Source organism: Streptomyces griseorubiginosus (genome assembly GCF_001514195.1).
Classification (GTDB): Bacteria; Actinomycetota; Actinomycetes; order Streptomycetales; family Streptomycetaceae; genus Streptomyces; species Streptomyces griseorubiginosus.
This window is the reverse complement of record NZ_KQ948742.1, coordinates 114052-170481: the sequence shown is the minus strand read 5'-3', so window position 1 is coordinate 170481 and position 56430 is coordinate 114052. Positions and strand designations below refer to the sequence as shown.

The following is a 56430-nucleotide window of genomic DNA, read 5'->3' as shown; positions in this document are numbered from 1 at the left end:
TGCGCCATGCCGAGGAAGAAGCCGACCGCGGCGGCGCCCAGACCCAGGATCAGTCCGAAGCGCTCCCTGGTCGTCTCCGAGATCCACTGGCCGTACGCGCCGGTGAGGATGCCCACCAGGCCGGTCCAGGAGCTGAGCAGGTGCAGGTTGTGGAACATCGCCGTCACGAACGCCGTGATGCCCAGCACCAGGGTCACCGCGAGCAGGGTGTCCTGGAGGGGATGGGGCTTTCCGTCCGTGGCGAAGAGGCCTCCGGCGGTGTTGGGTCGCATTGCCTGTGCCATAGGGCACCTCCTGCGGAAGGCGGCGCATCGTAGCGCCATACACACCCGATGTGTACAGAGTGACGGTCCCCGAGGCCGGATTTCAACCGGAAGCCGGTGTGCGGGTAGTCTGTACCGTCTGCAATGTGTCTGCCCATGTCACGACCGGGTCTACCGCGAGGGAGCCCCGATTGTCAGTGGCGGCCGATACCGTTGCGTACGCATCACAACCCTCCTGCCACGGAACGACCGTGGCCGCTGAGTCCAAAGGAGGTGGGTTCCACATGCGTCACTACGAGGTGATGGTCATCCTCGACCCCGATCTGGAGGAGCGCGCCGTCGCCCCCCTGATCGAGAACTTCCTCTCCGTCGTCCGTGAGGGCAACGGCAAGGTCGAGAAGGTCGACACCTGGGGCCGTCGTCGTCTCTCGTACGAGATCAAGAAGAAGCCCGAGGGCATCTACTCGGTCATCGATCTGCAGGCTGAGCCCGCGATCGTCAAGGAGCTCGACCGACAGCTGAACCTGAACGAGTCGGTCCTCCGGACCAAGGTCCTCCGCCCCGAGACCCACTGAGCTCTCCCGCTCAGCTGATCCCGGGATTCGAGTAGCAGCAACCAAGCAGCCAGAGCAGCAAACCCGCCGAGAGGTTCCCCATGGCAGGCGAGACCGTCATCACGGTCGTCGGCAATCTTGTCGACGACCCCGAGCTGCGCTTCACCCCTTCCGGTGCGGCGGTCGCGAAGTTCCGTGTCGCGTCCACCCCCCGCACCTTCGACCGTCAGACGAACGAGTGGAAGGACGGCGAGAGCCTGTTCCTGACCTGCTCCGTCTGGCGTCAGGCGGCGGAGAACGTCGCCGAGTCGCTCCAGCGAGGCATGCGCGTCATCGTGCAGGGCCGGCTGAAGCAGCGGTCCTACGAGGACCGTGAGGGCGTCAAGCGCACGGTCTACGAGCTGGACGTCGAGGAAGTCGGCGCCAGCCTGCGCAGTGCCACGGCCAAGGTCACCAAGACGGCCGGCGGCGCCGGTCGGGGTGGCCAGGGCGGTTACGGCGGCGGTGGCGGTGGCGGCCAGGGTGGCGGCGGCTGGGGTGGAAACTCCGGCGGCGGTCAGCAGGGCGGCGGCGCTCCCGCTGACGACCCGTGGGCCACCAGCGCTCCCGCCGGTGGCAACCAGGGCGGCGGCGGTGGCGGCTGGGGTGGAAACTCCGGCGGCAGTGGCGGCGGCTACTCGGACGAGCCCCCCTTCTAGGCCTCGGGCCGAGGGGTGGGTCGTACCCACACTTCTTGATCACACAGGAGAAACACCATGGCGAAGCCGCCTGTGCGCAAGCCTAAGAAGAAGGTCTGCGCTTTCTGCAAGGACAAGGTCACGTACGTGGACTACAAGGACACGAACATGCTGCGGAAGTTCATTTCCGACCGCGGCAAGATCCGTGCCCGCCGCGTGACCGGCAACTGCACGCAGCACCAGCGTGACGTCGCCACGGCCGTCAAGAACAGCCGTGAGATGGCGCTGCTGCCCTACACCTCCACCGCGCGATAAGGGAAGGGTGACCGACTAATGAAGATCATCCTCACCCACGAGGTCTCCGGCCTCGGTGCCGCGGGCGACGTCGTCGACGTCAAGGACGGTTACGCTCGCAACTACCTGATCCCGCGGAACTTCGCGATCCGCTGGACCAAGGGCGGCGAGAAGGACGTCGAGCAGATCCGTCGTGCTCGCAAGATCCACGAGATCCAGACCATCGAGCAGGCCAACCAGGTGAAGGCGCAGCTCGAGGGCGTCAAGGTCCGCCTGGCCGTCCGCTCCGGCGACGCCGGTCGTCTCTTCGGTTCCGTCACCCCGGCCGACATCGCTTCCGCGATCAAGGCTTCCGGTGGCCCCGAGGTCGACAAGCGCCGCATCGAGCTGGGCTCGCCCATCAAGACCCTGGGCGCCCACGAGACGTCCGTGCGTCTGCACCCCGAGGTTGCCGCCAAGGTCAACATCGAGGTCGTCGCAGCCTGATCGCTGCGATTGGCTTGAGCAGTTGCGTCTCGCTTGAGCAGTTGGAGAGGGGCCGTACCTTCACTGGTGCGGCCCCTTTCTCATGCTCGAACCGGCGGGAAGCGCATCGTGTTTCACGTGAAACGTGACGGCCCACGATGTTTCACGTGAAACGGTCAGCGGGTCGCGCCCGTGACGATCCAGCGGCCGGAGCGGGTTCGCAGCCACAGCGTCAGCATGCGGACCGCCATCATCAGCGTCATTGCTGCCCACACGGCCGTGAGACCGCCGCCCAGGACCGGGACGAGCAGAGCAGCCGGAGTGAAGACGGCGAGGGTGACCACCATGGCCCAGGCCAGGTAGGGCCCGTCGCCCGCACCCATCAGGACGCCGTCCAGAACGAAGACCACACCACAGATCGGCTGGGACAGAGCCACGATCACCAGCGCGGGCAGTGCAGCGTCTTTGACCGTTGAGTCACCGGTGAACAGGGGCAGGAACAGGGGCCGCGCGAGCACGACCAGCACGCCCAGGACGACGCCCACCGCGATGCCCCACTCCACCATCCGACGGCACGCTTGACGGGCACCGTCTCTGTCACCGGCGCCCAGATAGCGGCCGATGATGGCCTGCCCGGCGATGGCGATCGCGTCCAAGGCGAAGGCGAGCAGGCTCCACAGAGACAGGATGATCTGGTGGGCGGCGATGTTGGCGTCGCCGAGGCGAGCCGCCACGGCTGTGGCGATCATCAGGATCGCCCTCAGGGAAAGCGTGCGGACCAGAAGAGGAGCGCCCGCCTGAGCGGAGGCCCTGATCCCTGCGGCGTCGGGACGCAGGGAAGCTCCATGCCGGCGGGCTCCGCGGACGACGACCACGAGATAGGCGGCCGCCATACCGAACTGGGCGATGACCGTGCCCCAGGCGGAACCCGCGATGCCCAGGTCGGCGCCGTAGACCAGGGCCGCGTTGAGGATGCCATTGGCGACGAAGCCGGCGACGGCCACGTACAGGGGAGTTCTGGTGTCCTGGAGTCCGCGCAGTACTCCGGTCGCGGCGAGCACCACGAGCATGGCGGGGATGCCGAGTGCTGAGATCTGCAAGTAGGTGATGGCGTAGGGGGCCGCGGTGTGAGAGGCGCCGAAGAGCTCCACGATCGAGGGCGCGGTGGGGACGAACACGGCGATGACGGCGGCCCCGAGCAGCAGGGCGAGCCAAATGCCGTCCATGCCCTGGCGGATGGCGGCCTGGAGGTCGCCTGCTCCCACGCGTCGGGCGACGGCGGCCGTGGTGGCGTAGGCGAGGAAGACAAAGACGCTGACGGCCGTCGTGAGGAGGGCCGAGGCGATGCCGAGGCCGGCGAGTTGTGCGGTCCCCAGATGGCCGACGATCGCGCTGTCGGCCATCACGAAGAGGGGTTCGGCGACGAGTGCGCCGAAGGCCGGAACGGCGAGTGCGACGATCTCGCGGTCGTGCTGTCGCCGGGTCGCCTTGGGGGCTGCGGACGCCTGTGTCATGTGCACCAATCTAATCGTCCACAGGTAAGAGATGCAATGCAAGTTGAACCCTTACCTGCGTGCGCATGGTGTGCGCCGTGACGAACAGCTCGACCTGATCTTGAGCCGACCGGGAAAGTTTTTCTTCTGCACAGCCGGTGGACGGCGAACGTGCAGGTCAGAGCCGTTCCTCGGGAAGAAGGCGGGGCTTGTTCACAGGACTGTCCACCGGGTCGTGCACAGGTTTTGCGGAGTTCTCCACAGCATCCGGGCCGTCGTCCACATGGCCTGTGGATAACCAGATTGGCTGACGGTGCCCGCGGGCCTACGGTGGTCCGGCGCCCGCTCCGTCCGTCGGCCTGGAAATCATCACAAACCCGACGCGCCAGAACCGGAGTTGGGCGTCTCATTTGTCAGTGCCGTGCCGTAGAAATGAGAAGCACGGCGAAGGTCCGCTCGGCGGACGGGAGGAGGTGGCTCGGTGAGTATTTCCGAGCCCTTGGACGACCCGTGGGCCGACAGCGGGCCCAGTGATCGTCTGCCGTCCTCGCGCCGCCGCGGCGACGGAGGCCGTGGCCGGGACGAGCAGCACGACCGGGGAAGGGACAGCGGGTGGGACGGCGGAGGCACGGCCTTCGAGCGGGTCCCGCCCCAGGACCTGGACGCCGAGCAGTCCGTCCTCGGCGGCATGCTGCTCTCCAAGGACGCCATCGCCGACGTCGTCGAGGTCATCAAGGGCCACGACTTCTACAAGCCCGCCCACGAGACAATCTTCCAGTCGATCCTGGACGTCTACGCCAAGGGCGAGCCGGCCGACCCGATCACCATCGCCGCCGAGCTCACCAAGCGCGGTGAGATCAACAAGGTGGGCGGCGCATCGTATCTGCACACCCTCGTCCAGACCGTGCCGACGGCGGCCAACGCCGAGTACTACGCGGAGATCGTCCATGAGCGCGCGGTCCTGCGCCGCCTGGTCGAGGCCGGTACCCGTATCACCCAGATGGGATACGCGGCGGACGACGACGTCGACGAGATCGTCAACCGGGCTCAGGCCGAGATCTACGCGGTCACCGAACAGCGCACCAGCGAGGACTACCTGCCGCTCGGCGACATCATGGAAGGCGCGCTCGACGAGATCGAGGCGATCGGCTCGCGCAGCGGAGAGATGACCGGTGTGCCGACCGGGTTCACCGACCTCGACTCGCTCACCAACGGTCTGCACCCGGGCCAGATGATCGTCATCGCGGCCCGCCCCGCCATGGGAAAATCCACTCTCGCCCTGGACTTCGCGCGCGCGGCGTCCATCAAGAACAACCTCGCCAGCGTCATCTTCTCCCTCGAAATGGGGCGCAACGAGATCGCGATGCGTCTGCTGTCGGCCGAGGCGAGAGTGGCTCTGCACCACATGCGTTCGGGCACCATGACCGACGAGGACTGGACCCGGCTGGCCCGCCGGATGCCCGAGGTGTCCTCCGCGCCCCTCTACATCGACGACTCCCCGAACCTGTCGATGATGGAGATCCGGGCCAAGTGCCGGCGGCTGAAGCAGCGCAACGACATCAAGCTCGTGATCATCGACTATCTCCAGCTCATGCAGGCCGGTGGCTCCAAGCGCCAGGAGAGCCGTCAGCAGGAGGTCTCGGACATGTCCCGTAACCTCAAGCTCCTGGCCAAGGAGCTGGAGGTCCCGGTGATCGCGCTCTCGCAGCTCAACCGTGGTCCCGAGCAGCGCACGGACAAGAAACCGATGGTGTCCGACTTGCGTGAGTCCGGTTCCATCGAGCAGGACGCCGACATGGTGATCCTGCTGCACCGCGAGGACGCCTACGAGAAGGAGTCACCGCGCGCGGGCGAGGCGGACATCATCGTCGGCAAGCACCGTAACGGCCCGACGGCCACGATCACCGTCGCCTTCCAGGGCCACTACTCCCGCTTCGTGGACATGGCTCAGACCTGACGGGCGCGCGGGAGTCGCCTCTCAGCGGCGCGTCTCGTACCTGCTCAGGACCACGCCACCCGGGAACGTCCGGGTCTCCAGCAGGTTCAGGTTCACCCAGCTGTCCAGCGCGGCGAAGAACGGCGTGCCGCTGCCCACCAGGACCGGATGGGCGACGACCGCGTACTCGTCGATCAGCCCGGCGCGCATGGCCGCCCCGGCCAGCGTCGCGCCGCCGATGGTCATGGGGCCGCCGTCCTCGGACCTGAGCCGGGTGATCTCGGCGATCGCGTCGCCGGTGACCAGGCGGGCGTTCCAGTCGACCTTGTCGAGCGTCGAGGAGAACACCACCTTCGGCGTGTCCCGCCAGTTCCGCGCGAACTCGATCTCCGCGGCACTGGCGCCCGGCTGCTGGTCGCCGGTCGGCCAGTGGGAGCTCATCGCCTCCCACAGCTTGCGCCCGTACAGCGTCACGCCACTCGCCCGCTCGTGGTCGAGCCACCACTGGAACAGCTCCTCGTTGCGTGGGCCGCCCCAGCTGATGTCGTCGCCAGGCGCGGCGATGAAGCCGTCCAGGGTCAGGTTCATGCCGTAGATCAGTTTTCGCATCGCCCAGCCTTCCGTCCCGAGTGTCCGGTGTGGGGACCAGAGTGGCGCGGGAAACTCATCGGTGCGCGATCTGGGCTCGCCGGGGGTCGTGGTCCTGGTCCTCTTCCTCGTGGCTCAGCGCGTGCAGCTACCCGATCCCGACGCCGGGCTTAAGAAGTCGACGTCCGGGGCCCTCGCGGGATGGACTGGGGGCATGACGACATCTCAGGAAGAGCTGCTTCCCGGCACGCGCAGGGCGCTGCTGCACCGGATCGCCGTGGCCCAGGCCGAGGGGAGGGCGCCCTCGCTGGTGGCGGCGGTCGTACGGGGCGGACGGGCCGTGTGGCACGGGTCCCGTACGTCGGTGGACGGGCACGGGCCGGACGAGACCGTGCAGTACCGCATCGGGTCGATCACCAAGACCTTCACCGCCGTTCTCGTCCTGAGACTGCGGGACGAGGGGCTGCTCGACCTCGGCGACCCGCTCGAGAAGCATGTGCCCGGCACGGGGGCGGGGGAGGCCACCGTCGCCGAACTGCTCGCCCACACCGGTGGATTGGCGGCCGAGTCGCCCGCCCCCTGGTGGGAACGCACGTCCGGCTCACTGCGCCCCGAACTGGCCGACGTGCTGGGTGAGCAGCCCTTGCTGCATCCCGTGGGGCGCCGCTTCCACTACTCGAACCCCGGATACACCCTGCTGGGCGCGCTGGTCGAGAAGCTGCGCGGGGCTCCGTGGGAGGAGGTCCTGCGGCGTGAGGTGCTCGTACCGCTGGGACTCGACCGCACGGGCGTTCGTCCCGAGGCGCCGCACGCCGGCGGTTGGGCCGTGCATCCGTGGGCCGACGTGATGCTGCCGGAACCCGCCGAGGACCTCGGACGGATGGCTCCCGCGGGGCAGCTGTGGTCCACCACGGCCGACCTGGCGCGGTTCGCGGTCTTCCTGACGAACGGCGACGACCGGGTGCTGAGCGCGGAGACCGTGCGGGAGATGCGGACGCCCGCGGCTCCGCCGGGGATCGGGGACCTCGCCGACGGCGCCTCCTATGGGCTCGGGTTGCAGGTGCAGCACCGTGCGGGGCGGTTGCTGGTGGGGCATTCGGGCTCGCTGCCCGGCTTCCTGGCGAACCTGACGATCGGGGTGGAGGACGATGTCGCCGCGGTCGTGCTCGCCAACTGCACCTCCGGCCCCCTGCTGTCCACGGTCGGTGCCGACCTCGTGCGGATCGTCGCCGAGGCCGAGCCCAGGATCCCCGAGCCCTGGCGTCCGCTGCGCGAAGCCGACGCGCCGGCGCTGGAGTTGGCGGGGCAGTGGTACTGGGGGACGCACGGATTCGCCCTGCGCCTGACGGCGGACGGACTCGCGTCGCTGGAGCCTCTGTCCGGTGCCGGCCGTCGCTCGCGGTTCCGGGCCAACGGGGACGGCAGCTGGACGGGCCTGGAGGGCTACTTCGAGGGGGAGCTCCTGACAGCCGTACGACGACCCGACGGGTCCGTGGACCACCTCGACCTCGGGTCGTTCGTGTTCACCCGGCAGCCCTACGACCAGGAGGCCGACGTGCCGGGGGGAGTGGACCCGCAGGGGTGGCGCGGCATCGGATAGTCGCCCGGAGCGCTCCGGCAGCTCAGAGGGCCAGCTTGAAGCCCACGTGCGAGGCTGTGAAACCTAGCCGTTCGTAGAAGCGGTGGGCGTCTGTACGGGTGTTGTCGGACGTCAACTGCACCAGCCTGCAGTCGTGGCGCCGCGATTCCTCGATCGCCCATTCGATGAGCAGGGTCCCGAGCCCGCTGCCGCGCTCGTCGGCGTGGACGCGTACCCCCTCGATGATCGACCTGGTGGCACCGCGCCGGGACAGTCCTGGAACGACGGTGAGCTGAAGCGTGCCCACGACGCGGTCCTCGCGGGTGGCGACGACCAGATGCTGGTTCGGGTCGGAGGTGAGGCGCTCCAGGGCGGCCAGGTAGGGGGTCAGGTCGCCCGGTGACTCCCGCTCGGCGCCCAGGGGGTCGTCGGCGAGCATCGCCACGATGGCGGGGACGTCGTCCGCGGTGGCGGGCCGGATGTCGAGATCTCCCATGGGCGGCACCCTACGCGGGGGGCTTCGGGCGGAAGCGGAGCGGGCCAGTAACCGGCGTTTGCATATATAGCGCGTCTGCAATTATTGTTAGAGAGCGAAACATGCTCCTGCAATCGTCTGGGAAGGTGTCACCCCCCATGCCGCTCGCGCTTCTGGCTCTCGCGATCGGGGCCTTCGGAATCGGTACGACTGAGTTCGTGATCATGGGCCTGCTGCCCGAGGTCGCGGACGACTTCGGGGTCTCCATCCCCACCGCCGGGTTCCTGGTCACCGGCTACGCGCTGGGCGTCATGCTCGGTGCCCCGCTCATGACCGCACTGGGCACCAGGATCTCCCGCAAGCGGATGCTGATGCTGCTGATGGGGCTGTTCATCGTCGGCAACCTGCTCTCCGCCCTCGCCCCCGTGTTCAGTGTCATGCTGATCGGCCGCGTCATCGCCTCCCTCGCCCATGGAGCCTTCTTCGGCATCGGGTCGGTCGTCGCCGCCGACCTCGTCGCCCCGGACAAGAAGGCCGGAGCCATCTCGATGATGTTCACCGGTCTGACCGTCGCCAATGTCGTCGGTGTCCCGCTGGGAACGCTGATCGGGCAGACCGCGGGCTGGCGGCTCACCTTCACGATCGTCGCCGCGCTCGGCGTCGCCGGCCTCGCGGGCATCGCCCGGCTCGTCCCCGAGATGCCCCGGCCCGAAGGGGTACGCCTGCGCCACGAACTGGCCGCCTTCAAGAACGCCCAGGTCCTGCTTGCCATGGCGATGACCGTCCTCGGCTTCGGTGGAGTCTTCGCCGCCATCACCTACATCGCGCCGATGATGACCCACGTGGCCGGTTTCGCCGACGGCTCGGTCACCTGGCTGCTGGTCCTCTTCGGACTCGGCATGGTCGGCGGCAACCTCGTCGGCGGCAGGTACGCCGACCGCGCCCTGATGCCGTTGCTCTACGTCTCGCTGGGCGCCCTGGCCGTCGTGCTCGCGCTCTTCACGCTGACCGCGCACCACAAGGTCCTGGCCGGCGTCACGATCGCCCTCATCGGTGCGCTGGGCTTCGCCGCCGTGCCTCCGTTGCAGAAGAGGGTGCTCGACCAGGCGCACGACGCTCCCACGCTCGCCTCGGCCGTCAACATCGGCGCCTTCAACCTCGGCAACGCCCTCTCCGCCTGGCTCGGCGGACTGGTCATCGCGGCCGGCTTCGGCTACACCGCCCCCAACTGGGTGGGCGCCGCCCTGGCCGCGGCAGCCCTGCTGCTCGCGTTCCTCTCGGCCGCGCTGGAGCGCAAGGGCAGTGCTCCCAGCACCGTGGTGGCTGTGGCGACACCTGCCGGACAACGCCCTGCCGTGCATCACTGAGAGGCGACAGGACAACGACGACGGCGCCGGATCCCCTGACCCGGGGGACCGGCGCCGTCGTCCACCTGTGGCTCAGACCGCCGCCACCGTCAGCGGAGCGAACCGCCGCTTCCAGTCCCCCGGCAGCTCGGAGATCCCGTACGTCATGACCGCGTTGTAGGCGACCGGAGCAAGGCCGCGCTCCTTGGCCCACGCCCGCAGCTCTTCGTGCCGTACGTCGATGTCGGTGCGCAGCGGACGATCGGTGCCGGTGGCCAGGGACACGAGAAGTGCCTGGGCCGTCTCGGTGTCACGGGCGACCAGCGGCCCGACGACGTGGGTGTCCATGTTGGGCCAGGCGGCCGCGTATCCGGTGATCCGGCCGTTCTCCTCGACGACGCGCAACTGGTCGGCGAAGGCGGGCAGCCGGGTGACGAGGTGCGTGCGATCGGTGCCGAGCACTTCCTCGTCGAGCTGGAGGATGGCGGCGAGATCCTCGGCGGTGGCCGTACGGGTACGCACCGTCGGTGCGGAGCCGCCCGGCGTGAAGTGCCCCTTGAGCATCTCCGCCCGGCCGGTGACCTTGAAGCCCAACTCCTCGTAGAGCGGACGCCCATAGGGCGTGGCGTGCAGGGTCAGCGGGGTGGCCCCCATCAAGGAGAGGACGTGGTGCATGAGCCGACGTCCTACGCCCTGTCGGGCGTGCCGCTCGGCGACCAGCACCATCCCGATCGCCCCCAGGTCGGGTTGGTCGTACGGGCCGTACTCCGTGACCACGCACGCGGTGACGAGGCCTCCCTCGGGGTCGTCGATGCCATAGCCCTTTCCGGCCGCGAGGAGGAAGCCCCATTTGTGTTCCTCACGCGGCCACCCCCGGTCCTCGGACAAGTCGGCGCAGGCGGTGAGATCGCGGAGCGTCAGGCGGCGGATGGGGAGAGCGGCGAGAGAAGGAGTCGGCACGCACGTCAGGCTGTCCGACGGGCGCACTCGGCGTCCACCTGTTTCCGAGGGCAGGTACGAGCTTTTGGCCATGTCGTAGCCAAGCGCACATCGTGCGAACAGATGCCGGGTGTTTCACGTGAAACATCGAAGAACGGCGACCATTCGGTGATCAACCGCGAGTGGCTCTGACGTCTCACCGTACTCATGTGCCACTACTTCGAGGTCGGTGTGGTGGTGCCATTAGCCTCAAGGCTGTGGCGAGACTTCATCTTTTCGACCTCGACGGCACATTGCTCCACGGGACCACTGCACCCGTGGAGATCTCACGGCAGCTAGGACTCGAAGCCGAGGCGGTGGCGCTCGACCAGGCCATCGGTGCCGGGCTGATCGGTCCGCCCGAGTACGCGCAGCAGGTCTACGCGCTGTGGGCAGGGCTGAGCGAAGCGCATGTTGCCGCGGCCTTCGACAGTGCTCCGTGGCTGGCGCGGATCCGTGAGGTCTGGGCCGAAATCAGGGCGCAGGGCGACTACTGCGCGGTGATCTCGCTTTCGCCGTCCTTCTTCGTGGAGCGACTCACCGGCTGGGGCGCCCATGCCGCCTACGGCTCCCGCTTTCCGGCCGTTCCCTTCGTCGAACCCGTCGATCCGACCGGAGTCCTCAGTGCCGCAGCCAAAGTCCTCATCGCGGATCGGTTGTGTGCGGAGTTCGGCGTGACGCGGGCGGACTGCATTGCCTATGGCGACTCGTCCTCGGACACGGACCTGTTCGGTGTGGTGCCGGTCTCCGTGGCGGTCAATGCCGACCATCATCTGTCCGAGATCTCAACGCATTCCTACACGGGTACGGATCTGTGGGACGCCTATGAACTGGTGCGCGCTGCCCGGTAGTTGTGGCGATGAACGGTTCTTCCGTGCGGGACTCGTGGGGACCGGTAGGGTCGGCTCCGGTTCCTGTTCGTACAGAGGTGCGACCTCTTTGTGCGGACTGGAGCGGGGCAATGCAGCCTAACGGGACGGAGAGATCGAAGACCCGCGTTTGTGGTTATGAGGCCAGGCGTCCGCACCCGGTGGGACGCTGCGGTGAGAGCACTGCGGCCGATGTCTCGCTCTCGCCTCCTTGTCCGTGAGGGCCGCGAATGCGGGTGTCATGTGGCTGCGTTGGCCGTGATGCCGAGCGGACAGCCGTCTGCGGGGGAAAGCAGGCATCTTCCGACCGAGGAAGAGCGCAGACCGACCGAACGATGTTCGAGGCGAGGCACACCATGGACGCTCCGACCGCCATGTCGGGCGACGGCACTTCCGAGGGCGGCAACGGCACTTCCGAGATCGGGAGTGGCTGGTTCGCTCCACGCAGAGAACCGGAGGCAGCGCCCGGCACGGACGCCGAAGCAGACCCGGCGAACCGGCAGGCCGCGCCTGTTCCGGCGCCCCGGCCCACCGCCTTACCCCGCAAGGCGGAGCAGGCTCTCGAGGCCCCGACGTACCAGCCCTCCCTCTCGCACTACGCACACCTGCCCCAGAGCGACCAGCCGCCGTCCCCGGACGCCGTTCTCGTCCGCCGCACCATGGCCGGGATCGCCGACGTGGCCGACCAGGTCACCTCGTACTTCTACGCATTGCTGTTCGTGCGCCATCCCCACCTGCGCCCGCTGTTCCCGGCAGCCATGGACGCCCAGCGGGACCGCCTGCTCAAGGCGCTGCTCACCGCCGCCGAGCACATCGACAACACCCCGGTGCTGGTCGACTACCTCCAGAACCTGGGCCGGGGCCACCGCAAGTACGGCACACGCCCGGAGCACTACCCGGCCGTCGGCGAATGCCTCATCGGCGCGCTGAGCAAGTACACCCCCGGAGCCTGGGACGCGGAGACGGAAGCGGCCTGGGTGCGGACGTACACGAAGATCTCGCAGGTGATGATCGACGCGGCCGCCGCGGACGAACTGCGCGCCCCGGCCTGGTGGTTCGCGGAGATCGTCTCGCACGACCTGAGGACCCGGGACGTAGCCGTCGTCACCGTCAGACCCGACCAGCCCTATCCCTTCGTCGCCGGCCAGTACACGAGCGTGGAGACGCCATGGTGGCCGCGCATCTGGCGACACTACTCCTTCGCCTCGGCCCCCCGCTCCGACGGCCTGCTGTCGTTCCATGTGAAGGCGCTTCCCGCGGGCTGGGTCTCAGGCGCCCTGGTGCACCGCGCCCGGCCAGGCGACATCATCCGGCTCGGTCCGCCGACCGGATCGATGACCGTGGACCACACCACCGACCGCGGCCTGCTGTGCCTGGGCGGCGGCACCGGCATCGCCCCCATCAAGGCGCTGGTCGAGGACGTCGCCGAACACGGCGCACAGCGTTCGGTCGACGTCTTCTACGGCGCCCGCACCGACCACGACCTGTACGACCTCGACACGATGCTCAGGCTCCAGCAATCGCACCCCTGGCTGTCGGTCCGCGCGATCGTCGACCGGCAGCCCCGTCGGCTCCCGGACGCCATCCGCGAGTACGGCCCCTGGCACGAGTACGACGCCTACCTCTCGGGGCCGCCCGGGATGATCCGCAGCGGGGTCGACACGCTCAGGTCCATCGGGATCCCCTCGGAACGCATACGCCATGACTCCGTGGAGGAGCTCGTCCTGGCGCAGTGATCCGCAGCCGATGCGGGGCCTCGTGGTGCCTGTCGGCGCTTCAGCCCAGGTCGGGCGCGTGCATGGCCCGTACGCCCTCGATATTGCCGTCCAGATAGTGCCGCAGGGAGAGCGGGACGAGGTGCACGGAGGCGATCCCGACCCGGGTGAACGGCACGCGCACGATCTCGTACTCCCCGATCGGCTCGTCCACTTCGGGCCCGTGCCGCAGCGACGGGTCCATCGACTCCAGGTGGCACACGAAGAAGTGCTGCACCTTCACGCCGGTCGCGCTGCCGCTGTCGCCGATGTGCTCGACGGTGTCCACGAAGCAGGGGACCACGTCGGTGATCTTGGCACCGAGTTCCTCGTAGACCTCGCGGTGCAGGGCGTCGATGACGGTCGAGTCTGTCGGCTCGACTCCACCGCCAGGAGTCAGCCAGTAGGGATCCATGCCGGGCTTGGTGCGCTTGATCAGGATCAGGTCGTCACCATCGAGCAGGACGGCGCGTGCGGTGCGCTTGACCACGGGTCGGACGGTCATGGGTGGAATGTGGCCCGGATGGTTCCACGTGAAACATCGCGTGGCGTCACCGGCCGGACTCGCTCGGTGAAGGGCGCAAAATGCCTGGTCAGTCCCAGTCGGCAGCTGCCCGGAGCAGCCATTCGTGTGCCCGTGCGATGTGCGGCATGGCCAGGGTCCCGGTACGGACCACCAGGAAGTACGTCCGCAGCGGTGGAACGGGGGGCTCGTGCAGCGCGACGACGTCTCCGCGCGCCAGGGCGCTCGCGCACAGGTAACGGGGCAGTACCGCGAGTCCGGCGCCCGCGACGGCGCAGGCGAGCGCCGCACGAAGGTCAGGGACGATCACGGTGCCCGGGGCGGCCGGGCGGGAGTCGAAGACGGCGGCCCAGTAGCGCGAGACGAACGGGAGCGACTCATGCACCTCGATCACGGGGACGCCCTCGAAGGCGGGCGCCCGCCTCGCGGCCGACACGCCCTCCGTCTCCTCCCCCGATCCGGTCTGGTCGGCCCAGGCCGGCGCGGCGACCAGGACGTGCTCCTCGTCGCAGAGCGTGCTGGCGGTGAGCAGCGGGCCGCGCGGACGGGCCGTGCAGATGGCCAGATCATGATGCCCGGCGGCGAGTCCTTCCAGGGTCTCCTCGGCGTTTCCGAAGGAGGCTCGCAGGGCGAAGGCCTGGCCGTCCTCGCCGGTCAGCTCGGTGAGCGCGGGGAGAGCGCGCTCGGCGGTGAACTCGGGAGGGCCCGCGAGATGCAGGGTGCGCAGGGAGGACTCGTCGTCGAGCCCGGTCTCGGTGATCTCCACCAGGGCGTCGAGATGCGGGGCGGCCTTGTGGGCGAGTTCGTCGCCGATGCTCGTCGGAGTCACACCGCGGGCCTGCCGTAAGAACAGAGGGCGGCCCAACTGCCGCTCCAGAGTGCGGATCTGCGAGGTGACGGCCGGCTGCGACAGGCCGAGCAGGGCGGCGGCGCGGGTGAAGGAACCGGCCCGGTGCACCGTCACAAAGGTGCGCAGCAGGGCCAGATCCATGGTGACGCCTCCCTTTCCCTGCCCTTCTCCCGGCATCGAGGCAGGGCCCAACTATAAATATGTCGATAGGTCTCTGTCGCTACTGTGATTGGACACTGACAGAGAGTCAATTAGCCTTGTTCGCGAGGTTCTTCGCGCGCGGAACCGGGACGGTCCGAGCCACGAGGGGGGAGGCTCGGACCGTCCGTCGTACGTAGCCGGACATGGACGTACGTCCGTAGAGCCGTCACCGGAACTCAGTCGGCCGACTCGTCCAGTGCCCGCAGCACATCCGCCACCAGGTCCTCGGGATCCTCGGCTCCGACCGAGAAGCGGATGAAGCCCTCCGGCACGTCGTCCCCGCCCCAGCGTCGGCGCCGCTCGGCGGTGGAGCGCACCCCGCCGAAGCTCGTCGCGTCGTCGACGAGCCGCAGCGCGTCGAGGAAACGCTCGGCACGCGCGCGCGTGGGGAGCGTGAAGGACACCACGCACCCGTAGCGCCGCATCTGCTGCGAGGCGATCTTGTGCGAGGGATCGTCGGGCAGTCCCGGGTAGCGCAGTCCCGTCACCTCGGGGCGCTCCCGCAGCGCCTGGGCGAGCACGAGCGCGCTCGCGTTCTGGCGGTCGACCCGCATCTGGAGCGTGGCGATCGAACGGTGCGCGAGCCAGGCCTCCATCGGCCCGGCGATCGCCCCGACGATCTTCCGCCAGCGGCGCACCGCGTCCATGGCCTCGCCCTCGCGGCCGCTGACGTACCCCAGGAGGACGTCTCCGTGCCCCGTGAGCTGCTTGGTGCCGCTGGCGACGGAGAAGTCCGCGCCGAGCTCCAGCGGGCGCTGTCCGAGCGGTGTGGCGAGCGTGTTGTCCACGGCGACGAGGGCTCCACGCGCGTGTGCCGCCCCGACGAGCCGCCGGATGTCGCACACGTCGAGCCCGGGGTTGGAGGGGCTCTCGATCCACAGCAGCCGCGCCCCGTTGAGGACATCGAGCTGGGCGTCGTCGCCGGTCGGCGCGGTGCGCACCTCGATGCCGTAGGCCTCCAGCTGGGCCCGGACCATCGGCAGCACCTGGTAGCCGTCGCCGGGCAGGACGACCGTGTCCCCGGCGCGCAGCTGCGAGAAGAGCACGGCGGAGATGGCGGCCATGCCCGAGGCGAAGACCAGCGTCTCCACGTCGGACCGTCCGGGCGCCTCCAGTTCGCCGATGGCGCGCTCCAGCAGGCTCCAGCTCGGGTTGGTGTCACGGCCGTAGGTGTAGGGGCCGTCGACCTCCCCCGGCAGGTGGAAGTGGGCGGCGAAGGCCGGTCCGGGCAGGGTCGGTTCGTTCTTGGCCGCGTCGGGCAGTCCGGCCCGCACCGCGCGTGTGCCCTCGCCGTCGTCGGTCGCCCTGTCGCTCATGCCACCTGTCCTTCCGCTTGCTCGCGTACCTCGGCGAGCAGGCCCTCACTCGCCGCCTCCACCATCTCAAGGCACTCCTCGAAGCCGTCCAGGCCCCCGTAGTACGGGTCCGGGACGTCGAGGTCGTCGCCCGCGGCGGGGTCGTACGAGCGCAGCAGCCGCACCTTCGAGGCGTCCTCAGGGGTCGGGGCGAGAAGCCGCAGGGCCTTCAGGTGACCGGCGTCGAGGGCGATCACGAGGTCGAGCCGGGAGAACCAGGACGACTGGAACTGGCGGGCCGTGTGGGTCCCGTCGTACCCGTGCTCCTCCAGGACGGACACCGTGCGCGGGTCGGCGCCGTCGCCCTCGTGCCAGCCGCCGGTCCCGGCGCTGTCCACCTCGATCAGGTCGTCGAGGCCGGCCTCGGATATCCGGGCGCGCAAGACCGACTCCGCCATGGGGGAACGGCAGATGTTGCCCGTGCAGACGAAACAGATCCGGTAGGTCATGCCTCCTCAGTCCTCGTCGGGCAGGACGATGTGCAGGGCCCAGGAGACGATCGAGATGATCAGGCCGCCCAGGACGGCGGTCCAGAACCCCTCGACGTGGAAGCTCAGGTCGAGCTTGTCCGCGAGCCATGAGGTCAGCAGCAGCATCAACGCGTTGACGATCAGCGTGAACAGGCCGAGCGTGAGCAGGAACAGCGGGAAGGTGAGCACCTTCACGATCGGCTTGACCAGGAAGTTCACCAGGCCGAAGACCAGGGCGACGAGGATCAGCGTCCAGACCTTCTTGGCCGTGCTGTCACCGGTCAGGGTGATCTTGTCCAGCAACCAGACGGCGACCGCCAGGGCACCCGCGTTGGCGATCGTCTTGACTAGGAAATTCTTCATGTGTCTGATCGTGGCAGAAGAGATCGAGTACGGCACTGACGAGGGTGGACTGAGTCGATGAAGGCATTCCGGTTGGACGAGCTGGAGGCGGAGCGCGCCGCCAACGACGGTGCCTATCTCCAGTTTCTGCGCGAACGGAACATGTCGGTCGGCCTGTACGCGCTCGACGCCGGTGCGCAGGACCCGCAGCAGCCGCACCGCCAGGACGAGGTCTACTTCGTGGTCAGCGGCCGGGCCGCGATCACCGTGGGCATGGAGACCACCCAGGTCGCCCGGGGCAGCGTGGTCTACGTGCCGGCCGGAGTCGCCCACAAGTTCCACCACATCAGCGAGGACCTCAGGGTGATGGTGGTGTTCTCTCCCCCGGAGAGCTGACCCGCGACCTCGGGGTTCCCTAGGGGATCAGTCAGGGGACGACAAGGGATGCGAGGCCCCCGCCGGGACCCCTGCCGGCCCTAGCATCGAGGGCAGGACATTGGGATCCGGTACCAGAGGGGCCGGACGGTGCCGGAATGCAGAGAGGTTGCGTGCGATGGGAGAGATCTTCGCGGGGATGCCGTGGTGGGTGAAGTGGATCGCGGTGCCGGTCATCGCCCTGGTCGTCTTCGGCGGGCTGATAGCCACGGTCGTCGGCTTCGTCATCGGCCTGCTCTTCAAGCTGCTGGTCTTCGTGGCCCTGGTCGGCGGACTGGTCTACGTCGTACGGAAGTTCACGTCGAGTTCCTCGTCACGCAGCGACTGGTGAGGGGTCGCTGCGGGCGGGTCGAGCGGTAACAGGAATCGCCTGTTCCCTCGGGCGAGGGAAGTTTCCCGGACGGGCCGTATACGTGCGGTGGCGGACCGTTAAAGTCCGGAACTCGACGCGGGGACGTCCCCGCGAGCGGCGTACACCCCCTCCCGTGTTCCCCCGCACGGGCCGCCCTCCACGCGCTCCGGGAGTGCCCCTTGGCCACGGTTGACACCGCACCCGCACAGGTCGCGAGCCCACCCGCACGGTTCACCGGCGGGACGACGACTCCCGCACAGCCGAACGCACCGGCCACGCTGCCGACGGCTGCCGCAGCTCAGGCGTCGGCTGTTGCAGTTCAGCCGACGGCTCCCGCACAGTCGACGGTTTCCGCGCGACAGACGGCCGCGCCTCGGTCGGCAGCTCCTTTCAGGCCGTCGGGGCACGAGTCCACTCCCGTGCAGCGACGCGCCGCGCCCCCCGTCGAGCACGTCGAGCAACCTCACACCGCGACCCTCATCGGCTCGGTCCAGCGAGCGATGCGTCTGCTCGAATCCGTCGCGGAGCACGAACACGGAGCCCCCGCCAAACAACTCGCCCGCGAGACCGGGCTGGCGCTCCCCACGGCCTACCACCTGCTGCGCACCCTGGTGCACGAGGGCTATCTGCGCCGCGACAAGGGCCTGTTCTTCCTCGGTGAGGCGGCCGAGCGGCTCAGCAGCAGCGGGGCCCAGCAGAAACGTCGCAGCACCGTGGTCGAGGCGCTCGCGCACTGGCGAGATCTGATCGGAGTTCCGGTCTACTACGCCCAGTACCGGGACGGCGAGATCGAGGTTCTCTGTGTCTCCGACACCCCGGGCAATCCGGCTGTGGAGGAGTGGGCCGACTTCCGTGAGACAGGGCACGCGCACGCCATCGGCCAGTGCCTGCTGGCCCAGCTCAATGAGGCGGCCCGGCGCGACCACCTGGACCGCTATCCGGTGCGTTCCATCACCCCGTACACGGTGCGCGACCACCACAGCCTGCTTCGCCGCCTGGAACGGACCGGCCGGATGCAGCCGGTGATCGAGCGTCAGGAGTACGCGCTGGGGACCGTGTGCGCGGCGATTCCGATCACGTTGGGTAATGCCGCGGCAACGATGGCCGTCTCCCTGCCCGTTCATCAGGCCGACCGGCTGTGGGCCGTCACCCAGCAATTGCAAGAGGAAGTCGGGCGCCGGATGGGTTCGCTCGCGATCTCTATCAGTATCTGAAAACTCACTCCTTGTGATCTGTTGTGTACGTTCAGCAAGATGCCACCAGTGTCAGAGGGATCATTCCCGGCCATACGAAGGCAGATGACGGGGTAGGCGATGCGCGAGTCCGTACAGGCAGAGGTCATGATGAGCTTTCTGGTGTCGGAGGAACTCTCCTTCCGCATCCCGGTGGAGCTGCGTTACGAGACCGAGGATCCCTACGCTGTCCGGCTGACCTTCCATCTGCCGGGTGATGCCCCGGTCACCTGGGCTTTCGGGCGCGAGCTGCTGATCGACGGCGTGGGGCGGCCCTGCGGGGAGGGCGACGTACGTGTCTCGCCCGCCGGTCCCGACACGCTGGGAGATCTGCTGATCAGGCTTCAGGTCGGCGGCGACCAGGCGCTGTTCCGTTCGTCGACGGCGCCGGTCATCGCCTTCCTCGACCGCACCGACAAGCTGGTGCCGTTGGGGCAGGAGGCGGCGATGGCCGACTTCGACGCGCATCTCGACGAGGCGCTGGACCGGATCCTGGCGGAGGAGCAGAGCGCGGGCTGACGCCGGGCGGTCGGGAGCTGGGCGGAACGCTTCACCTTTTCACTTGGGAGGGCGAAGGAACGCTTCTGCCGACGAGGGCGGGGCGGGCGGCTGAGGACTCCTTGAACGGCGACCCGCTGTGGGGGGCCGCCGTGAGCCTTTCGGTACGGCGGGAAGCCCCAGCCTGCCTGTGTACGGGCCGGCCGGGCTGTCGTGGCCGCTCAGTGCCTGCGGCGGCGACCCTTCCCGCCGCGGGCCGGAGTCGGGCGGCCGTCGGCCGTCCCGGCGCTCACACTGGTCGCCGGCGCGGGTGCCGGTGCCGTAGGTGCGGCCGCGGACCCTCCTGCCCCTGCCCCCGCTGTTTCCGCCCCCGGCCGGTCGGCCGAGACCACCAGGGCCGCGAGAGCCGTGGTGACCGGAACCGAGGCGACCAGGCCGATCGAGCCGACCAGGGTGCGCACGATCTCCTCCGCCACCAGCTCGCTGTTGGCGACCGTGCCCACACTGGACTGGGCGATCGAGAAGAGCAGCAGCAGCGGCAGTGCGGCACCCGCGTAGGCGAGCACGAGGGTGTTGACGACGGAGGCGATGTGATCGCGGCCGATACGGATACCGGCGCGGTACAGGCCTCGCCAGCCCATCGTCGGGTTGGCCTCGTGCAGTTCCCACACCGCCGACGTCTGGGTGACCGTCACGTCGTCGAGGACACCGAGCGAGCCGATGATGACGCCGGCGAGCAGCAGACCGCTCATGTCGATCGACGGATACAGCCCGTGGATCAGGCCGGTGTTGTCGTCCGTGTTGCCCGTCAGCGCGGCCCAGCCGATGAACTGCGAACCGAGGACGCCGATCAGCAGCAGGGAGATCAGCGTGCCCAGTACCGCCACGGACGTCCGGGCCGACAGGCCGTGGCACATGTAGAGGGCGATCAGCATGATGGCGCTGGACCCGACCACCGCCACGACCAGCGGGTTCGAGCCCTGGAGGATCGCGGGCAGCACGAAGAAGTTCAGCAGCAGGAAGCTCACGGCCAGGGCGACCAGCGCCATGACACCGCGCAACCGCCCCACGATCACGACGACCAGCGCGAAGATGCCGGCGAGCAGCCCCATCGGGAACCTGCGGTTGACGTCGGCGACCGAGTACTGGAGGTCCCTGGGCGCCGAGGGTTCGTACGCGACCACGACCTTCTCGCCCTCGTGCAGCTGCCGCGACTGGTCCGGCTGGACGATCTCCGTGAAGGTGCGGCCCTTGTCGTCGCCGGTGTCGACCCGGATCGTCGCCTTCTTGCAGGTGCCCTTCGCCTGCTGCTCGGCGGAGGAGCCCTCGGCGGTCGAGGTGTCCCCGGTCGGGGTCTCCCCTCCGGCGTTCACCGACTTGCAGCTGACACTCACGACTGTCGTGACCGTGGCCTGCTGGGTCTGCCGGTCGAAACCGACTCCAGTGCGTTCGTGCGCCGGGGCGCCACCGGGCCACAGCACCGCGAGTCCGACGACGACCGCCCCGGCGAAGGGGATCAGGATCGCCGCGATGACCTTGCGCAGATGCTTGGAGACGGGGGTCGCCGGGCCGTGGCTGTGACTGTGGCCGTGCGAGTGACCGCCTCCGCCTCCGCCACCGCCGTTGCCTCCGCCGCCGTTGCCTCCATCGCCACCACCGCCGTCTCCGTGACCGGGGTTGCCGCCGGTTTCGTGTCCGTGGTCGTGTCCGGGGGCGCCGGAATGGTGCCCGTGACCGTCATGGGGGGCGTGGGTGCCGCCCTGGCCGTACCCACCGAAGCTCTCACCGTGACCGCGGTCGCCACCGAAGCCCTCGCCGTGACCGCGCCCGTCCTGGAAGCCCTCGCCCCGGTCGTGGCCTCCACCGAAGCCTTCGCCGCGGCCGTTGGAGCCATACCCGGGGCCAGGCCCCTGCTCCCCGCCGGCCCCCGACCCGTATCCCTGCGGATAGCCCGGAGCACGCCCAGCACCGGGCTGCCCGGGAGCCTGCGCTTGGTCAGGCCGCTGGTCAAGCCCCTGACTAGGCCCCGGACCAGGCCGCTGACCAGGCCCCTGACCAAGCCCTTGGCCGGATCCCTGCCCACGCCCCTGCGTCTGCCCCAGCGCCTGCCCGTGCCCGAAAGCGTCCCAGCCGCCGGAATCGGGCGCGCCCGTACGACCGTTGCCGTCCGCGGTGCCGCCTCCCGGACGGCCTCCCGGACCGTCCCCGGGGCCGTTTCCGGAGCCCGGTCGGCGCTGCGGCTCGGGAGGCGGGTACGGGGGCTGATGTGTCGTGGTCACCGCCCGATCATCGCAAGAACGAATGGGGCCCCCTGTTCACCGCGCCCGAATTGACGCTAGCGTGGTGGCACCTTTGTACACGCGGGAGCTCGGAGCACCGGGCTGAGAGGGCGCTGACCTCCGTCCCAGCGATGTTTCACGTGGAACGTCCTCACGCGAGAGTGACGTTCCCCACGAAACGTCGGCAGACGGAAGCCGCTGCGTCGACCGCCGAACCTGTTACCGGGTAATGCCGGCGTAGGGAGTAGGTCTCATGACCATCAAGGACGCACGCACGCCTGCCTCCAACCAGGACGAACAGTCCATTCAGGGTGAAAGCTCAACACAACACCCCATGCAACCCCCCACGGAGGCCGGGAAGTCCATCGGCTGGCACAAGGCGTACGTCGAGGGCTCGCGCCCCGACCTGCGTGTGCCAGTCCGCCAGGTGCACCTCACCAACGGGCAGTCGGTCACGCTGTACGACACCTCGGGCCCGTACACCGATCCGCTCACCGAGACCGATGTCCGTCGGGGGCTCAGCCCGCTCAGGGAGAACTGGATCGTCGCCCGCGGAGACACCGAGGAGTACGCGGGCCGTCCCGTGCGCCCCGAGGACGACGGGATCAAGCACACCTCTCCCCGCGGCGGCAATCTGCGCAACCTCGACGCGGTGTTCCCGGGCCGGCCCCGTCTTCCGCGGCGCAGCCGTGACGGCAGCGCGGTCACCCAACTCGCGTACGCCCGCCGGGGAGAGATCACGCCGGAGATGGAGTACGTGGCCATCCGGGAGAACGTCGATCCGGAGGTGGTGCGTGAGGAGATCGCGGCGGGGCGTGCGGTGCTGCCCGCGAACGTCAACCACCCGGAGATCGAGCCGATGATCATCGGCAAGCGGTTCCTGGTGAAGGTCAACGCCAACATCGGCAACTCCGCGGTGACGTCCTCCATCGAGGAGGAGGTCGAGAAGATGACCTGGGCGACCCGTTGGGGCGCCGACACGGTCATGGACCTCTCCACCGGCCGCAACATCCACACCACCCGTGAGTGGGTGCTGCGCAACTCCCCCGTCCCGATCGGCACGGTGCCGCTCTACCAGGCGTTGGAGAAGGTCGACGGCCGGGCCGAGGAGCTGACCTGGGAGATCTACAAGGACACGGTCATCGAGCAGGCCGAGCAGGGCGTGGACTACATGACGGTCCACGCGGGCGTGCGGCTGCCGTACGTACCGCTGACGGCGAACCGCAAGACCGGGATCGTCTCGCGCGGCGGTTCGATCATGGCCGCCTGGTGCCTCGCGCACCACAAGGAGTCGTTCCTCTACGAGAACTTCGAGGAACTGTGCGAGATCCTCGCCGCCTATGACGTCACCTACTCGCTGGGCGACGGTCTGAGGCCGGGCTCGATCGCGGACGCCAACGACGAGGCGCAGTTCGCGGAGTTGAGGACGCTCGGGGAACTCAACACGATCGCCAAGCGTTTCAACGTACAGACCATGATCGAGGGCCCGGGACATGTCCCGATGCACAAGATCAAGGAGAACATCGACCTTCAGCAGGAGATCTGCGATGAAGCTCCGTTCTATACGCTCGGCCCGCTGACCACTGACGTCGCGCCGGCGTACGACCACATCACCTCCGGCATCGGCGCCGCGATGATCGCCTGGTGGGGCACGGCGATGCTCTGCTACGTCACGCCCAAGGAGCACCTGGGTCTGCCCAACCGGGACGACGTCAAGACGGGCGTCATCACCTACAAGATCGCCGCCCATGCGGCGGACCTCGCCAAGGGGCACCCCGGGGCACAGGACTGGGACGACGCCCTGTCCGACGCCCGCTTCGAGTTCCGGTGGGAGGACCAGTTCAACCTCGCCCTGGACCCGGACACGGCTCGTGAGTTCCACGACGAGACGCTCCCGGCGGAACCGGCCAAGACGGCCCACTTCTGCTCCATGTGCGGACCGAAGTTCTGCTCGATGAAGATCAGCCAGAGCATCAACGAGCGGTTCGGCGGGACGGCGGCCGAGGGGGCCTCACCTGAGGAGGTCGCCGAGGGAATGCTTCAGAAATCGAAGGAGTTCGCGGCGAGCGGGAACCGGGTGTACTTGCCGCTGGCGGAGTAGTCCCGGTCCGCCACCAGGACGGCCCGCACCCGCGACTGCACGGCGTCGCGGGCCGCCCTGTTCGCCGAGTCAGTCGCGCCCCGCGAGGAAGAGTCGTGCCAGCCGGGGGAGACGGCGATGCATCTCCTCCGGGTCGTCGAAGTCGAAGTCCTCCCCCATGTCGGTGGGTTCGTCGCCCTGCCCGTCGGCCGGCCGGTACTTCGCCCAGGCCTCGTTGAAGGCGTCCGCGCTTCCTGCAAGGCGTTCGAAGACCTTGCAGGCCGCGTAGTTCACGTCCTCGTAGAACAGGGCTGCGTCACCCCGGGCGTTCGCTGCTTCGACGACATCGGGGTGCTCAGCGAGGCTGTCGGGGTCCTGGGCAGTGCGCTCGTACCAGTCGCGTCCGGACGCGATCACTCCCGCGCGGAAGTCCATGAAGCTGTCGTCGGAGCAGCCGCCGCCGATGAGATAGGCCGCCGCCCAGACATCCCAGCGGTACAGAGCGTCGTGCACGTCGTCGAAGCGTTCGGCGTACTCCAGGATCTCCTGTGAGGGGCAGCCGCTGAGGTGGTCCACCAGCGACTCGTCGAAGGGCGAGCCCGAGGCGGCCGCGGACGTACGCGCGGATTCGACGAGGGCCCAGAACCGGTCTCTGTTCATGGGGCCGCACTGTGCCATCCCGGTCTGACAATCAGCGGAGTCCAGTCTCCACCTGCCGAGTGACGAGCAGCCGTGCGCGCAACGGCCTGTCGGGCCACGGCGGTGGCAGGGGTCGCCCGTGCTTCACCGCGTGCGCCGCCCCACCCCGCATCCGGCTTGCGCTCCCCTTGTGGGCACGTCGTGGGCACGTCGTGGGAACGCAAGCCGAGGGGCTCTGCCGGGCGGTGTCAGTCCGGCTGGTGTTCCGGCCCCCCGAAGTCCGGGCTCGTGTAGTCCGGGCTGCTGAAGCTCGGGCGGGAACTGGAGGCTCCGTCGTCCGGACTGCTGAACCCGGGGCGGTCGTAGCCCAGGCTGGGCATGCGGCTGGTCGGGGCCGGCGGTGCCGTGTGGTGCAGTGCAGCGGTGCCGGGGTCGGCCAGGGCATCTCTGAGGAAGGGCAGCAGGCCGCGTTCCAGCAGGGCCTCCTTCCAGGCGTCCCTGGCCCGGGCCACCTCCCCGGTGAGTTCGCCGTACGCCGTGTCGGGCGTGGGGCGGTTGCGCAGGGCGGTGATCAGCAGGCCGCCCGCGGCGACCAGGATCGCGGCCGCGGTCAGGGCGCCGAACACCCATCCGATGGTGATCATGGCGTGGGCGAACGCCGGCGGCGGACTGAGCATCTGGAGGATGTAGCCCACGAGCAGGAAGATCGCGGCGGCTATCCCGGCGAGGACGGGCGTCAGAACGGCGGCGACGGCGACGGCGCCCGCACCGGCGGTCTCGGCGACCTCTCCCATGGTGGTGGCGAGCCCCATCGCACCGCTGCCCGACTCGGCGGGGCCGGGTTCGTGCACGGACGACAGGGTGGACGGCGCCGGGCGGCGCTGTTCCTCGCGGACCTTCACGTAGTGCTGGTACTCGGTCGCCGCGGCCGCCGTGATGATCGCGGTGGCGTTCAGCGCCATGGTGCGCAGCTGTTCGGGATTCAGCCGCTGTCCGACAGCGGCCAGTTCGGGACGGTGTGGTGCGGAGCGCAGCGCCTCATCGAGGATCCGCTCGTACTCCTGGCGGTCCTCGCTGTGCAGGTGCTGCGGAACGCTGTTCATGTGCATCCCCCGATGCTCCGTAGGGCTTGGGGCTCGCATGCCAACGAGCCGTCGGGCAGAAACGGAGGGGAGCCTGCTACGGATAACCAGATGGTAGAGCGGCTACGGCACAGGGTGACAGGGGGTTTCCAGAAATTGGCCTCTGGCCTGCGCGGTCTCCGGTCACTCCACGAGGGGGCAACGTCTGCCCTGTGAACCGTCAGATGTCCAGGGGAAGTTGCTGGACCAGCAGCTTTCCGGCCATGGTCACTCCGCCGTCCATCGCGATGGCGAGTCCGTCCGCGTAGACGTGCGGTCCCTCGACCACCGGGCCGGAATCGTCCTCGCCCTCTTCGGAGCCCACTTCGCCGAGCAGATAGGGGATCGGGCTGTGGCCGTGCACGATGCGGACCCCGCCGTAGGTGTCGAGCAGCGAGCGCACATGGTCGGCGCCGCCCTCGTCGCGGAAGGAGAAGCGCTTGGTGAACTTGCGGAACAGGTCCCACACCTCGTCCGCGTCGTTGCGCGTGATCGTCTCGCGGACGGTGTCGTTGACCGCCTCGATCGAGTCGCCGTAGTCGAGGTACGCGGTGGTGTCGGAGTGGACGAGGAGGTGGCCGTCGACCTCCTCGACCGCGTCGAGGCGGGACATCCACTGGAGGTGGTGGTCCTGGAGGCGGTCCATGTCGGTCTTCTGGCCGCCGTTGAGCAGCCAGGCCGCCTGGAAGGTGGCGGTGCCCGCGCCGGAGTTGACGGGGGTGTCGCCGAACCGCTTGGCGCCGAGGAGCAGCAGCTCGTGGTTGCCCATCAGGGCCTTGCAGTAACCGCCGGCCGCGGCGGCCTCCGCGGACAGCCGCATCACGAGGTCGATGACGCCGATGCCGTCCGGACCTCGGTCGGTGAAGTCGCCGAGGAACCACAGCCGGGCGGTGCCCGCGCACCAGTTGCCGGCCGCGTCGACGAGGCCCTTCTCGTGGAGTGCGGCCATCAGTTCGTCGAGGTAGCCGTGGACGTCACCGACGACGAACAGCGGGCCGGGGCCGTCCGCCGCGAGCCCCTCGTGGTCGGGCGTGGCCTGGAGTCCCTCGGCGGGATGGATGACGGGAAGGTCCTGCTCGGTGGGGGTGTACCCGTCCGGGTAGGCCTCGTCGGGGGCCGGAACGACGTCGCTGCTGTGGCCGTACGGACCGGTCTCGTTGACGTACGCGGGCACCCGAAAGTCGCGCAGCACCGCAGTGCGCTCCACCTCGGGTCCCTGACCGGCCCCCTGAGTCATCAGACCCCTCCACCATCGCGCCGCATCTGCACCGCTTCGGACTGCCTGGTCGCAGCGGCCCCGCGGTGTCGTGGGCCCATCATAGGAATGCGGATCGCGCCGTGTGATGACCCAGGGGTGGTGAATCGGAGCAAGACTCCAGTTCACCGCGGCATTCGCCCCGATTGGGCCGGGCTTCGTCCCTCGTCCACCGGCCCGCACCGGAGATGTCCGGTGGAACAGGTCACCGGCGCGGGTCACCGCATGGCGTTGACGCAGAGTGCCGGACGCCACACAAACGCACAGCACAGGCACAGGCGTCTGCACCAGCGCCGGATTCTCGCCCTACCCCTTCTCCGGCGACCGCGGCGGACTCACCGTCGTGCGCGGCGCGCGCCGCTGGGACGAGGTGCGCACGATCAGTTCCGTCGGTATCACCTGCTCGACCGGCTGGTCCGACTCGACCCCCTCGATGGCGTCGATGAGGAGCTGGACCACGGCCGTGCCGATGCGGCGCGGCTTGAGGGAGAGCGTGGTGACGGGCGGCTCGGTGCTGGCGTACACCGTGGACTCGGAGCAGCAGACGATCAGCAGGTCGTCCGGCACGCGCAGCCCGTAGCGGCGGGCGGCGGCCAGCAGGTCCGTGCCGTTCGGGTCGAAGAGGCCGTAGACGGCGTCGGGGCGGTCGGGCCGGGCGAGCAGCCGGTCGGCGGCGACCGCGCCCGCGCACGGATCGTGCGCCGGGTAGGCCTCGTAGACCGGATCCTGGCCCACCCGCTCGCACCAGCGCAGGTATGCGGTGGTCGACAGGTGCGTGTAGGTGTCGGTCGTCGTGCCGGTCAGCAGGCCGATGCGGCGGGCGCCGGCGTCGGCCAGGTGGTCGAGGATGCCGAGGACGGCGGCCTCGTGGTCGTTGTCGACCCAGGCGGTGACCGGCAGGGCGCCCGCCGGGCGGCCGTCGGAGACCACCGGCAGTCCCTGCCGGACCAGCTCGCTGACGACCGGGTCCTGGTCGGACGGGTCGATGACCACGGTGCCGTCCAGGGCGACGTTCGACCACACGTCGTGACGCGAGGTCGCGGGCAGGATGACGAGGGCGTAGCCGCGGGCGAGCGCGGCGGAGGTGGCGGCCCGCGCCATCTCGGCGAAGTAGGCGAACTCCGTGAAGGTGAAAGGTTCATCCCCGTACGTCGTCACGGTCAGGCCGATGAGCCCCGACTTGCCGGTACGGAGGGTTCTGGCCGCGGCGGAGGGCCGGTAGCCCAGCCGGTCGGCGACCTCCCTGACGTGGCGCCGGGTGGCGTCCGGGAGCCTGCCCTTGCCGTTCAGGGCGTCGGACACGGTCGTGATGGAGACTCCGGCGGCGGCGGCCACGTCTCTGATGCCCGCCCGACCCGGCCGGCTGCCTCGACGTGAGGTTTCCGCGCGGCTCACCTGGTGCTTCCCTGCTGCTGTCATGGCGAGCCGATAGTAGGGCTCATGCGGTGGGGTAGGGCGGACGCATATGCACGCGTTGACAGGCACGTTTCTGCAAGGTCATTAACCATCAACTACCTGTGAAACAAAGTCAGTTAAACGATCCAATGGCACTACGTGACTTGTCGGCACGCATGAGCCTGCCAAGCCCCCGATGTTTCGAAGAGGTCTCAACTCACCTTCACGGGTGACGCGCGCCAGGGCGTGAGCCACCGGCGCATAGATATATGTGGCCGCGCCCCTCGTTTCGTCTGCCTTCGTACAGCGATGCCCCTGATGCCTGTGGGGCGTATGAGGTCGGAGCCGAACCGCACTCGGCGGCTCGCACCTGTACGCAGCAGCGCTCAATCCTCATAAGGTGAGCAGTATTGGAGGCCGCCGACAGAGCCGGCCGCCATCGAGCCGGTGGTCACGAGGAGGACTGTGGTGAGCGAGACGAGCCCCAAGCTGCGCGCCGAGCTGGAGGGTATCCCCACCTACAAGCCGGGCAAGCCCGCCGCGGCCGACGGTCCGGTGGCCTACAAACTGTCCTCCAACGAGAACCCGTACCCGCCGCTGCCGGGCGTCCTGGAGCGGGTGGCGGCCGCGGTGTCCTCGTTCAACCGCTACCCGGACATGGCCTGCACGGCCCTGATGAACGAGCTGTCCGAGCGCTTCGGCGTCCCGGTCTCCCACCTCGCCACCGGCACCGGCTCGGTCGGGGTCGCCCAGCAGCTCATCCAGGCCACCTCGGGACCGGGCGACGAGGTGATCTACGCCTGGCGGTCCTTCGAGGCGTACCCGATCATCACGCAGGTCAGCGGTGCCACCTCGGTGAAGGTGCCGCTGACCGAGGGCGATGTGCACGACCTGGACGCGATGGCCGACGCGATCACCGACCGCACCCGGCTGATCTTCGTCTGCAACCCCAACAACCCGACGGGCACGGTCGTGAAGCGGGCCGAGCTGGAACGGTTCCTCGACCGGGTGCCGAGCGATGTGCTGGTGGTCCTCGACGAGGCCTACCGGGAGTTCATCCGTGACCCCGAGGTCCCGGACGGCGTGGAGCTGTACCGCACCCGCCCGAACGTCTGTGTGCTGCGCACCTTCTCCAAGGCGTACGGCCTCGCCGGCCTGCGCGTCGGTTTCGCGATCGCCCACGAGCCCGTGGCGGCGGCGCTGCGCAAGACGGCGGTGCCCTTCGGGGTCAGCCAGGTCGCGCAGGAGGCGGCGATCGCCTCGCTGCGGGCCGAGGACGAACTGCTGGGCCGGGTCGGCTCACTGGTCTGTGAGCGCAACCGGGTCGTGGAGGGGCTGCGCGCCCAGGGCTGGACGGTGCCCGAGACCCAGGCCAACTTCGTGTGGCTGAGGCTGGGGGAGCGCACGGTCGACTTCGCGGCCGCCTGCGAGCAGCACGGTGTGGTCGTACGGCCGTTCCCCGGCGAGGGTGTGCGGGTGACGGTCGGGGAGAACGAGGCGAACGACATCTTCCTGAAGGTGGCGGAGGGTTTCCGCAAGGAGATGTGACGACGGTCGAGCGCCGCGGGGCGCCCTGGTTCCACGTGAAACCAGGGCGCCCTTTGTCATGGGGCCGACCGGTCCCCACCAGGTGTGACCTATCGGACCCTTCGAGGGACCCCCCGCCCATCCCACCTCGAACTGTCATGCGTCATAATTGCTTGTGAATGTGAACGCTTTCACAAGCGTCCTAGTTAGGAGCGGCACCGTGGACCTGGCTTTGGCGCCGGAGACCCTGGCGCGATGGCAGTTCGGCATCACCACCGTCTACCACTTCCTCTTCGTCCCGATCACGATCTCGCTGGCCGCCCTGACGGCCGGCCTGCAGACCGCCTGGGTGCGCACGGAGAAGGAGAAGTACCTCAAGGCGACCAAGTTCTGGGGCAAGCTGTTCCTGATCAACATCGCGATGGGCGTGGTCACCGGCATCGTGCAGGAGTTCCAGTTCGGCATGAACTGGTCCGACTACTCGCGCTTCGTCGGTGACGTCTTCGGCGCCCCGCTGGCCTTCGAGGCCCTCATCGCCTTCTTCTTCGAGTCCACCTTCATCGGCCTGTGGATCTTCGGCTGGGACAAGCTGCCCAAGAAGATCCACCTGGCCTGCATCTGGATGGTCTCGATCGGCACGATCCTGTCGGCCTACTTCATCCTCGCGGCCAACTCGTGGATGCAGCACCCGGTCGGCTACCGGATCAACGGGGCGAAGGGCCGGGCCGAGCTCACCGACTTCTGGCTGGTGCTGACCCAGAACACCGCGCTGGCCCAGGCCTTCCACACGCTCAGCGCGTCCTTCCTCACCGGTGGCGCGTTCATGGTCGGCATCGCGGCCTTCCACCTGTTCCGCAAGAGGCACATCACCGTGATGAAGACCTCGCTGCGGCTGGGTCTTGTGACCGTGGTCATCGCGGGCATGTTGACCGCGATCAGCGGTGACACCCTCGGCAAGGTCATGTTCAAGCAGCAGCCGATGAAGATGGCCGCGGCCGAGGCCCTGTGGGACGGCCAGAACTCGGCGCCCTTCTCGATCTTCGCCTACGGCGATGTCAGCAAGGGTCACAACACCGTCGAGCTGTCTGTCCCCGGCCTGCTGTCGTTCCTCGCCGACGACACCTTCGACTCCTACGTCCCCGGCATCAACGACACCAACAAGGCCGAGCAGCAGAAGTACGGCCCCGGAGACTACCGGCCCATCATCCCCGTCACCTTCTGGGCGTTCCGCTGGATGATCGGCTTCGGGATGGCGTCCTTCGCGATCGGCCTGGCCGGACTCTGGCTGACCCGCAAGAAGTTCATGCTCCCGCAGCACCTGCGGGTCGGCGAGGACGAGGTGCCGCACCTGGTCCTGTTCCGGAACAAGGCCCTCAGCCCCAAGCTGGGCCGGCTCTACTGGCTGGTGGCGATCTGGACCCTGGGCTTCCCGCTGATCGCCAACTCCTGGGGCTGGATCTTCACCGAGATGGGCCGCCAGCCCTGGGTCGTCTACGGCGTCCTCCAGACCCGGCACGCGGTCTCCCCCGGTGTCTCGCAGACCGAGGTCCTCATCTCGATGATCACGTTCACGACGCTGTACGCGATCCTCGCCGTCGTCGAGGTCAAGCTGCTCGCGAAGTACATCAAGGCGGGCCCGCCCGAACTCACCGAGGCCGACCTGAACCCGCCCACGAAGATCGGCGGCGAAGCGCGTGACGCCGACAAGCCGATGGCCTTCTCGTACTAGGCCGAGGGAGAGCGAGTCATGGAACTTCACGACGTCTGGTTCGTGCTCATCGCCGTCCTGTGGACCGGCTACTTCTTCCTGGAGGGCTTCGACTTCGGGGTCGGCGTCCTCACCAAGCTCCTCGCCCGCAACCGGCTCGAGAAGCGCGTCCTGATCAACACCATCGGCCCGGTCTGGGACGGCAACGAGGTGTGGCTGCTCACCGCGGGCGGCGCGACCTTCGCCGCCTTCCCCGACTGGTACGCCACCCTCTTCTCCGGCTTCTACCTGCCGCTGCTGGTCATCCTGGTCTGCCTGATCGTCCGCGGAGTCGCCTTCGAGTACCGCGTCAAGCGGCCCGAGGAGAACTGGCAGCGCAACTGGGAGACCGCGATCTTCTGGACCTCCCTCGTCCCCGCGTTCCTGTGGGGCGTCGCCTTCGGCAACATCGCGCACGGGGTGAAGATCGACCGGAACTTCGAGTACGTCGGCAGTATCTGGGACCTGCTCAACCCGTACGCCCTCCTCGGCGGACTGGTGACGCTCACCCTGTTCACCTTCCACGGCACGGTGTTCACGGCCCTCAAGACGGTCGGCGAGATCCGTGAGCGGGCGCGGAAGCTGGCCCTCAAGGTCGGTCTCGTCACCGCCGCACTGGCGGTGCTCTTCCTGCTGTGGACCCAGATCGACAGCGGCGACGGCAAGAGCCTGGTCGCCATGGTGGTCGCCGTGGCTGCCCTGGTCGCCGCCCTCATGGCCAACCAGGCCGGGCGTGAGGGCTGGTCGTTCGCGCTGTCCGGCGTCACCATCGTGGCCGCCGTGGCGATGCTCTTCCTGACGCTCTTCCCCAACGTCATGCCGTCCTCGCTCAACCCGGACTGGAGCCTGACGGTCACCAACGCCTCGTCGAGCGCGTACACCCTGAAGATCATGACCTGGCTGGCCGTGATCGCCACACCTGTGGTCATGCTCTACCAGGGCTGGACCTACTGGGTCTTCCGCAAGCGCATCGGTACACAGCACATCGCCGCCGACATCGCGCACTGAGGTGTGTTTCACGTGAAACCAATCGATCCGCGTCTGCTGCACTACGCCCGGGCCACCCGCCTCTTCCTGGTGGCCGTGGTCGGCCTGGGCGGCCTCGGAGCCCTCCTGGTCATCGCCCAGGCGATGCTCATCGCCGAGATCGTGGTGGGTGCGTTCCAGCACGGGCTGTCGGTCCCCGGACTGCGCACTACCCTGCTGCTGTTGGCGGCCGTGGCCGCCGGCCGTGGACTCGTCTCCTGGCTCACCGAACTCGCCGCCCACCGGGCGAGCGCGGCGGTGAAGTCGGAGCTGCGAGGGCGGCTGCTGGAGCGGGCCACGGCGCTCGGCCCCGAATGGCTGAGCGGACAGCGGACCGGATCGCTGGTCGCCCTCGCCACCCGGGGAGTCGACGCCCTCGACGACTACTTCTCGCGCTATCTCCCGCAGCTGGGCCTCGCGGTGGTCGTTCCGGTGGCGGTGCTCGCGCGGATCGTGACCGAGGACTGGGTCTCGGCGGCCATCATCGTCGGGACCCTGCCCCTGATCCCCGTCTTCATGATGCTGATCGGCTGGGCCACCCAGTCCCGGATGGACCGTCAATGGCGACTGCTGTCCCGGCTGTCGGGGCACTTCCTCGACGTGGTCGCGGGTCTGCCCACGTTGAAGGTGTTCGGCCGGGCCAAGGCACAGGCCGAGTCGATCCGCCGCATCACCGGCGAGTACCGCCAGGCGACCATGCGGACTCTGCGGATCGCCTTCATCTCCTCCTTCGCCCTGGAGCTGCTGTCGACCCTCTCGGTGGCCCTGGTCGCCGTGACGATCGGCATGCGGCTCGTCCACGGCGAGATGCATCTGTACGACGGCCTCGTCATCCTCATCCTGGCCCCCGAGGCGTATCTGCCCCTGCGCCAGGTCGGTACGCAGTACCACGCGGCCGCCGAGGGACTGGCCGCGGCCGAGGAGATCTTCGAGGTCCTGGAGACACCGGCGCCGGCGACCGGGACCGCTACCGTGCCTGCGGGCGCGCTCGCCTTCGAGCGGGTCACGGTCCGCTACCCGGGGCGGTCCGGTGACGCCGTCACGGACGTGTCCTTCGAAGTCGCGCCAGGGGAGACGGTGGCCCTGGTCGGGCCGAGCGGCGCGGGCAAGTCGACGCTGCTGAACGTCCTGCTGGGGTTCGTCCGGCCCGCCGAGGGGCGGGTGCGGATCGGGGAAGCCGATCTCGTCGAGGTCGACCTGGCGGAGTGGCGGTCGCGCATCGCGTGGGTGCCGCAGCGGCCCCAGCTGTTCGCGGGGACGATCGCCGAGAACGTACGGCTGGCCCGTCCCGACGCGGACGACACGGCCGTACGACAGGCCTTGGCGGACGCGGGGGCCCGGGAGTTCGTCGACGCGCTGCCCCTGGGGGCCGACACCGTGCTCGGCGAGGACGGGGCCGGGCTCTCCGCCGGTCAGCGGCAACGACTGGCGCTGGCGCGCGCGTTCCTCGCGGACCGGCCGGTCCTGCTCCTCGACGAGCCGACGGCGGCGCTGGACGGGGCCACCGAGGCGGAGGTCGTGGCGGCGGTACGGCGGCTCGCGGCCGGACGAACGGTCCTGCTGGTGGTGCACCGGCCCGCTTTGCTGGGGGTGGCCGACCGGGTGGTGCGGCTGGCGGAGCCGACGGCCCACGACCCGGCGGAGCCGACTGGCCACGTGCCGACGGCCCCCGTGCCGACGGAGGCGACTGCCAGGACGCCCGGGGCCCGGCTGGTGGAGACCGGTGGCGTCGGCGCGGTCGCCGTCGGAGCGACGGACGTGCCCTCCGTGGCACGCAGCCCACTGGCCCGGATCCGCGCCCTGTCCGGCCCCCGGCGCGGCCGGCTCGCCCTCGCGCTGCTCCTCGGCAGCCTCGCCCTCGGCAGTGCCGTGGGGCTGATGGCCACCTCGGGGTGGCTGATCTCGCGGGCCTCGCAGCAGCCGCCCGTGCTGTACCTGATGGTGGCCGTGACGGCGACCCGGGCCTTCGGGATCGGGCGGGCCGTGTTCCGGTACGCGGAGCGGCTGGTGTCGCACGACGCCGTGCTGCGGATGCTCGCCGACACCCGGGTCGCCGTCTACCGAAGGCTGGAGCGGCTCGCGCCCGCCGGCCTCAGGACGACCCGCCGGGGCGATCTGCTCGCGCGGCTCGTGTCCGACGTGGACGCCCTTCAGGACTACTGGCTGCGCTGGCTGCTGCCCGCCGGTGCCGCGGCCCTGGTGTCGACGGCCTCCGTGGGCTTCACGGCCTGGCTGCTGCCGGAGGCCGGTGCCGTACTCGCCGTGGGTCTGCTGGCCGCCGGTGTCGGCGTCCCGGTCCTCACGGGTGCCGTGGCCCGGCGCGCCGAGCGCCGACTGGCCCCCGCCCGCGGGGAACTATCGACCCGGGTGGCCGATCTGCTCACCGGCACCGCCGAGTTGACCGTCGCCGGCGCCCTGCCCGCCCGTACCGCCGCAGCGCGTAGGGCCGACGGTGTCCTCACCCGGATCGCCTCCCGGACCGCCACCGCCACCGCCCTCGGCGACGGACTCACCGCCCTGATCTGCGGCCTGACCGTCACCGCGACCGCGCTCGTGGGCGCCCAGGCGGTCGCCACCGGTCGGCTCGGCGGGGTCGTCATGGCCGTCGTGGTGCTCACTCCACTGGCCGTCTTCGAGGCCGTTCTCGGGCTGCCGCTCGCGGTGCAGTACCGGCAGCGGGTGCGCCGGAGCGCGGAACGCGTCTACGAGGTGCTGGACGCGCCCGACCCGGTGCGGGAACCGGAGCAGGGACGGCAGGCCCCCGCCTCGCCGTTCCCCCTGGTGGTCAAGGGACTCACCGCCCGGCACGAGGGCCAGGACCGGGAGGCGCTCACCGGACTCGACCTGACCCTGACCGAGGGCCGGAGGATCGCCGTGGTCGGCGCGTCCGGCTCCGGCAAGACGACGCTCGCGCAGGTGCTGCTGCGCTTCCTGGACGCGGAGGCCGGCACCTACACCCTGGCCGGTGTGGACGCCAACGGACTGCTGGGCGACGACGTACGGCGGCTGGTGGGGCTGTGCGCGCAGGACGCGCACCTCTTCGACAGTTCGGTACGCGAGAACCTGCTCCTCGCGAAGAAGGACGCGACGGAGGACGAACTGCGGAACGCGCTGGGCAGGGCCCGGCTGCTCGACTGGGCGGAGAGCCTGCCCGACGGCCTCGACACCCTGGTCGGTGAGCACGGGGCCCGGTTGTCCGGCGGTCAGCGCCAGCGGCTCGCGCTGGCCCGGGCGCTGCTCGCCGACTTCCCCGTCCTCGTCCTGGACGAGCCGGCCGAACATCTGGACCTGCCCACCGCGGACGCCCTCACCGCCGACCTGCTGGCCGCCACGCAGGGGCGTACGACGCTGCTCATCACCCACCGGCTGGCGGGACTGGAGTCGGTGGACGCGGTGGTCGTGCTCGACGAGGGGCAGGTCGTGCAGCGGGGTTCCTACGCGGAGTTGGCCGCGGTGGAGGGCCCGCTGCGGGAGATGGCCGAGCGGGAGGCGGAGTCGGAGCTGCTGGTCGGGGCGTAGGACACGCGTGCGGTGCCGCGGTGACCCGTCCGCAGCAGCGTGTCCCCCAGCCGTACGACTTGAACAGGACCGCGTCCCGGAGGCCGGGACAGGATCGCTGACATGCGATCACCTCGCCTTTGCGCACTGCTCGTTCCCGTGCTGCTGTGCGCGCTCGTGGCCGTGCCCACGGTCCGGCCCACGCAGACCACGGACGACGGCGCGGGGCGCCGCGAGGACGGTGACTCGGAGCTCAGCGCGCAGGTGGTGCGGCTCTACGAGGACGCGGCTCTGGCGACACAGCGGTACGAGGCGGGGCGCCAGAAGGCGGAGATGCAGCGGGCGCGGGTGCGGCGGTTCGAGGACCTCCTGGCCCGGGAGCGGCGGGAGATCGCCGTCCTGCACGAGGATCTCGGCCGTATCGCCCGGTCCCAGTACCGCGACGGCGGTGGTCTGCCGCTCACCGCGCAGATCATCCTGGCGGACGACTTCAATGACCTGATGCGCGGTCAGCACGTGTTCTCCCGGACGACGGTGGCCGTCAACAACGCGGTCGACAAGAGCCGTCGGGCCGAGGCCCGGCTCGCGGCCGACGAGGCGAAGGCCATGGCGGTCCGGCGGAAGCTGGAGCGGCGGAGCGCCGAACTCGCCGTGCTGAAGCACGACATCGAGCAGACGCTGGACGAGGCCCGTTGGCAGCTCCAGGGTCGGGCCGACGCGTCCGTCGCGGCCGGCGCCTGCCGGGGTGCCGTCCGCCTGGACCAACCGCCGCAGTCCCCCGCGGCCGCGTGGGTCACGCCGGTGGCCGTGTACGAGCTGTCCGCGGGGTTCGGCAGCGGCGGGTCACGCTGGGCGAACGCGCACACCGGCCAGGACTTCGCGGTGCCGATCGGGACGCCGGTGCGAGCGGTGGGCGCCGGCCGGGTGGTGAAGGTGTCCTGTGGAGGTCCCTTCGGCATCGAGATCGTGGTCGAACACCCCGGCGGCTACTACACGCAGTACGCCCATCTCGCCGCCGTCACCGTCGATCAGGGGGAGGCCGTCGTCCCGGGGCAGTGGATCGGCCAGTCGGGCACGTCCGGCAACTCGACCGGCCCTCACCTGCACTTCGAGGTGCGCGTCACACCGGAGACGGGCTCCGCGGTGGACCCGGTGCCGTGGCTGGCGGCACGCGGGGTACCCCTCGGCTGACCCCGCGGGCAGTGCCGGCTTCCAGAGGAACGACCGCGGCTACTTCCGCTCCAGCAGCCGCTCGATCACGACCGCCACGCCGTCGTCGTTGTTGGCGACGGTCCGGCCCGAGGCCGCGGCGATCACGTCCGGGTGCGCGTTGCCCATCGCGTACGACTGCCCCGCCCAGGTCAGCATCTCCAGGTCGTTGGGCATGTCCCCGAAGGCGACGACCTCCTCGTGCGAGATACCGCGTTCGGCACAGCACAGGGCGAGGGTGCTGGCCTTGGAGACGTCGGGGCCGCTGATCTCCAGCAGGGCGCTGGGGCTGGAGCGGGTGACGTTGGCGCGGTCGCCGATGGCGAGACGGGAGAGGGTGAGGAAGGCGTCCGGGTCCATGGTGGGGTGGTACGCGAGGATCTTCAGCACCGGCTCCTCCGCGCCGGGACCGTCGTCGGCCAGCAGGTCTTCGGCCGGGGCGAGGTGGTCCGGGATCTCCATGTGCAGCTTGGGATAGTCCGGCTCCTGGTGGAAGCCGTACGTCTGCTCGACCGCGTAGACCGTCCCGGGCGCCGCCTCGCGCAGCAGGCGTACGGCGTCCAGGGCGTTCTCCCGGGTCAGCTCCCGCACCTTCACGAACCGGTGGGCGCCGGGGCCGCCGTGCAGGTCGACCACCGCGGCGCCGTTTCCGCAGATGGCGAGGCCGTGACCGTGTACGTGATCGCTGACGACGTCCATCCAGCGGGCCGGGCGGCCGGTGACGAAGAAGACCTCGATGCCGGCCTTCTCGGCGGCGGCGAGGGCCGCGACGGTGCGCGGGGACACCGACTTGTCGTCGCGCAGCAGAGTGCCGTCGAGGTCGGTGGCGATCAGGCGCGGCGGTATGCCGGCGGCCGGGGTCTCGGGCTGTCGGGTCGCTGAGGTCACCCGCTCATTCTCCCGCATATGCGTGCACGACCGTGCGGTCGCCCGCACAGGTGAGACATGGGTGACTCGTAGGCGGCCCCATCCGGCCCGATGCCGCCCTCTCAGCCCAGCTGTGCCGGTGCCTCCATGGCGATCTGCTCGAAGACCTTCTCGTCGGCCGCGAAGTCCGAGTCGGGGATCGGCCAGTGGATCACCAGCTCCGTGAAACCCAGCTCCCGGTGGCGGCCGGCGAAGTCGACGAAGGCGTCGAGGGACTCCAGGGGACGGCCGCGGTCCGGGGTGAAGCCGGTGAGCAGGATCTTGTCCAGCTCCTTCGTGTCCCGGCCCACCGCCGCGCAGGCGTCGCCGAGCCGGTCGATCTGGCCGCGGAGGGCTTGGCGGGACTGCTCGGGGGTGCCGTTCTCGTACAGCTTCGGGTCGCCGGTGGTCACCCAGGCCTGTCCGTGGCGCGCGGCCAGCTTCAGGCCGCGCGGTCCGGTGGCGGCCACCGCGAAGGGCAGCCGGGGCCGCTGGACGCAGCCGGGGATGTTGCGGGCCTCGTGCGCCGAGTAGTAGTCGCCCTCGTAGGACACCGAGTCCTCGCGGAGCAGCCGGTCGAGAAGCGGTACGAACTCGGCGAGCCGGTCGGCACGCTCGCGCGGGGTCCACGGGTCCTGACCGAGCGCGGTGGCGTCGAAGCCGGTGCCGCCCGCGCCGATTCCCAGGGTGACCCGGCCGCCGGAGATGTCGTCGAGGGTGATCAGTTCCTTGGCGAGGGTGACGGGGTGCCGGAAGTTCGGCGAGGTCACCAGGGTGCCCAGCCGCAGCCGGTCGGTGACGCCCGCGGCACCGGTCAACGTGGGCACGGCACCGAACCAGGGGCCGTCACGGAAGGTGCGCCACGAGAGGTGGTCATAGGTGTATCCGGTGTGGAAACCGAGCTGCTCCGCGCGTTGCCATGCCTCGCGGCCTCCCTCGTTCCAGCGGCGGTACGGGAGGATCACGGTGCTCAGACGCAGACTCATAGGACTGAGCGTATGCGTCCGGCAGTGTTTCACGTGAAACAGTGACTCAGGGTCACTGTCTGCGGCCGCTGAGCCAGGGGCTGAGCCCCACCGGGATGAACTCCTTGTGCACGCGGTCGCCCGGGAGCGGCACCATCAGGAAGTGGCTCGGGGGAAAGCGACGCACCTTCACCCAGGCGTGGCCTTCATAGAGGGCGCGAAGGAAGGCGGGGACGTCGTTGCGGGCGACATCGGGGCACTCGACCCCGTCGACGGTGATCAGGGCGTCGTCGTCCGGGAACAGGCGCACCTCCACGTGGGGCCGGCCGCCGAGTTCGACGTAGGCCTCGTGGGGCAGGGTGCCGTCCGGGTCGGTGGTGACGCCGACGCCCGCGGCGCTGCGGCGGGAGGTCTGGTCGGCGCCGATGTCGTGGGTGACCTCGATCGCGAGCCGGTACTCGGCGGCGAGGTGGTGCAGCGCGGTGACGGCGGCCTCGGTGGTCGGCAAGTGGTCCATACCACTGATCATGCCCGCGCCTGACCCGGAAAGGGAGGTCGGTGCCACCCGGGTCGGTGTGACTCGGGGAGGAAACTCAGTGCGACGCGGAGAAGGAGCTCAGTGCGACGAGGGGAACCGCAGATAGCCCGGTGGCACGGCGCGCGTCAGCCAGACCCCGTTGGCGCTGACGTGGAAGACGTGGCCGTCGCGGTGCATGGCCGCCGCGTCCACGGAGAGCACGACGGGGCGGCCGCGGCGGGCCCCGACCCGGGTCGCGGTCTCACGGTCGGGCGACAGATGGACGTCGTGCCGGTTCATGGGGCGCAAGCCCTCGGCGCGGATCGCGTCCAGGCTGCGGGCCACGGTGCCGTGGAAGAGGTACGGCGGCGGGGTCGCCGGGGTGAGGCCCAGATCGACGTCCACGCTGTGGCCCTGGCTGGCGCGGATGCGGGAGCCCTCGATGGCGAAACGCTGCTTGTCGTTCGCGGCGACTACATGGTCCAGCTCTTCGCGGGTGATGCGGAAGTTGTGCGCGGCCGTCGCGGCGAGGAGCGCGTCGATCTCGACCCAGCCGGCCTCGTCGAGGGTGAGCCCGATCCGTTCGGGCTGGTGCCGCAGGTGTTTCGAGAGGTACTTGGACACCTTCACGGTGCGTCTTTCATCCATGGCACCAGGGTGCTGGGAGAGACGTGAATCACGCGAATGATTTTGGCCCGCATGTTTGATCCACAACCAACTGTAGTTATCCACAGGTTACTTGGGGTTTCTGTGGACAACTCCCTGTCATGTCAGACCCCTTCGTCAAGATCGACTGGGGGCTCCCCATTTGACGTGAGCGCATCCAACGCCCTTGCCCGCACCTCCCGTTCAGCCGCCAACACGAAGAACTCCGCCGCCCTCTCCGCCCCAACCAGCTTTTCCACCGCCCGCATCGTCTCCTCGGGCACGGCCACAGAACGTGACGTCGGACGCCCTTCGGCATCCTCCTGCGACCCCAGGTGCTGCCGCAGCTGCTGTACCGCCAACAGCCTCATCGCGCGCGCGAGTTCCGCGTCCACCGTCTGCTGTGCCAGGGGCCGCAGCCGTCGTACCAGCGCGGCCGCCTCGGCCGCCTCCGCGTCGGTCGGACGGTCGGGACCGCGCAGGTAGCGGGCGAAGACGTGCTCGGTGGTGAACTCCAGGAAACGGGCAGCGATGTGCTCGACCTGTCCCCTCAACTCCCGCAGGTGGCCCGAGATCGCGGAGAGCGGCACCCCGGCGGCATGCAACTCGGCTGCCACGGCGAGCTCTTGGGGGCTCGGTACGAGGAAGGAGTCGTCGTCGCCGGGCACCGGTCGCAGGACGCCGAGCTCCACCGCCTCGGCGACCGCGGCCTCGTCGGGGACGCCGCCGAAGCGTGCGTCCAGTTCGGCGCGGGAGATCCGGCCGGTCTCCTCGTCGGTCCAGGGGCCGTCGACCTCGGCGACCAGACCGAGTACTCCGCCGAGGCCCCGGCCGGAGTCGTAGGCCTCCAGGAGCTCCTTGATGGCGGCCAGGCTGTAGCCGCGGTCGAGGAGGTCGGCGATCTGGTGGAGCCGGGCGAGGTGGGCGTCGGTGTAGATGTTGGCGCGGCCGCGGCGCTCGGGGCGGGGGAGCAGGCCGCGGTCCTGGTAGGCGCGGATGGTGCGGACGGTGGTGCCGCTGAGATGGGCGAGGTCCTCGATGCGGTGCGCGGCGGCGTCGCTCACATGCCCTCCAGGGGCGTTCGCGCGGCTCTCTCGGCCTCCCGGCCGGCCCCCTGGGTCGCTCACGCGGTCCCTTGGGTCGTTCACGAGGCCCCGTGGGTCGTTCACGCGGCCACCTGGCTCGCTCACGCGACCCCCTCGGTCGCCCGGGACCGCTTCAAATACTCCACCGCCCGGCTCAACGACCCTTCGTGGGAGGGATGGTAGGACCGCCGCAGGTAACGCGGTATCGCCGCGCCGAGGTCCCGCCAGGCCGGCAGCAGGCCTTTTCTCACGGCCCGGTCGTGCTCCTTGAGGGAGTAGCGCGCCCGCCCGGCCAGTTGGGGGTCGTGCCGCATCAGGTAGGCCGTGCCCCACACCCACAGGTACAGCATCGCCGGGGCGGTTACCGCCATGCCGGCGACCCGGCGGGCGTAGCGGGCGGTGCCGGTGCCGCCGCAGTGCTGGTACATGTCGAAGGCGACAGCGCGGTGTTCGACCTCCTCGGCGCCGTGCCAGCGCAGCAGGTCGAGCATGACCGCGTCGGCACCGGCCCGGTCGAGGCCTTCGGCGGCCAGGACCCAGTCGCCGAGCACGACCGTGAACTGTTCGATGGCGGCGACGACGGAGAGCCGGAAGCGCAGCCATTCCCGCGCGGGGACGGGCGCGCCGAGGGGTGGGCGTTCGCCGAGGAGCCGCTCGAAGAGGAAGTCGACGTGCCGGGTGAAGTCGGCGGTGTCGAGCCGCTGCGCGGCGAGGTGGTCCAGTACGTGCGTGTGCTGGACGCTGTGGGTGGCCTCCTGGCCCATGAACCCCTTCACGTCGGCGCGGAGTTCAGGGTCCCTGACCAGCGGCAGGCCTTCCTTGAAGACCTTCACGAACCAGCGCTCTCCCGCGGGCAGCAGCAGGTGGAGGACGTTGATGACGTGGGTGGCGGTGGGTTCGCCGGGGATCCAGTGCAGGGGTGTGCGGGACCAGTCGAAGGCCACCCGGCGCGGCGCGATGCGGTGGCTCACAGCGGCGGCTCCAGTCTGGCCAGCGCGCGGAGGGCCTTCGGTGCCCAGCGCGCCAGGATGTGGGCGGCGCGGGCTTCGGGGGTGACCGGTACGACGGCCTGGTTGCGCACGACCGCGCGCAGGATCGCGTCGGCGACCTTCTCCGGCGGGTAGTTGCGTAGTCCGTAGAGGCGGGTCGCGCGCTTCCGGCGGCGTTTCTCCTCGTCGGCGTCGACGCCCGCGAACCGCGCGGTGGAGGTGATGCCGGTGTTGACGATGCCGGGGCAGACGGCGCTCACGCCGATGCCCCGGCCGGCGAGTTCGGCGCGCAGGCTCTCGCTGAGCATGAGGACGGCCGCCTTGGAGGTGCCGTAGGCGGGCAGCGCGCGGGAGGGCTGGAAGGCGGCCGCGGAGGCGGTGTTGACGATGTGGCCGCCCTGTCCGCGCTCGGCCATCTGCCGGCCGAAGAGCCGGCAGCCGTGGATGACGCCCCACAGGTTGACGTCGAGGACCTTCCTCCAGTCCTCGGTGGTGGTGTCGAGGAAGGGGCCGCCGAGGCCGATCCCGGCGTTGTTGACCAGGACGTCGACCACGCCGTACTCGGCGGCGACCTTGTCGGCGAGTTTCTCCATGGCCTGTTCGTCGGAGACGTCGACGGTCTCGGCCCAGGCCTCGGGGGCGCCGAGGAGACGGGACAGTTCGGCGGTGCGGGCGGCGGTCTCGGCGTCCCGGTCGACGGCGATCACGCGCGCGCCGGCCTCGGCGAAGGCGAACGCGGTGGCCCGTCCGATGCCGCTGCCCGCGCCGGTGACGAGGACGAGCCGGCCGCCGAACCGCTCGGCGTACTTCCCGGTCGCCCGCACGGGGGTGCGGCCCGCTTCGGCGGAGGTGACGAACTCCGTGATCCACGAGGTGAGCTGGTCGGGGCGGGAGCGGGGGATCCAGTGCTTGGCGGGCAGGGTGCGCCGGGTCAGCTCGGGCACCCACTGCTCCAGGCCGTCGTAGAGCCGCTCGGAGAGGAAGGCGTCGCCGAGGGGGGTGATGAGCTGCACGGGCGCGTGTGCGTGGGCGTCGGTGCGCGGGCGGCGCAGCCGGGAGCGGACGTTGTCGCGGTACAGCCAGGCGCCGTGGGCCGCGTCGGTGGGCAGCGAGGCGGTGGGGTAGCCGGCGGAGGGGACCTTCTCGGCGCGTTGCAGGATGCGGGGCCAGGCTTTGCCGAGGGGGCCGCGCCAGGCCAGTTCGGGCAGGGCGGGGGTGTGCAGGGCGTACACGTACCAGGACTTGGCGCCCTGGCCGAGGAGCTGGCCGATGCGGCGTGGGGTGGGACGCCGCAGGCGCCCCGCGATCCAGTGCCCGAAGTGATCGAGGGAGGGGCCGGACATCGAGGTGAAGGAGGCGATCCGCCCCTCGGTGCGCTGGACGGTGACGAACTCCCAGGCCTGCACCGAGCCCCAGTCGTGGCCGACCAGGTGCACGGGCCGGCCCGGGCTGACGGCGTCCGCGACGGCCAGGAAGTCGTCGGTCAGCTTCTCCAGGGTGAACCCGCCGCGCAGCGGCTTCGGGGCCGTGGAGCGGCCGTGGCCGCGGACGTCGTAGAGGACGACGTGGAACCGGTCGGCGAGGCGGGGGGCGACCTCGGACCAGACTTCCTTGCTGTCCGGGTAGCCGTGCACCAGGACGACGGTCGGCCGGTGCGGGTCCCCCAGTTCGGCCACGCACAGGTCGACTCCGCCGGTGCGTACCCGGCGTTCACGCGCACCTTCGAGCAAGGTCACTCCTCCTCCGCCCAGCGCCGCACGTGCGGCAGGTCGTCGTCCAGCCAGAAGGCGCTCTGCTCGGGGTCCTCGGAGTCGGTGACGACCAGGATCTCCTCGAACTTCGCGCCCGTGCCCCGGAATCCGAGGTGGGGTTCGACCGCCCACAGACCCGGCTGCGGCGGGTGGTCGGAGAAGCGGTACGGCGACCACAGGGGCGACCAGCCCTCGCGGTGGCCGCGCAGGGCGTCGGCCGCGAGGCCCTTGAGGGACTGGGTGCCGAACCCGAACAGCTGCGGGGACCAGCGCCGCTCCTTGACCTGGTCGACCTTGTGGGCGATCACGCCGAAGGGGTAGGCGCGGTGCCGGTTGGCGTAGCCCTGGCGGACCATGAGGCGGTCCACGTCCTCGTAGATCTCGCGCAGCGGCCGCCGCTCGCGGACCTCGCGCAGGATCAGCGCGCGGTGGGCCCGGAGGTCGGCCGCCAGCCGTTCCTGGACGGGGTTGGCGCCGAGCGCGCCGGAGTAGCCGATGTCGGCGGTGAACCCCTCGTACACCGGGGCCATGTCGAGGATGAACGGCATCCCCGGCTCGAGCCGGCGGTCGGTGGGGAAGAACTGGAGCGGGACGCGGAAGCCGGTGAACGCCGTGCGGTCCCCGAACCAGGCGAAGGGCAGGTGGAACCAGTCCCGGACGCCCCGCTCGCGCAGCCAGACGCGCTGCATGCGGGCGGCCTGCCGCTCGGTGACGCCGGGCTCCAGGCGGGCCGCGACCGCCTCCGCGCACTCGTACGCGAGCCGCTGGACCTTCCTGAACCCCTGGAGCCGTACGGAGAGTCCGCCGTGCACTGCCGTCGCCATGCCACCCCCGTCCTGTCGACCGCGCTACGTGTCCGTAACGTGACACTGGCGAATGTGACAGTCGTTGGAGGCTGCGTCAATAGGCCCTGTTGGGGCTGTGGAAAACCTTGCCGATGTGGAAAACGCGGTCCGCGTTGTTCGACCTCAGGGGGACCCCTAGGTGCCCGTACGCCTGGAGTCTGATGCCGATGCAGCTCTGCGGGGTGACGACCGGAGTGGTCCGCGTCACTAATGTCGATGACGTGACTGTGATCGCGACCGAAAGCCTGAGCAAGCGGTTCCCCCGGGTGACCGCGCTTGACCGGCTCTCCTTGGACGTCGGACCCGGTGTGACCGGACTCGTCGGAGCCAACGGAGCCGGCAAGTCCACCATGATCAAGATCCTGCTGGGTCTGTCCCCCGCCTCCGAGGGCCGTGCCGAAGTGCTCGGGCTCGACGTCGCGACCAAGGGTGCCGCCATCCGCGAGCGGGTCGGCTACATGCCGGAGCACGACTGCCTGCCGCCGGACGTCTCGGCGACCGAGTTCGTCGTGCACATGGCCCGGATGTCCGGTCTGCCGCCCACCGCCGCGCGCGAGCGCACCGCGGACACCCTGCGCCATGTCGGCCTGTACGAGGAGCGCTACCGCCCCATCGGCGGCTACTCCACCGGCATGAAGCAGCGGGTGAAGCTCGCCCAGGCCCTGGTCCACGACCCGCAGCTGGTCTTCCTGGACGAGCCGACCAACGGCCTCGACCCGGTCGGCCGCGACGACATGCTGGGTCTGATCCGCCGCATCTACACCGACTTCGGCATCTCGGTCCTGGTCACCTCGCACCTGCTGGGCGAGCTGGAGCGCACCTGCGACCACGTGGTCGTCATCGACGGCGGCAAGCTGCTGCGCTCCAGCTCCACCACCGACTTCACCCAGACCACGACGACCCTCGCGGTCGAGGTCACCGACACCGACGAGCACCCGGACGGGACCCGCGCGGTGCGCGAGGCGCTGCACGCGCGCGGGGTGGAGGTCCTCGACTCCACCGGCGGCCTGCCGGGCGCCGGCCACATCCTGCTGCTGACCGCGCAGGGCGAGGAGACCTACGACGTGGTCCGGGACGTCGTCGCCGACCTCGGGCTCGGCCTGGTGCGCATGGAGCAGCGCAGGCACCACATCTCGGAGGTCTTCACCAGCGCGGACGCGAGCGACGAACAGCAGCGGAAGGAGGCCGTCGGCCATGGCGGTTGAGCACCCGGTCGCCGCGCCCTCGGGCGACCAGACCCGTATCCACAACATCGGCTACCGCAGCTACGACGGCCCGCGACTGGGCCGCTCCTACGCCACCCGCTCGCTCTACTCGCAGTCCCTGCGCGGCGCCTACGGCCTCGGCCGTTCGGTGAAGTCCAAGGTGCTGCCGATGCTGCTGTTCGTCGTGATGTGCGTGCCAGCGGCCATCATGGTGGCCGTCGCGGTCGCCACCAAGGCCAAGGACCTGCCGGTCGACTACACCCGCTACGCGATCATCATGCAGGCCGTCATCAGCCTGTACGTCGCCTCGCAGGCCCCCCAGTCGGTCTCGCGCGACCTGCGCTTCAAGACGGTGCCGCTGTACTTCTCGCGGCCCATCGAGACCGCCGACTACGTCCGCGCGAAGTACGCGGCCCTGGCCTCCGCGATGTTCATCCTGACCGCGGCCCCGCTGATCGTGCTCTATGTCGGCGCTCTGCTGGCCAAACTCGACTTCGCCGACCAGACCAAGGGCTTCGGGCAGGGACTGGTCTCCGTGGCCCTGCTCTCGCTGCTCTTCGCCGGCATCGGCCTGGTCATCGCGTCGGTCACCCCGCGCCGCGGCTTCGGCATCGCGGCCGTGATCGCCGTCATGACCATCTCCTACGGCGCGGTCTCCACCCTCCAGGCCATCGCCGACGCCCAGGGCAGCACGTCGGCCATCCCGTGGATCGGCCTGTTCTCGCCCGTCACGCTCATCGACGGACTCCAGTCGGCGTTCCTCGGCGCGAGCTCGGCGTTCCCCGGCGCGGTGGGCCCGGGCAACGGCGAAGGGGTCGTCTACGTCCTGGCCGTCCTCGGACTGATCGCCGCCTGCTACGGCCTCCTGCTGCGCCGCTACAAGAAGGTGGGACTGTGACCACGCTCCAGATCGACCATGTCTCCCGCTGGTTCGGCAACGTGGTCGCCGTCAACGACATCACCATGACGATCGGCCCCGGCGTCACCGGCCTGCTCGGCCCCAACGGTGCCGGGAAGTCCACCCTCATCAACATGATGGGCGGCTTCCTGGCCCCCTCCACCGGCACCGTCACCCTCGACGGACAGCAGGTGTGGCGCAACGAGGAGATCTACCGGCACATCGGGGTCGTCCCCGAGCGCGAGGCGATGTACGACTTCCTCACCGGCCGTGAATTCGTCGTCGCCAACGCCGAGTTGCACGGACTCGGTGCCAAGGCGGCCCAGAAGGCGCTGGCCACGGTCGAGATGGAGTACGCGCAGGACCGCAAGATCTCCACCTACTCCAAGGGCATGCGCCAGCGCGTGAAGATGGCGTCCGCGCTGGTCCACGACCCGTCGCTGCTCCTGCTCGACGAGCCGTTCAACGGCATGGACCCGCGCCAGCGCATGCAGCTCATGGACCTGCTCCGGCGCATGGGCGACGAGGGCCGCACCGTCCTGTTCTCCTCCCACATCCTCGAGGAGGTCGAGCAGCTCGCCTGGCACATCGAGGTCGTCGTGGCCGGACGGCACGCGGCCAGCGGTGACTTCCGCCGGATCCGCCGTCTGATGACGGACCGCCCGCACCGCTACCTCGTGCGTTCCAGCGACGACCGCGCCCTGGCGGCCGCGCTGATCGCGGACCCGTCGACGTCCGGCATCGAGGTCGACCTGGCCGAGGGCGCGCTGCACGTCCAGGCCGTCGACTTCGGCCGTTTCACCGCGCTGCTGCCCCGGGTCGCCCGCGACCACGGCATCCGGCTGCTCACGGTCTCGCCGTCCGACGAGTCCCTCGAGTCCGTCTTCTCGTATCTCGTCGCGGCGTAGGAGGCCGAAGATGTACGACCCCACAGTCGCCCGACTCACCTACCGGGCCCTGCTCGGCCGCCGCCGGGCCCTCATCCTGGGCGCCCTGCCCCTGCTGCTGATCGTGATCTCCGTGATCGTGCGCGCCCTGGTCGGCGCCGACGACCAGACCGCCTCGGACCTGCTGGGCGGTCTCGCGCTGGCCACCATGGTGCCGATCATCGGCGTCATCGCGGGCACCGGCGCGATCGGCCCGGAGATCGACGACGGCTCGGTGGTGTATCTGCTGTCCAAGCCCATCAAGCGGCCGACGATCATCTTCACCAAGCTGATCGTGGCGATCGCGGTCACGATGGTGTTCTCGGCGCTGCCCACTTTCATCGCCGGCCTCATCCTCAACGGCAACGGCCAGCAGATCGCCGTCGCCTACACGGTGGCCGCGCTGGTCTCCTCGATCGCCTACGCGGCGCTCTTCCTGCTCCTGGGCACGGTGTCCCGGCACGCGGTGGTCTTCGGGCTCGTCTACGCGCTGGTCTGGGAGGCCCTGTTCGGCTCCCTGGTCGCCGGGGCGCGCACCCTGAGCGTTCAGCAGTGGTCGCTGGCCGTCGCCCACAAGGTCGCCGGCGGGGACCTGGTCACCTCGGACGTCGGACTGCCGACGGCCACGGTGCTGCTGGTCGTGGTGACCGTCCTGGCCACCTGGTACGCGGGGCAGAAGCTGCGTTCGCTGACGCTGGCGGGCGAGGAGTAGCGGCAACGTCCCCGTCGTCGGGGCTCGGCGTCCCTGATACGGGGCTTATTGACAGGGACTTCACCTTTGTCCGGGCACACTGGGCAAAGGTGGACGTCCAGCTGCGAGGTGAAGGGAACGGGCACGGGCATGGCAGACGACTGGGACGACCTCGTGCTGGACGAGGACTTCATACGCTCCGCCGACACCTCCGAGCCGTCCGCCCGGGCCCGTATGCTCGCCGCGCGCTGGCGCCGGGAGTCGCCCGAGCCGCAGCCCTGGCGTTCCGACGAGCCGCCCGCGGGATGGTTCTTCAGCAAGCGCCGCAAGCGGTGGGGACGCCGGTAGGCCGAACGCCGGGAAGCCAGTAGGTCGAACACTTGGCCGTTTAATCAGTGGCGCCCAACTCGGTGTGCGGGCACGATGGTTGTGTCACCACGATCGGGGAGAGGAGCCGGGCGATGTCCATGCACGACAGTACGTCCAGCTCCCGTCGGGGCGGCCCGCGGAGGACTCCGGTGTAGTTACGCCACCGTCGAGTCCACCGCAGGACCCGCCCGGGGCGGCCGCTTCGAGCACGCGATGTCGCTCTCGCGTGAGGCCGCCCACCCGGAGGATTGGCCGAGTGGTAAGGCACTGGCTTGCTAAGCCAAGGTCGGGTGTCACAGCCCGCGCACGTTCGATCCGTGCATCCTCCGCGAACAGCGAACAGCGAACAGCGAACAGCGAACAGCACCGACAGCCACAGCAGTTCGAGCTACCGCGGCTGAACCGGTGTCAGCCCAGCATCCGCTCCAGCACCACCGCGATCCCGTCCTCCTCGTTGGAGGACGTCACCTCGTCGGCGACCGCCTTCAGCTCCTCGTGGGCGTCCGCCATCGCCACCCCGTAGGACGCCCAGGCGAACATCGGGATGTCGTTGGGCATGTCGCCGAAGGCGATCGTGTCCGCGGCCTTCAGGCCCAGGCGACGGGCCGCAAGCGACAGACCGGTCGCCTTCGACAGACCCAGCGGGAGCAGCTCCACGATGCCCTGGCCGGCCATCGCGACCGAGACGAAGCCCCCCGCGGCCCGCACGGCGGCTTCGGCCAGTTCGTCGTCCGTGAGCTCCGGATGCTGGATGTAGATCTTGCCCAACGGCTCCGCCCACAGGTCGGACACGTCCGTGAACGGCATCGCCGGCAGTGCGCCCGTCAGCGCGTACCCCGGCCCGACCAGCACGTCCCCGTCGACACCGCTGCGGCTCGCGGCCAGGAACAGCGGGCCGACCTCCGCCTCGATCTTCGCGAGGGCCACCGCGGCCAGCTGCCGGTCCAGCGTCACCGAGGTCAGCAGACGGTGCTCACCGGCGTCGTAGACCTGGGAGCCCTGTCCGCACACCGCGAGGCCCCGGTAGCCGAGGTCGTCGAGGATGTGCCGCGTCCACCGGACACCGCGTCCGGTGACGACGATGTGGGCGGCGCCCGCCGCGGTGGCCGCGGCGAGGGCGTCGCGGGTGCGCTGCGAGACCGACTCGCCGGAACCCAGCAGGGTCCCGTCGAGATCGGTCGCGATCAGCCGGTACGGAAAGCTCACTTGGCGACCGGTTCCAGCAGCTCCCGCCCGCCGAGGTACGGACGCAGCACCTCCGGCACCCGCACGGAGCCGTCGGCCAGCTGGTGGTTCTCCAGGATGGCCACGATGGTGCGCGGGACGGCGCACAGCGTGCCGTTGAGCGTCGCGAGCGGCTGGACCTTCTTGCCGTCGCGCATGCGCACGGCCAGGCGGCGGGCCTGGAAGCCTTCGCAGTTGGAGGCCGAGGTCAGCTCGCGGTACTTGCCCTGGGTCGGGATCCACGCCTCGCAGTCGAACTTGCGGGAGGCGGACGCGCCGAGGTCGCCCGAGGCCACGTCGATCACCTGGAAGGGCAGCTCAAGACCGGTCAGCCACTGCTTCTCCCACTCCAGGAGCCGCTTGTGCTCGTTCTCCGCGTCCTCGGGGGCGACGTAGGAGAACATCTCGACCTTGTCGAACTGGTGCACGCGGAAGATGCCGCGGGTGTCCTTGCCGTAGGTGCCGGCCTCGCGGCGGAAGCACGGCGAGAAGCCGGCGTAGCGCAGCGGCAGCTTGTCGGCGTCCAGGATCTCGTCCATGTGGTACGCGGCGAGCGGGACCTCGGAGGTGCCGACCAGGTAGTAGTCGTCCTTCTCCAGGTGGTACACGTTCTCCGCGGCCTGGCCGAGGAAGCCGGTGCCCTCCATGGCGCGCGGGCGGACCAGCGCGGGGGTCAGCATCGGCGTGAAGCCGGCCTCGGTGGCCTGGGCGATCGCCGCGTTGACGAGCGCCAGCTCGAGGAGGGCGCCGACACCGGTCAGGTAGTAGAAGCGCGAGCCGGAGACCTTGGCGCCGCGCTCGACGTCGATGGCGCCCAGTGCCTCGCCGAGCTCCAGGTGGTCCTTGGGCTCGAAGCCCTCGGCGCCGAAGTCGCGGATGGTGCCGTGCGTCTCCAGGACGACGAAGTCCTCCTCGCCGCCGACCGGGACGTCGGGGTGGACGAGGTTGCCGAGCTGGAGCAGGAGGCGCTTGGTCTCCTCGTCGGCCTCGTTCTGGGCGGCCTCGGCGTCCTTCACCTCGGCCTTCAGCTGCTCCGCCCGCTTCAGGAGCTCTGCGCGCTCGTCCGGAGTGGCCTTGGGGACGAGCTTGCCGAGGCTCTTCTGCTCGGAGCGCAGCTCGTCGAAGCGGACGCCGGACGACCTGCGCCGCTCGTCGGCGGACAGGAGGGAGTCGACGAGGGCGACGTCCTCTCCACGGGCGCGCTGCGACGCGCGCACTCGGTCGGGGTCCTCACGGAGCAGGCGAAGGTCAATCACGCGGCCAAGGCTACCGGTGCGGGGATACGGCCCACGACTCACTATTCCCGGCCGCACCAAATAGGGGCTTACGTTGCGTTATGGGTGAATTGCGGAACGTGTCAAGGAAAGAGGGCCCCGATCCCCGGGACGAGGCACGCGTGAGGCGCCGGGTTGACTCGACTCCCTTGTGCGGAGCGGGAATTGGCGCACGGTTGTCCACAGGGATCCACACCCCTCGGAAAGTTATCCACAGGGTGTGCGGAGGATCTGTGGATTTCGGAATTGATCACTCCGAAACCTGGGGAACATGACGAGGATTCCCGGCGCAAACTCCTCTTTACCCCTACTTTCGAGTGGAAACCGGTCACCCCAAAGGGTTACCCATGGGAAAAGAATGGACGAAGGGTGATGTGCGCGCGGGTGGACATTGCCAGGGTCTGTAGGCCGATTTGTCGACAGGGTCATGCTTTGGTGTCGACTTGTCCCCAGGTCGAGACTCCAGCCTGTGGACAACTTCTGTGGATAACTAAAATCTGCAGGTAAGACAGGTCAGAATCGCCCGTCCTGGCAGCGCGCCACCCAGTCCGAGGCCGCCATGAACTCCTCGTCCGAGGTGCCGGGCAGGGGTGCCAGCAGGTCTTCGCGTTCCTTGTCCGCACGCGGGTACGAACCGAGGAAGCGCACCTCGCGGCAGATCCGCTTCAGTCCCATCAGCGCCTCCGCCACCCGGCGGTCGGTGATGTGGCCCTCCGCGTCGATGCAGAAGCAGTAGTTGCCGATACCGGCGCCCGTGGGCCGGGACTGCAACAGCATCAGGTTGATGCCGCGGGTGGCGAACTCACCCAGCAGGTCACGCAGCCCGCCGGGGTGGTCGTCGCGCTGCCACAGCACCACGGACGTCTTGTCGGCACCGCTCGGAGCGGCGGGCCGGGCCGGACGGCCGACCAGCACGAACCGCGTCTGCGCGTTCTCGGCGTCGTGGATCCCGGTCTCCAGCGCCCGGAGGCCGTACCGGGCCGCCGCGAACTCACCGGCGAAGGCCGCGTCGTACTGGCCCTCCTGGACCAGCCGGGCCGCGTCCGCGTTCGAGGCGGCCGACTCCCAGTGGACGTCCGGGAGGTTGTTCTTCAGCCAGTTGCGCACCTGCGGCTGGGCGGCCGGGTGCGCGGAGACCGTCTTGATGTCCGAAAGCTGCGTGCCCGGCCTCACCAGCAGCGCGAAGGTGATCGACAGGAGCACCTCGCGGTAGATCATCAGCGGGGCACCCGCGACCAGTTCGTCGAGGGTGGTGGTGATGCCGCCCTCGACGGAGTTCTCGATCGGCACGAACGCGGCCTCGGCCTCCCCCGCGCGCACCGCGTCCAGCGCGGACTGCACCGACACGTACGGGATCAGCTCCCGGGTGGCCGCCTCGGGAAGCGTCCGCAGCGCGACTTCCGTGAAGGTGCCCTCAGGGCCGAGATAGGCGTAGCTCGCTGGCATGACCTCACCCTAATGGCCCTTGCGGAACCGGGCCCGCCCGTCTCACGACCGGGTGAACCCGCGTGACCTCACCCTTCCAGAAGCCGTTGCCCCACGTACTCTCCCTGGGCCGCGCCGCCCGGCACCGCGAACAGTCCGCTCGACTCGTGCCGGATGAACTGGGAGAGCGCGTCACCCCGGTCGAGCTTGCGCTGGACCGGGACGAAGCCACGCAGCGGGTCGGCCTGCCAGCAGACGAACAGGAGCCCGGCGTCCGGCACCCCGTCCGCGTCGATGCCGTCGTGGAAGGAGAACGGACGGCGGAGCATGGCCGCGCCCCCGTTCTGGTCGGGCCGGGTGATGCGGGCGTGTGCGTTGATCGGCACCACCAGATCGCCCTTGGCGTCCGTCTTCTCCAGGTCCATCGCGGTCGTCTCACTGCCACCGGACAGTGCGGCCCCGTTCGCCTTCCGGCGCCCGATGACGGCCTCCTGGGCCCCGAGCGACAGCTTCTCCCAGTCGTCGAGCAGCATCCGGATCCGTCGTACGACCGCGTAGGAGCCGTTCGCCATCCACGAGGGCGTGGCGGAGGACGGGACGAAGATCCGCTTGTCGAAGTCGGGCTCGCTCGGCTTGGGGTTGCGGGTGCCGTCCAGCTGGCCCATGAGGTTGCGGGCCGTCATGGGGTGGGCCGTGGCGCCCGGGGTGCGGTTGAAGCCGTTCATCTGCCAGCGGACCCTGGCCGCGCTGCCCGCGTCCTTCTGGATCGCGCGCAGGGCGTGGAAGGCGACAAGGGCGTCGTTCGCGCCGATCTGCACCCACAGGTCGCCGTCGCTGCGGGACTTGTCGAGCCGGTCGGAGGAGAAGTCGGGCAGCGGGTCGAGGGCGACCGGGCGCTGCTTCTCCAGCCCGGTCCGGGAGAAGAAGCTGTGCCCGAAGCCGAAGGTCACCGTCAGGGAGGACGGGCCGGCGTCGCGGGCCACGTCCGTGTCGTCGGATCCGGACGGCTCCCCGGCCATGAGTCGGCGAGCCGTCTCCGACCAGCGGCGCAGCAGTGCCGCGGCCTCCTTGCGGCCCGCGCCCGGCGTGAGGTCGAAGGCGACGAGGTGGCCGCGCGCCTGGAGGCCGTCGGTGATGCCGGGCTGATGTTTCACGTGGAACATCACCTCGGTGCTGCCCACGGAGGTCAGCGGGGTCGCCGCGGCGGGAGCGGCCGCGTAGCCCGCGGCACCGCCGGCCGCGCCGAGCACCAGCCCGGTGGCGCCGGCGGTGCCGAGCAGTGCACGCCGTGAGACGCCCGGTCGTGAAGAGGTTTTCTCTTCCGCCGAGGCGTCCTGGTCGGCGACGGGGAGGGACTGTTCTGCCATGGTGCGGGTCAGCCGATCTGCGCGTTCTTGGAGACGGTCGTCTGGTCGATGTCCGAGGTCCGCACGGTGACGGCGATCTTCCAGTCGCCGGCCATGGGGATCTGGACGTTGCTCGCCGACCAGTGGCCGGTGGTGATGTGGTCGGGGGTGATGGCCAGCGGCCCGATCTTCTTGGCCTCCAGGGTGAGGGCGACCTTCACCTCGGGGATGTCGAAGGCACGGCCGTTGGGCCGCTGGACGTAGACGTGCATCTCGTTGCCGCCCACGCGTGCGGGGTCGACGTCGACCGTCACGACACCCTTGCCGTCCGTGCCGCCGGTGTCGAAGGACATGTCCAGGGTCACCGCACCGGATCCGGCCTGAGCCGAGGACGAGGAGGAGGACGACGAGGCGGCCGCCTTGGCCGCCTTGGCCTCCTCTTCGGTGCGGCCGGGCTCGGTCTGCGTCAGCACGGTCGTGACGGCCAGCAGCACGACCGCGACGCCCGCCTCGGCGAGCACGGACCGGCGCAGTCCGAACCGGTGCGGATCGGCGTCCCGCGTCCGCTTCTGCCGGGCGGTGTCCATCGCGGCCTGCTGCCGGGCGAGCTGAGCGGCCCGCTTGGAGCCGTCGCCCTTCGCGCCCCCGGCCTTCTTCGCCCCACCGGCCTGCTTCCCGCCACCGTCCTTCTTCGCGGTGCCGGAGTCCTCCGCGCCTCCCGCCTCCTTGGCGGACTTCGCGGCCTTGGCGGAGCCGGAGGCGTTCGCGGCCACCCGCTCCTTCTGGGGGGCCCGCTTGCCCTGCCGTACGACGGTGTCGGCCAGCTGGGCCGTCCACCGCCGTGAGATGTACGCGATGCCGACCAGCACCGCCACCAGCCCGATCTTGACCAGCAGCAGCTGCCCGTACCGGGTCCCGGTGAACGCCGACCAGGAGCCGAGCTGCCGCCAGGACTGGTAGACACCCGTCGCCACCAGGGCGACGACGCTGCCGAAGGCGACCTGGGAGAACCGGCGCACGGCGGCCGACTCGATCGGCGTCTGCGAGCGGTAGAGCGCGACGAGCAGTGCGCTCAGTCCGCCGAGCCAGGTGGCGACGGCGAGCAGGTGGACGACGTCGACGGGCATCGCGATGCCCGGCTGGAGGCCGACCGAGGCGTGTTCGGCCATCGCCCAGCTCGCCGCGAGTCCGGCCGCGACGACGGTTCCGCCGATCGCGAGTCCGAAGGTGAGGTCCCGCTTCTCCTCGGCCTCGCGCTTGTCGTAGGCGCCGAAGAGCACGGAGATGAACAGGGCCGCCGCCGCGAGCAGCAGCAGCCGGGAGACGAGGGCCGCGCCCGCCTTGGTCTGGAGGACGTTCCCGAGCAGGTCGAGGTCGAAGATGTCCGCGACCTTCCCGGAGCCCGTGTAGGAGCCGCGCAGCAGGAGCAGCAGCAGGGTGGCCGAGGTGAGGGTGAGCCAGCCGCCGACGACGAACCGCTGCATGGGCCGTACCCCGGCGCCGCGCTGCCAGCAGGCCAGTACGAAGGCGCCGCCGCCGACCAGCACGATGAAGCCGGCGTACGACAGATACCGGCCGAAGCCGTACAGCCAGCCCACGACCCCGCCGCCCGCGGTCTCCCCGGAGACCGAGACGGAGGTGACGGAGGGGGCGCCGACGGAGAAGGTGAAGGCGCCGGAGACGGGGTGGCTGTCGGCGGAGACGACTTGGTAGGTGACGGTGTAGGTGCCGTCGGGCAGGCCGCTGTGCACCTTCACGCCGTAGGTCGTGCCGCCGACCTCGAACGGCTTGCCCTGCTGGACCGCCTTGCCCTTGGGGTCGAGGACCCGCAGCGAGTCGTTCGACAGGGCGACCTGCTCGGAGAAGGTCAGGGAGACCTGGTCGGGTGCCTTGTCGACCACCACCCCCTGCTGGGGGTCGCTGCCGGTGAGTGCGGCGTGCGCGGAGGCGGGTCCGGCCGTGGTCAGCAGCAGGCCGGCCGTGGCCAGGAGCAGCAGCACCAGGGTCCGGACGCGGGGGGCGATGGTCTGCGTCAAGGTGGTCCCTCCCTCAGTGTCCGGTCTT

The 56430-nt window shown here is 69.8% G+C and carries 52 protein-coding genes, 1 tRNA gene and 1 pseudogene (2 of these 54 cut by a window edge); 25 read left to right on the top strand and 29 right to left on the bottom strand.

The features are described from left to right. Positions 1–284, bottom strand: partial view of a hypothetical protein gene (locus AQJ54_RS32660; protein ID WP_030319514.1) — the 5' portion only. Its footprint begins 31 nt before the window's first position; 284 of the gene's 315 nt are visible here — the first part of the coding sequence; it begins with the start codon at positions 282–284; its stop codon lies off the left edge, out of view. Positions 285–547: 263 nt separating this feature from the next. Here AQJ54_RS32660 and rpsF point away from each other — a divergent pair, with 263 nt between their 5' ends. The 4 genes from rpsF to rplI all read left to right on the top strand — a co-directional run bounded on the left by rpsF (position 548) and on the right by rplI (position 2274). Continuing rightward, positions 548–838 (top strand): 30S ribosomal protein S6, encoded by a 291-nt coding sequence (gene rpsF, locus AQJ54_RS32655; protein ID WP_020134133.1) that lies wholly within the window; start codon positions 548–550, stop codon positions 836–838. An 80-nt stretch (positions 839–918) separates the two neighbouring features. Next, a complete protein-coding gene (locus AQJ54_RS32650) occupies positions 919–1515 on the top strand; it encodes a single-stranded DNA-binding protein (RefSeq protein WP_062243391.1) in 597 nt (198 codons plus the stop codon). A gap of 57 nt (positions 1516–1572) precedes the next feature. After that, positions 1573–1809 carry a 30S ribosomal protein S18 gene (gene rpsR, locus AQJ54_RS32645; RefSeq protein ID WP_003949403.1) on the top strand — a complete coding sequence of 79 codons (237 nt, stop codon included), beginning with the start codon at positions 1573–1575 and terminating at the stop codon, positions 1807–1809. A gap of 18 nt (positions 1810–1827) precedes the next feature. Continuing rightward, entirely contained in the window at positions 1828–2274 is a 447-nt protein-coding gene (gene rplI / locus AQJ54_RS32640) for a 50S ribosomal protein L9 (protein ID WP_020134131.1), read from the top strand. 155 nt (positions 2275–2429) lie between these two features. On the opposite strand, the gene AQJ54_RS32635 is transcribed toward rplI, so the two are convergent. Further along, positions 2430–3767, bottom strand: coding sequence for an MATE family efflux transporter (locus AQJ54_RS32635; protein WP_062243388.1), 1338 nt, complete (start codon positions 3765–3767; stop codon positions 2430–2432). Between the two features lie 460 nt (positions 3768–4227). Here AQJ54_RS32635 and dnaB point away from each other — a divergent pair, with 460 nt between their 5' ends. After that, the gene (dnaB, locus tag AQJ54_RS32630; protein WP_062243385.1) at positions 4228–5703 is read left to right on the top strand and encodes a replicative DNA helicase; all 1476 of its coding nucleotides are present in this window, start codon (positions 4228–4230) and stop codon (positions 5701–5703) included. A gap of 21 nt (positions 5704–5724) precedes the next feature. Here the strand turns inward: dnaB and AQJ54_RS32625 are convergent, their stop codons facing one another. Then, on the bottom strand, positions 5725–6291 hold the full coding sequence (locus AQJ54_RS32625; protein WP_062243382.1) for a dihydrofolate reductase family protein: 567 nt from the start codon (positions 6289–6291) through the stop codon (positions 5725–5727). A gap of 193 nt (positions 6292–6484) precedes the next feature. On the opposite strand from AQJ54_RS32625, the gene AQJ54_RS32620 reads away from it, so the two are divergent. Continuing rightward, a complete protein-coding gene (locus AQJ54_RS32620) occupies positions 6485–7870 on the top strand; it encodes a serine hydrolase domain-containing protein (RefSeq protein ID WP_062243379.1) in 1386 nt (461 codons plus the stop codon). Between the two features lie 22 nt (positions 7871–7892). Here AQJ54_RS32620 and AQJ54_RS32615 read toward each other — a convergent pair whose 3' ends face one another. Then, a complete protein-coding gene (locus tag AQJ54_RS32615; protein ID WP_062025623.1) occupies positions 7893–8345 on the bottom strand; it encodes a GNAT family N-acetyltransferase in 453 nt (150 codons plus the stop codon). A 137-nt stretch (positions 8346–8482) separates the two neighbouring features. On the opposite strand from AQJ54_RS32615, the gene AQJ54_RS32610 reads away from it, so the two are divergent. Continuing rightward, a complete protein-coding gene (locus tag AQJ54_RS32610; RefSeq protein ID WP_062243376.1) occupies positions 8483–9691 on the top strand; it encodes an MFS transporter in 1209 nt (402 codons plus the stop codon). A 72-nt stretch (positions 9692–9763) separates the two neighbouring features. Here AQJ54_RS32610 and AQJ54_RS32605 read toward each other — a convergent pair whose 3' ends face one another. Then, a complete protein-coding gene (locus AQJ54_RS32605) occupies positions 9764–10630 on the bottom strand; it encodes a GNAT family N-acetyltransferase (RefSeq protein ID WP_062243754.1) in 867 nt (288 codons plus the stop codon). Between the two features lie 236 nt (positions 10631–10866). Here AQJ54_RS32605 and AQJ54_RS32600 point away from each other — a divergent pair, with 236 nt between their 5' ends. Then, positions 10867–11499 carry an HAD family hydrolase gene (locus tag AQJ54_RS32600; protein WP_062243373.1) on the top strand — a complete coding sequence of 211 codons (633 nt, stop codon included), beginning with the start codon at positions 10867–10869 and terminating at the stop codon, positions 11497–11499. Positions 11500–11873: 374 nt separating this feature from the next. Further along, positions 11874–13253 carry a globin domain-containing protein gene (locus AQJ54_RS32595; protein ID WP_428843812.1) on the top strand — a complete coding sequence of 460 codons (1380 nt, stop codon included), beginning with the start codon at positions 11874–11876 and terminating at the stop codon, positions 13251–13253. Between the two features lie 40 nt (positions 13254–13293). On the opposite strand, the gene AQJ54_RS32590 is transcribed toward AQJ54_RS32595, so the two are convergent. The 5 genes from AQJ54_RS32590 to AQJ54_RS32570 form a co-directional block, all read right to left on the bottom strand. Continuing rightward, on the bottom strand, positions 13294–13776 hold the full coding sequence (locus tag AQJ54_RS32590; RefSeq protein WP_062243370.1) for an NUDIX domain-containing protein: 483 nt from the start codon (positions 13774–13776) through the stop codon (positions 13294–13296). An 88-nt stretch (positions 13777–13864) separates the two neighbouring features. After that, complete coding sequence (locus tag AQJ54_RS32585) at positions 13865–14785, bottom strand: LysR family transcriptional regulator (protein ID WP_062243367.1); 921 nt, start codon at positions 14783–14785, stop codon at positions 13865–13867. 236 nt (positions 14786–15021) lie between these two features. Next, the gene (locus AQJ54_RS32580; RefSeq protein ID WP_062243364.1) at positions 15022–16161 is read right to left on the bottom strand and encodes a cystathionine gamma-lyase; all 1140 of its coding nucleotides are present in this window, start codon (positions 16159–16161) and stop codon (positions 15022–15024) included. After that, the gene (locus AQJ54_RS32575) at positions 16158–16649 is read right to left on the bottom strand and encodes a low molecular weight protein-tyrosine-phosphatase (protein WP_062243361.1); all 492 of its coding nucleotides are present in this window, start codon (positions 16647–16649) and stop codon (positions 16158–16160) included. The genes AQJ54_RS32580 and AQJ54_RS32575 overlap by 4 nt, the downstream gene beginning before the upstream one ends. 6 nt (positions 16650–16655) lie before the next feature. Then, positions 16656–17033: a phage holin family protein gene (locus AQJ54_RS32570; RefSeq protein ID WP_062025612.1), complete on the bottom strand. Its 378-nt coding sequence runs from the start codon at positions 17031–17033 to the stop codon at positions 16656–16658. Between the two features lie 57 nt (positions 17034–17090). Between AQJ54_RS32570 and AQJ54_RS32565 the strand changes: the two genes are divergently transcribed. The 4 genes from AQJ54_RS32565 (at position 17091) to AQJ54_RS32550 (ending at position 19550) form a co-directional block, all read left to right on the top strand. Further along, entirely contained in the window at positions 17091–17408 is a 318-nt protein-coding gene (locus tag AQJ54_RS32565; RefSeq protein WP_044471505.1) for a cupin domain-containing protein, read from the top strand. A 157-nt stretch (positions 17409–17565) separates the two neighbouring features. Continuing rightward, a complete protein-coding gene (locus tag AQJ54_RS32560) occupies positions 17566–17778 on the top strand; it encodes a DUF5326 family protein (RefSeq protein ID WP_020134115.1) in 213 nt (70 codons plus the stop codon). A gap of 440 nt (positions 17779–18218) precedes the next feature. Beyond that, positions 18219–19013, top strand: a complete 795-nt coding sequence (locus AQJ54_RS32555) for an IclR family transcriptional regulator (protein WP_079070109.1) — start codon at positions 18219–18221, stop codon at positions 19011–19013. A 99-nt stretch (positions 19014–19112) separates the two neighbouring features. Then, positions 19113–19550 (top strand): SsgA family sporulation/cell division regulator, encoded by a 438-nt coding sequence (locus AQJ54_RS32550; protein ID WP_020134113.1) that lies wholly within the window; start codon positions 19113–19115, stop codon positions 19548–19550. Positions 19551–19750: 200 nt separating this feature from the next. On the opposite strand, the pseudogene AQJ54_RS32545 reads toward AQJ54_RS32550, so the two are convergent. Further along, positions 19751–21274, bottom strand: a pseudogene (locus AQJ54_RS32545) (YibE/F family protein); the annotation flags it as partial. 787 nt (positions 21275–22061) lie between these two features. On the opposite strand from AQJ54_RS32545, the gene thiC reads away from it, so the two are divergent. After that, positions 22062–23909, top strand: coding sequence for a phosphomethylpyrimidine synthase ThiC (thiC, locus tag AQJ54_RS32535; protein ID WP_062243354.1), 1848 nt, complete (start codon positions 22062–22064; stop codon positions 23907–23909). A 69-nt stretch (positions 23910–23978) separates the two neighbouring features. On the opposite strand, the gene AQJ54_RS32530 is transcribed toward thiC, so the two are convergent. The 4 genes from AQJ54_RS32530 to AQJ54_RS32515 all read right to left on the bottom strand — a co-directional run bounded on the left by AQJ54_RS32530 (position 23979) and on the right by AQJ54_RS32515 (position 28322). After that, the gene (locus tag AQJ54_RS32530) at positions 23979–24548 is read right to left on the bottom strand and encodes a DUF4240 domain-containing protein (protein ID WP_062243352.1); all 570 of its coding nucleotides are present in this window, start codon (positions 24546–24548) and stop codon (positions 23979–23981) included. Positions 24549–24775: 227 nt separating this feature from the next. Further along, positions 24776–25636: a hypothetical protein gene (locus tag AQJ54_RS32525; protein ID WP_062025605.1), complete on the bottom strand. Its 861-nt coding sequence runs from the start codon at positions 25634–25636 to the stop codon at positions 24776–24778. 193 nt (positions 25637–25829) lie between these two features. Then, entirely contained in the window at positions 25830–26885 is a 1056-nt protein-coding gene (locus tag AQJ54_RS32520) for a metallophosphoesterase (protein WP_062243349.1), read from the bottom strand. A 324-nt stretch (positions 26886–27209) separates the two neighbouring features. After that, entirely contained in the window at positions 27210–28322 is a 1113-nt protein-coding gene (locus AQJ54_RS32515) for a LacI family DNA-binding transcriptional regulator (protein ID WP_078852003.1), read from the bottom strand. 444 nt (positions 28323–28766) lie between these two features. Between AQJ54_RS32515 and hisC the strand changes: the two genes are divergently transcribed. From hisC to AQJ54_RS32490, 5 genes are all read left to right on the top strand, one after another. Beyond that, positions 28767–29846 carry a histidinol-phosphate transaminase gene (gene hisC / locus AQJ54_RS32510; RefSeq protein ID WP_062243348.1) on the top strand — a complete coding sequence of 360 codons (1080 nt, stop codon included), beginning with the start codon at positions 28767–28769 and terminating at the stop codon, positions 29844–29846. A gap of 199 nt (positions 29847–30045) precedes the next feature. Continuing rightward, positions 30046–31554: a cytochrome ubiquinol oxidase subunit I gene (locus AQJ54_RS32505; RefSeq protein ID WP_062243345.1), complete on the top strand. Its 1509-nt coding sequence runs from the start codon at positions 30046–30048 to the stop codon at positions 31552–31554. Between the two features lie 18 nt (positions 31555–31572). Beyond that, positions 31573–32580: a cytochrome d ubiquinol oxidase subunit II gene (gene cydB, locus AQJ54_RS32500; protein ID WP_062025597.1), complete on the top strand. Its 1008-nt coding sequence runs from the start codon at positions 31573–31575 to the stop codon at positions 32578–32580. A 12-nt stretch (positions 32581–32592) separates the two neighbouring features. Further along, positions 32593–36117, top strand: a complete 3525-nt coding sequence (cydD, locus tag AQJ54_RS32495) for a thiol reductant ABC exporter subunit CydD (protein ID WP_062243342.1) — start codon at positions 32593–32595, stop codon at positions 36115–36117. A gap of 102 nt (positions 36118–36219) precedes the next feature. After that, on the top strand, positions 36220–37287 hold the full coding sequence (locus AQJ54_RS32490; protein ID WP_062243339.1) for a M23 family metallopeptidase: 1068 nt from the start codon (positions 36220–36222) through the stop codon (positions 37285–37287). A 39-nt stretch (positions 37288–37326) separates the two neighbouring features. Here the strand turns inward: AQJ54_RS32490 and AQJ54_RS32485 are convergent, their stop codons facing one another. From AQJ54_RS32485 to AQJ54_RS32450, 8 genes are all read right to left on the bottom strand, one after another. Beyond that, on the bottom strand, positions 37327–38211 hold the full coding sequence (locus tag AQJ54_RS32485) for a Cof-type HAD-IIB family hydrolase (protein ID WP_211278607.1): 885 nt from the start codon (positions 38209–38211) through the stop codon (positions 37327–37329). 83 nt (positions 38212–38294) lie between these two features. After that, positions 38295–39197: an LLM class flavin-dependent oxidoreductase gene (locus tag AQJ54_RS32480; protein WP_062025590.1), complete on the bottom strand. Its 903-nt coding sequence runs from the start codon at positions 39195–39197 to the stop codon at positions 38295–38297. A gap of 52 nt (positions 39198–39249) precedes the next feature. After that, positions 39250–39693 (bottom strand): hypothetical protein, encoded by a 444-nt coding sequence (locus AQJ54_RS32475; RefSeq protein ID WP_062025588.1) that lies wholly within the window; start codon positions 39691–39693, stop codon positions 39250–39252. A gap of 99 nt (positions 39694–39792) precedes the next feature. Further along, on the bottom strand, positions 39793–40341 hold the full coding sequence (locus AQJ54_RS32470) for an RNA 2'-phosphotransferase (protein ID WP_062025586.1): 549 nt from the start codon (positions 40339–40341) through the stop codon (positions 39793–39795). A 122-nt stretch (positions 40342–40463) separates the two neighbouring features. After that, positions 40464–41402 carry a MerR family transcriptional regulator gene (locus AQJ54_RS32465; RefSeq protein WP_062025584.1) on the bottom strand — a complete coding sequence of 313 codons (939 nt, stop codon included), beginning with the start codon at positions 41400–41402 and terminating at the stop codon, positions 40464–40466. Between the two features lie 122 nt (positions 41403–41524). Then, the gene (locus tag AQJ54_RS32460; RefSeq protein WP_062243334.1) at positions 41525–42394 is read right to left on the bottom strand and encodes a metal-dependent hydrolase; all 870 of its coding nucleotides are present in this window, start codon (positions 42392–42394) and stop codon (positions 41525–41527) included. Continuing rightward, complete coding sequence (locus AQJ54_RS32455) at positions 42391–44148, bottom strand: SDR family oxidoreductase (protein WP_062243332.1); 1758 nt, start codon at positions 44146–44148, stop codon at positions 42391–42393. The genes AQJ54_RS32460 and AQJ54_RS32455 overlap by 4 nt, the downstream gene beginning before the upstream one ends. Continuing rightward, entirely contained in the window at positions 44145–44987 is an 843-nt protein-coding gene (locus tag AQJ54_RS32450; RefSeq protein WP_062243329.1) for a M24 family metallopeptidase, read from the bottom strand. The genes AQJ54_RS32455 and AQJ54_RS32450 overlap by 4 nt, the downstream gene beginning before the upstream one ends. A 248-nt stretch (positions 44988–45235) precedes the next feature. On the opposite strand from AQJ54_RS32450, the gene AQJ54_RS32445 reads away from it, so the two are divergent. The 6 genes from AQJ54_RS32445 to AQJ54_RS32420 all read left to right on the top strand — a co-directional run bounded on the left by AQJ54_RS32445 (position 45236) and on the right by AQJ54_RS32420 (position 49426). After that, a complete protein-coding gene (locus tag AQJ54_RS32445; RefSeq protein WP_062025576.1) occupies positions 45236–46213 on the top strand; it encodes an ABC transporter ATP-binding protein in 978 nt (325 codons plus the stop codon). After that, positions 46203–47111 carry an ABC transporter permease subunit gene (locus AQJ54_RS32440; RefSeq protein ID WP_062243328.1) on the top strand — a complete coding sequence of 303 codons (909 nt, stop codon included), beginning with the start codon at positions 46203–46205 and terminating at the stop codon, positions 47109–47111. The genes AQJ54_RS32445 and AQJ54_RS32440 overlap by 11 nt, the downstream gene beginning before the upstream one ends. Beyond that, positions 47108–48019, top strand: coding sequence for an ABC transporter ATP-binding protein (locus tag AQJ54_RS32435; RefSeq protein ID WP_062025573.1), 912 nt, complete (start codon positions 47108–47110; stop codon positions 48017–48019). Before AQJ54_RS32440 ends, AQJ54_RS32435 begins: the two co-directional genes overlap by 4 nt. Positions 48020–48029: 10 nt before the next feature. Next, positions 48030–48749 carry an ABC transporter permease subunit gene (locus AQJ54_RS32430; RefSeq protein WP_020134090.1) on the top strand — a complete coding sequence of 240 codons (720 nt, stop codon included), beginning with the start codon at positions 48030–48032 and terminating at the stop codon, positions 48747–48749. A 108-nt stretch (positions 48750–48857) separates the two neighbouring features. Next, positions 48858–49076 carry an SGM_3592 family protein gene (locus tag AQJ54_RS32425; protein WP_446033466.1) on the top strand — a complete coding sequence of 73 codons (219 nt, stop codon included), beginning with the start codon at positions 48858–48860 and terminating at the stop codon, positions 49074–49076. A 263-nt stretch (positions 49077–49339) separates the two neighbouring features. Continuing rightward, positions 49340–49426, top strand: a tRNA-Ser gene (locus AQJ54_RS32420). 79 nt (positions 49427–49505) lie between these two features. Here the strand turns inward: AQJ54_RS32420 and AQJ54_RS32415 are convergent. From AQJ54_RS32415 to AQJ54_RS32390, 6 genes are all read right to left on the bottom strand, one after another. Beyond that, complete coding sequence (locus AQJ54_RS32415; protein WP_062243324.1) at positions 49506–50303, bottom strand: HAD family hydrolase; 798 nt, start codon at positions 50301–50303, stop codon at positions 49506–49508. Further along, the gene (gene serS, locus AQJ54_RS32410; protein WP_062243322.1) at positions 50300–51577 is read right to left on the bottom strand and encodes a serine--tRNA ligase; all 1278 of its coding nucleotides are present in this window, start codon (positions 51575–51577) and stop codon (positions 50300–50302) included. Before serS ends, AQJ54_RS32415 begins: the two co-directional genes overlap by 4 nt. 531 nt (positions 51578–52108) lie before the next feature. After that, positions 52109–53041 (bottom strand): prephenate dehydratase, encoded by a 933-nt coding sequence (gene pheA, locus AQJ54_RS32405; RefSeq protein WP_062243320.1) that lies wholly within the window; start codon positions 53039–53041, stop codon positions 52109–52111. 68 nt (positions 53042–53109) lie between these two features. Beyond that, positions 53110–54387, bottom strand: coding sequence for an iron uptake transporter deferrochelatase/peroxidase subunit (gene efeB, locus AQJ54_RS32400; protein WP_062243317.1), 1278 nt, complete (start codon positions 54385–54387; stop codon positions 53110–53112). A gap of 8 nt (positions 54388–54395) precedes the next feature. Next, positions 54396–56402 carry a copper resistance CopC/CopD family protein gene (locus tag AQJ54_RS32395; protein ID WP_062243314.1) on the bottom strand — a complete coding sequence of 669 codons (2007 nt, stop codon included), beginning with the start codon at positions 56400–56402 and terminating at the stop codon, positions 54396–54398. A 13-nt stretch (positions 56403–56415) separates the two neighbouring features. Beyond that, a protein-coding gene (locus AQJ54_RS32390) for a copper chaperone PCu(A)C (RefSeq protein ID WP_079070107.1) crosses the window boundary here: on the bottom strand, positions 56416–56430 show its end. Its footprint extends 444 nt past the window's final position; only the last 15 of its 459 coding nucleotides appear in the window; its start codon lies beyond the right edge, outside the window — the gene reads right to left on this strand; the stop codon is at positions 56416–56418.

What these genes read in the sequence shown, in the direction of transcription:
- AQJ54_RS32440 (WP_062243328.1), top strand. Translation starts at nt 46,203, where the DNA reads ATGGCGGTTGAGCACCCGGTCGCCGCGCCCTCGGGCGACCAGACCCGT.
- cydB (WP_062025597.1), top strand. Translation starts at nt 31,573, where the DNA reads ATGGAACTTCACGACGTCTGGTTCGTGCTCATCGCCGTCCTGTGGACC.
- AQJ54_RS32580 (WP_062243364.1), bottom strand. Translation starts at nt 16,161, where the DNA reads ATGAGCGACAGGGCGACCGACGACGGCGAGGGCACACGCGCGGTGCGG.
- AQJ54_RS32575 (WP_062243361.1), bottom strand. Translation starts at nt 16,649, where the DNA reads ATGACCTACCGGATCTGTTTCGTCTGCACGGGCAACATCTGCCGTTCC.
- rplI (WP_020134131.1), top strand. Translation starts at nt 1,828, where the DNA reads ATGAAGATCATCCTCACCCACGAGGTCTCCGGCCTCGGTGCCGCGGGC.
- AQJ54_RS32550 (WP_020134113.1), top strand. Translation starts at nt 19,113, where the DNA reads ATGCGCGAGTCCGTACAGGCAGAGGTCATGATGAGCTTTCTGGTGTCG.
- AQJ54_RS32530 (WP_062243352.1), bottom strand. Translation starts at nt 24,548, where the DNA reads ATGAACAGAGACCGGTTCTGGGCCCTCGTCGAATCCGCGCGTACGTCC.
- AQJ54_RS32590 (WP_062243370.1), bottom strand. Translation starts at nt 13,776, where the DNA reads ATGACCGTCCGACCCGTGGTCAAGCGCACCGCACGCGCCGTCCTGCTC.
- AQJ54_RS32475 (WP_062025588.1), bottom strand. Translation starts at nt 39,693, where the DNA reads ATGGACCACTTGCCGACCACCGAGGCCGCCGTCACCGCGCTGCACCAC.
- AQJ54_RS32450 (WP_062243329.1), bottom strand. Translation starts at nt 44,987, where the DNA reads ATGGCGACGGCAGTGCACGGCGGACTCTCCGTACGGCTCCAGGGGTTC.
- AQJ54_RS32565 (WP_044471505.1), top strand. Translation starts at nt 17,091, where the DNA reads ATGAAGGCATTCCGGTTGGACGAGCTGGAGGCGGAGCGCGCCGCCAAC.
- AQJ54_RS32625 (WP_062243382.1), bottom strand. Translation starts at nt 6,291, where the DNA reads ATGCGAAAACTGATCTACGGCATGAACCTGACCCTGGACGGCTTCATC.
- AQJ54_RS32595 (WP_428843812.1), top strand. Translation starts at nt 11,874, where the DNA reads ATGGACGCTCCGACCGCCATGTCGGGCGACGGCACTTCCGAGGGCGGC.
- AQJ54_RS32525 (WP_062025605.1), bottom strand. Translation starts at nt 25,636, where the DNA reads ATGCACATGAACAGCGTTCCGCAGCACCTGCACAGCGAGGACCGCCAG.
- AQJ54_RS32480 (WP_062025590.1), bottom strand. Translation starts at nt 39,197, where the DNA reads ATGAGTCTGCGTCTGAGCACCGTGATCCTCCCGTACCGCCGCTGGAAC.
- AQJ54_RS32650 (WP_062243391.1), top strand. Translation starts at nt 919, where the DNA reads ATGGCAGGCGAGACCGTCATCACGGTCGTCGGCAATCTTGTCGACGAC.
- AQJ54_RS32515 (WP_078852003.1), bottom strand. Translation starts at nt 28,322, where the DNA reads ATGACAGCAGCAGGGAAGCACCAGGTGAGCCGCGCGGAAACCTCACGT.
- efeB (WP_062243317.1), bottom strand. Translation starts at nt 54,387, where the DNA reads ATGGCAGAACAGTCCCTCCCCGTCGCCGACCAGGACGCCTCGGCGGAA.
- AQJ54_RS32635 (WP_062243388.1), bottom strand. Translation starts at nt 3,767, where the DNA reads ATGACACAGGCGTCCGCAGCCCCCAAGGCGACCCGGCGACAGCACGAC.
- AQJ54_RS32620 (WP_062243379.1), top strand. Translation starts at nt 6,485, where the DNA reads ATGACGACATCTCAGGAAGAGCTGCTTCCCGGCACGCGCAGGGCGCTG.
- pheA (WP_062243320.1), bottom strand. Translation starts at nt 53,041, where the DNA reads ATGCCAGCGAGCTACGCCTATCTCGGCCCTGAGGGCACCTTCACGGAA.
- thiC (WP_062243354.1), top strand. Translation starts at nt 22,062, where the DNA reads ATGACCATCAAGGACGCACGCACGCCTGCCTCCAACCAGGACGAACAG.
- AQJ54_RS32520 (WP_062243349.1), bottom strand. Translation starts at nt 26,885, where the DNA reads ATGACTCAGGGGGCCGGTCAGGGACCCGAGGTGGAGCGCACTGCGGTG.
- rpsF (WP_020134133.1), top strand. Translation starts at nt 548, where the DNA reads ATGCGTCACTACGAGGTGATGGTCATCCTCGACCCCGATCTGGAGGAG.
- AQJ54_RS32470 (WP_062025586.1), bottom strand. Translation starts at nt 40,341, where the DNA reads ATGGATGAAAGACGCACCGTGAAGGTGTCCAAGTACCTCTCGAAACAC.
- AQJ54_RS32615 (WP_062025623.1), bottom strand. Translation starts at nt 8,345, where the DNA reads ATGGGAGATCTCGACATCCGGCCCGCCACCGCGGACGACGTCCCCGCC.
- AQJ54_RS32560 (WP_020134115.1), top strand. Translation starts at nt 17,566, where the DNA reads ATGGGAGAGATCTTCGCGGGGATGCCGTGGTGGGTGAAGTGGATCGCG.
- rpsR (WP_003949403.1), top strand. Translation starts at nt 1,573, where the DNA reads ATGGCGAAGCCGCCTGTGCGCAAGCCTAAGAAGAAGGTCTGCGCTTTC.
- AQJ54_RS32430 (WP_020134090.1), top strand. Translation starts at nt 48,030, where the DNA reads ATGTACGACCCCACAGTCGCCCGACTCACCTACCGGGCCCTGCTCGGC.
- AQJ54_RS32490 (WP_062243339.1), top strand. Translation starts at nt 36,220, where the DNA reads ATGCGATCACCTCGCCTTTGCGCACTGCTCGTTCCCGTGCTGCTGTGC.
- AQJ54_RS32610 (WP_062243376.1), top strand. Translation starts at nt 8,483, where the DNA reads ATGCCGCTCGCGCTTCTGGCTCTCGCGATCGGGGCCTTCGGAATCGGT.
- AQJ54_RS32585 (WP_062243367.1), bottom strand. Translation starts at nt 14,785, where the DNA reads ATGGATCTGGCCCTGCTGCGCACCTTTGTGACGGTGCACCGGGCCGGT.
- AQJ54_RS32570 (WP_062025612.1), bottom strand. Translation starts at nt 17,033, where the DNA reads ATGAAGAATTTCCTAGTCAAGACGATCGCCAACGCGGGTGCCCTGGCG.
- AQJ54_RS32485 (WP_211278607.1), bottom strand. Translation starts at nt 38,211, where the DNA reads ATGCGGGAGAATGAGCGGGTGACCTCAGCGACCCGACAGCCCGAGACC.